Here is a 57,671-nt window from a genome sequence, read left to right on the forward strand (position 1 = left end):
CCCACAAAAACCCTGAATTTAGTTTATACAAAATCAAAGTTAAAATACATGAAGATATAGTCATATATACAAATAATTGTACTTAAGAAAAAATTAAATCAATAGAATATAGTATATATAACTATAAGGAGGAATTAGTTTGATAGAAAAAACCAGTTTAAAAAGAATAGGTTTAAATATTATATTAGTTAGCTTCCTTGTGCTTATGTCTCTATATTTTTCAGTTGGAAATGGAACGAAATACATGAAAGTGTTTTTAAATATTGAAAGGGACATACCAATATACAGTGTTGAAACCAATGAAAAAAAGGTAGCCTTGACCTTTGATGCAGCATGGGGAGAAGAATATACAGATGAAATACTTAAAATCTTAGAAAAAAATAATGTAAAGGCAACATTTTTTCTGGTTGGCAACTGGGTAGAAAGATACCCTGAAAAAGTAAAGAAAATACATGAAAAGGGACATGAAATAGGAAATCATTCAACGTCACATCCCCATTTTACAGAGCTAAATAACGAAAAAATAAAAGAAGAAATATTTATAACCAGTGAAAAAATAAAAGCTATAAACAATAAGGGAACCACATTATTCAGACCACCCTTTGGAGATTATAACAGCGAAGTAGTTAAGGCAGTAAAAGAAACCGGACACTACTGCATATTATGGGATGTGGATTCATTAGATTGGAAAAACCCCGGGGAGGATGTAATTTTAAGCAGAGTTATAGAAAAGACAGATAATGGCTCAATAGTTCTTTTTCATAACAATGCAGAGGAAACGCCAAAGGTATTAGACAGAATAATAAAGGAATTAAAGAAAAAAAATTTTACTTTTGTTAAAATGTCAGATTTAATTTACAAGGATAATTATTATATAGACAATTTAGGAAGACAAAAACGAATAAAATAAACAAAAAGTCAAATTGATATAGTAGAAAAGGTTTTTACTGAATAAATAATAAGCATAGTGTACAAGATAAATTAAAAGCACAGCATTGAGGTGAATTTTATGATAACCATAGGTGTACTTGGCAGCAGGGGTAAGTCCACAGTATCAGAGATAATAGAAGAAACAATAAAAAAACAATACAATGAGAAAGTGTGTGTTATTGGAACAAAAGAAGACAGCAGCAAAGCTTTTTTAAACCTTAAATCTGAAAAAATTGATTATTTAATAATCCTTATATCAAGGGAAGATATTATGGAAAAACGCCTTGATGATATTAAGTTTGATATTGTAGTTGAGACTTCACTTGATGAAGAAAGCACTGAGGTAATTGATGAAGTTCAAAATATAATGTGTAACTTAAAGGAAAATGGGTACTTTATTTTCAATTCAGATTCTATACACAGAATAAACTTTAAATGTGATAAAATATATCCAATAACATATGGATTAAATGGAAAAACAACAGTAACTGCTTCAAGTATTGATGATATAGAAAACCTCTGTTTCAGCTATTGTCTTCAAAGAACTTTATTTACAATAAAAAACTCAGTAGTTCAGCCATTTGAAAAGCCAATGAAGGTAAAAGGTACAAGTGAGGATATATATCCTTACCTTGCTGCTTATACATGTTTGTTATTAATTGGCTGTATTTTTTAAATTTTAATATAAAAAATAATCATATTTTTCCCTCTTCCTTAATATTAATAACATAGAAATTAAAATGTGTAGAAACACGAAGGGAGAGGGATGGGAAATGGCTTATAATTTATTATCCACAAACAAAGTATACATAGAGGGTAAAATAGTTTCAGAGTTGACATTTAGTCATGAGATGTATGGAGAGGGATTTTATAATTTTACAATTGAAGTTCCAAGACTTAGTGAATCCATGGACTATTTACCTGTAACTGTTTCTGAAAGGCTTATAGCTGCATTGGATACCAAGAAGGGGAATCTGATTAGAATTGAGGGACAGTTAAGATCATATAATAAATTCATTGAGGGTTCCAACAGACTAATCCTAACTATCTTTGCAAGGGATATTAATCCAATTGAGGAAATATCAAAATCTCCAAACCAGATCTGTCTGGATGGATTTATATGTAAGGATCCTGTTTACAGAACAACTCCTTTTGGCAGAGAAATAACAGATCTATTGCTGGCAGTTAACAGGCCATACAATAAATCCGACTATATTCCTGTTATAGCATGGGGTAGAAATGCGAGATTTTCAAGTATCCTTGAAGTAGGATCTCATATAAAAATCTGGGGCAGAATACAAAGCAGAGAATATGAAAAGAAATTATCAGATGACAATATTGTAAAGAGAGTTGCCTATGAAGTTTCAATTTCAAAGATGGAAAAGGTTAATGAAGATGATTTTGACAATGGAGAAAACGATATGAATGAAGAAAACTTCAGAGAATAACACATTTAGTATATAAAATCCCCATGGAAGGATTTTTAAAGAAGAAATTCAAAAAATCCTTCATGGGGATTAGGTTTTACGATTCCTTTAAGAATGCTGTAAGCTAATGTGTTATTTTCTTAAATCGTCAAGAAGCTGAGTTTTGTCCTTTGTCTTTTCATCTACTCTTTTAATAACCTTAGCAGGTGAGCCTGCCACAACAACACCACTTTCAACATTTTCAGTAACAACAGCACCAGCAGCAACAACAGCACCAGCACCAACTCTAACTCCCTCAAGTATAACTGCATTAGCACCTATTAAAACATTATCTTCGATAATAACAGGTTCTTTACTTGGTGGTTCAAGTACCCCTGCGATGACAGCTCCTGCACCAATATGGCAGTTTTTGCCTATAGTTCCTCTTGCTCCAACTACAGCATTCATATCGATCATAGTTCCTTCATCAATATGGGCACCTATGTTAATTACAGCTCCCATCATTATAACGGCATTTTTGCTATGTAAACTCTGTCCCTTATAATAGCACCTGGTTCTATTCTTGCATCAGTATGTCTAATATCCAACATAGGTATAGCTGAATTTCTTCTATCATTTTCCAATCTGAATTTCTTAATTTTTTCACTGTGTTTTTGTAAAAATTCTTCTACATCATTGTTTTCCCCAAAAATCACATAGAAGTTTCCACTTCCATAAACCTCAAGGTTATCATGGGAAACCCCTGATAAATCTCCATCAACATAAGCCTTAACTGGAGTTGATTTTTTAGCATCCTTTATAAATTTTGCTATTTCATAAGGATTGGTTAAATCATAATCTCTATTATTCATAGTAATTCTCACTCCTTTGTGCATTTCAATATAGAACAAATATAACATAACATCAGGGAATTTTTTTGTCAAATATCAGTAAGTTATAACAGTCTATTATAGGCTCAAGATGAACTTCTGAAGCCTGTTAAGTCCTTCTTCAAGTATTTCCATTGAATAGGCATAGGATATTCTTATATAACCTTCACCATATATAGAAAATGCATCGCCAGGAACAACTGCCACCCTTTCCTGTTCTAAAAGCTTAGATGCAAACTCAAAGGAAGTTAATCCAAATTTCTTTACAGATGGAAATATGTAAAATGCACCACTGGGTTTATTAACATCAAGTCCCATTGAAACAAGCCTGTCATATACGTAATCCCTGCGTTTTCTGTATTCGTTTCTCATAGCTTCAGCATCATTGAGACCGTTTTTTAAGGCTTCAAAGGCTGCATACTGGCTGATTGTTGAGGCACAGGTTGCATTATATTGATGTACCTTTAACATGTGTTTTGTAATATATTCAGGGGCAAAGGTAAAGCCAATCCTCCATCCTGTCATTGAATGTGATTTGGACAGACCGTTAATAACGATAGTTTTATTCCTTAAATCAGGAATAGAAGCAATGGAATTATGTTTTCCGTCAAAGGTGAGTTCACTGTATATCTCATCAGAAACAATAAAAATATTCTTATCCTTTAAGAGCTGACCTATTTTTAAAAGCTCATCAGAATCAAGGACACAGCCAGTTGGATTGGATGGATAGGGAATTACTATACATCTTGTATTATCCGTTATGTGACTTTCAATCAGTTCAGCAGTTAGTTTAAACCCAGAATTACAGGTATTGATATAAACAGGTTCTGCCCCACAAAGTTTTATAATAGGTTCATAGCCAGGATAAACAGGACCTGGCAAAATAACTTCACAACCTTCAGATAATATAGTTCGGAAGGTTATATCTAAAGCCTCACTGGCACCGTTGGTTGTGATAACTTCATTTTCAGGGTTATATAATAAGCCATATTTGTTATAAACAAAGTCTGCTGCAGCTTTTCTAAGTTCAATTAAACCAGCATTTTGTGTATATGAGGTTTTATTTTCATTAATTGCTCTTATTCCAGCTTCCTTTACGTGTTCTGGGGTTGTAAAGTCTGGTTGACCGATAGTAAGGGAAACTGCATCCTTATAGTTGACAACTAAATTATAAAATTTTCTTATTCCAGAAATCTGTATATTTTTAACTCTGTCATTTATAAGATTTTCCATTTAATCACCTTCCATTTATCAAATGGGTGTGGCTTCTACGAAAGGGTGGCTGAAAAGCCAAAGTAAATCTGTTATTATTAAGTGGTATTAAACAAACTTACCTGGCTGGTCAGCCACCCTGAAACTTAAAATATTTTAGAAGCCATATCTATATTATTTTAATACGTCCTGCATGTTATACATACCAGGCTCTTTTCCGTACATAAATCTAGCTGCTCGTACAGCACCGTAAGCAAAAACATCCCTTGACAGGGCATTGTGGTTAAGTTCAATAACCTCACCTGCACCTGCAAAGATAACCTGATGTTCTCCAACTATTGAGCCTCCTCTTATGGCATGAAGTCCAAGCTCCCTTTTCTCCCTTTTCTGAGTTTTAGAATGTCTGCCATAGATATATTCAAGTTCATTATTCAGACCTTCGTTAATCGCATCTGCAAGCATTAAAGCAGTTCCACTGGGGGAGTCCAGTTTTTGATTGTGATGTTTTTCTATTATCTCAATGTCAAAATCCTGATAAAGTTTTTTTGCAGCTTCCTTTACCAATGCCATCAATAAATTTATTCCAACAGACATATTAGCAGAGTGGAAAATAGGTATAGACCTTGAGGCATCTTTCATCTGCTGTTTTTCTTCCTGGGAAAAACCAGTTGTACAAATAACCAAGGCTGCTTTTTTATTTAACCCGAAATCCAGGAGAGAATTTAAGCAGACATGGTTTGAAAAATCAATAACAACATCCACATCCTCCTTGACTTCCAAAAGGGATGGATAGACTGGATATTCATTTTTAAATCTGAGAGGCTCCTTGTCAACACCGCAGACAACTGTCATATCCTTTATTTCAGAAATAATCTTTGTTAAAACCTGACCCATTTTACCATTACAACCATGAAGAAGAACCTTCATAACTTCACCTCTAAAACTTGATTCCATAATTGGACATAGCCTTTTTCAAAGTTTCAACGTTATTTGGTGACATTTCAAACAATGGTAGTCTTAAATGGCCAACTTCCATGCCCATAATGTTCATAGCGGTTTTAACAGGTATAGGGTTAGTTTCAATGAATAAAGCTTTTATCAATTGGAACATTTTAAGCTGCATTTCGCAGGCACCCTTTACATCTCCATTCAGGAATTTTTCACACATATCGTGTGTATCCTTTGGAAGAATATTTGCAACAACAGAAATAACACCTTTAGCCCCAAGTGCCATCATTGGAATAGTTTGATCATCATTACCAGAATATATATCCAGATTGTCACCGCAAAGAGCTGCTATCTCAGCTAATTGTGAGAAATCCCCACTGGCTTCTTTAATTGCAACAATGTTGTGGAGTTTAGATAATTCATATACAGTTTGTGGAGCTATGTTAAAACCAGTTCTTCCTGGTACATTATAAATTATAATGGGTTTTGTAACAGCTGCTGAAATAGCTTTAAAGTGTTCAATACAACCTCTTTGAGTTGTTTTGTTATAATATGGAGTTATAACTAAAAGTCCATCAACACCAATGCTCTCTGCCCATCTGCTCATTTCAACTGATGCTTTAGTGTTGTTGCTTCCAGTTCCAGCTATAACAGGAATTCTTCCTTTAACAACGTCAACAGTGAATTTAATAGTCTCTTTTCTTTCTTGTTCGCTCATTGTTGAGGCTTCTCCTGTTGTTCCGCAGACTATAATAGCATCGGTTTTTTGCTCTATATGCCACTCTAAAAGTTCTTCCAGTTTTTTAAAATCTACACCATTATCGTTAAATGGAGTAACAATTGCAACACCTGAACCAGTAAATAGACTCATTTTAATCATCCTTTCATTTCTTCGTATTAATAATATTATATGCAAGCTTAAATTTAGTTTGCAACAAAATTATGTTAATATTGCTAAGTTATTCTTAGATAAAGAGGACTAATTTGAATAAAAAATAATTTATTATGCAAAATAGAGTCAAGGGGGTGTATTTTATGACGACACCTTTTAAAAAGATAGTAAAAGCAAAGATTAAAGCAAAAAAACAACTTAGTGATGTTGAGGCAGAGCGTGAAAAAATTAAATATGAAATTGCAGAAGAACTTGGGCTTGCCGATAAGGTAAAAAAATATGGCTGGAGCGGTTTAACAGCCGAGGAAACTGGAAGAATAGGCGGAATAATGACAAAGAGAAATAAGGACAATGGTCGCAAATGGAACAAATGACATACAAAGATTTCACTTTGTATGTCATTTGTTTTAAATATGTGTTTTTATTAAAGTGATTTCTCCTAAAATCTCATAATTTCCTATACCTGCAGGAAGCATAAAGCTGCATCCAGGCGGTATATCATAAACTACATTGCAGTGTATAAGTTTTCCACTTCCCTGTATACAAGTAAAAGTAAAAAAGGAATCCATAGAGGAATAATCTTCAAACCTTTCAGACACCTTAACAAGATCTATTTTAAAATAGCTGCAATTTATGACAGATGAAAAATTATATCCCCCAAAAGAAGATATTGCAGGCTGAATAACCTCACCTTTAAAATTAAAATCTATAACATCCAATGCTTTATCAATATGAAGAGGTCTTAAATTTCCCTTTTTATCCACTCTATTCCAATCATAAATCCTATAGGTCAAATCACAGTTTTGTTGTATTTCTAAAATCAGAACTCCATCTAATATAGCATGAACAGTACCAGAAGGAATAAAGACAAAATCACCATTTTTTATATCAACAAAGCGAAGACATTCCTCAATATTGCCACTATATAGTGAGTTTAAAAAATCTCCCTTGTTTATATCCTTTTTGGTTCCATATATAAGCTGAGCGCCTTTTTTTCCATTAACAACGTACCATGCCTCTGTTTTTCCTGATTCCCCTTCGTATTTAAGTGCATATTCATCTGTTGGATGAACCTGAACAGAAAGTTTATCCTTAGCATCTATGAATTTGATTAATAAAGGAAACTTATTAAATCCTCTGCAGTTATTCCCAAGAAGCTTAAATCCATACATTTCAATAAGCTCTGATAATTTCTTGTCCTTTAAAAAACCATTAGATACAACACTGTCATCTTCACCATGACAACAAATTTCCCAGCTTTCTGCGATATTTCCATCTGGAATTTTTCTATTGAATATTTTTTCTAAATTTCTACCTCCCCAAATAGTGCTTTTATAAATAGGATTGAAAAATAATGGATAAAGCATAAAAAATCCCCCCTATTAACTGATACTTAATAAAGACCAGCTATATGCAGATTTTTAATAAAAATTTAAAAGAAGGGATATTGTTGATTTTTTATTTAAAATAATTGATAATATATTAGTAATTTATAAGGAAAGGAGAAGAAAATGGAACAATACACACATTTAGCACAGGTTTATGATGATATGATTGATATGGAATACGACAAATGGATGGAATTTCTAAAGGAATATTTCAAGGGTAAAGATATAAATTTAAAAGGCAAAAAGGCCCTTGAACTTGGCTGCGGAACTGGTAATATGACATTTAGACTTAAGGAAAATGGAATTGACGTTACTGCAGTTGATATTTCAAGGGATATGCTGACAATAGCTGAGGAGAAGGCAAGAAATAAAAGGCTGAAAATAATGTTTTTGAATCAGGATATGACCAAGATAAACACAGGTAAGGAATATGATTTTGTTTTCTCTTTCTGTGATGGATACAACTACATATTGACAGAGGAAAAATTAGAAAAAAGCTTTAAGGGTGTATATAAACATCTAAAACCAGGTGGTTATTTTATTTTTGATATAAGTACAAGTCATAAACTTAAAAACATAATGGGCAACAATACCTTTACAATGAACCGTGATGAACTTTGCTATATCTGGGATAATTACCTTGAAGATGATATACTTGAGATGTATATAACTTTCTTTGTAAAGGAAGGGGTTTTATATAGAAGATTTGATGAAAAACATGAGCAGAAAATTTATGATTTAAACAATCTGAAACAAATTTTAATTGAAACAGGATTTAAAAATGTAGAGGTTTATGAAGATTATTCCTTTGAATCAGTTAAAGAAAACAGTATCAGAGGAACTTTTATAGCATATAAGGAGGAGTAATATGGCATATATATTAAGAGGAACAGCATTAAATGGCGATGTAAGATTATTTGCAGCAATAACTACAGATCTAGTTGAAAAAGCAAGACAGATACACGATTTATCACCAACTGCTTCAGCTGCTCTTGGAAGGCTTTTAACAGCAGGGGCAATGATGGGAGCAATGCAAAAAGGAGAAAAGGATACTATAACAATAAGGATGAATGGCGGTGGACCTGCTGGAAACATTATTGTTGTAGCTGATTCAAAGGGAAGGGTGAAGGGGTATATGTCAAATCCTAATGTAGATATACCTTTAAACCAGAGGGGGAAGCTTGATGTAGGAGGAGCAATCGGTAAAGATGGAATGCTCAACATTGTGAAGGACATGGGACTTAGGGAACCATATGTAGGTCAGGTTCCTATATATACCGGTGAAGTTGGAGATGATATTGCCTATTATTTCAACATATCTGAACAGACACCAACAGCAGTTCCTGTTGGAGTTCTAGTGGATACAGACAGAACAATAAAAGCAGCAGGAGGCTTATAATTCAAATAATGCCTGGAGCAAATGAGATGATTGGAGATATAATTACTTTTAGGTTACAGGAAATACCTCCAATATCAAAATTAATTGCTGAAGGAAAATCAGGTGAAGATATATTAAACCTTTTATTTGATGATATGGATTTGAAAATTTATGAAAAACTTGAGGTTGACTATGTCTGTGACTGTTCAAAGGAACGTGTTGAAAGGGCACTTATTGCATTAGGAAGAGATGAACTTACAAAGTTGAAGGAAGAAGAAGAGAACATTCAGATTGAATGTCATTTCTGCAATAAAAAATATCTGTTTACAAAAGAGGATATAGAAAATTTAATGAAATAAAAACAGCCTTTTAATAGGCTCCAGGCTGTTGAAAAGTTATATGTTGATTAGCCCCATGAATGAATTTCATAGCATTCATGGGGCTTTTAGCAACATTTATATGGAAAATAATATTATTTAAACGAAATATATATTAACATTTATGGAAATATGATACAATATATTTGTAAATTTTCTCATTTAAAGTAGCGTTTGAGCTAGAAGTATAATAAAGAGTTAAATGTAAATAATAAATTCGAAATATTTTGCCACTTTAAAACTTTGAACCATTAACAAAGTTTGTTAAGTGGTTGAAATTAAAAAAGCATAATGCTAGAATGAATATGTCGAATATTTTCGCAATTTGTTATTTTAAAACTTTAAAGATTATACTAAAAATTTAATTTATATTAATGTATAAGGAGGCAATTAACGATGCACGACATTAAGAACAAAGGCTACAACACAAAGCTAGTACATGCTGGACAACATCCAGATCCACTGACAGGAGCTCTTTCAACTCCAATTTATCAAACATCAACATTCGTTTTTGAAAATGTTGAACAGGGAGCAGCTAGATTTGCATTAGAGGAAGCAGGTTACATCTACACAAGATTAGGTAACCCAACACAAGCTCAATTAGAAGAAAAAATGGCAATTCTAGAAGGTGGAGAAGCAGCACTTGCAGTTGCATCAGGTATGACAGCAATAGCAGCTCCAATCTGGACTATGTGTAAAGCAGGAGACCATATAGTTGCTTCAGATACTTTATATGGATGTACATTTGCTTTATTGTCACATCAAATGCCAAAATTTGGAATAGAAGTTACATTTGTTGATGCAAAGAATTTAGAAAATGTAAAGAATGCAATGAAGAGCAATACAAAATTAGTTTATATCGAAACACCAGCAAACCCAACTTTGGATTTAATTGATATTGAAGGAATAGCAAAAATAGCTCATGATGGTGGAGCACAGCTTATGGTTGACAATACATTTATGTCACCATATGGACAAAGACCACTTGAACTTGGTGCAGATATAGTTATTCACAGTGCAACAAAATACATAAATGGACATGGCGATGTTATAGCAGGTATTGTAGTAGGTAAGCAGGATTTCATCAACGAAGTTAGACTAGTTGGTATAAAGGATATCACAGGAGGATGCATAAGCCCATTTAACGCTTGGTTAATACTTAGAGGATTAAAGACTCTTGGCATCAGAATGGATAGACACTGTGCAAACGCAATGAAGATTGCAAAATATTTAGAAGCACACCCAATGGTAGAAAAAGTATATTATCCAGGACTTGAAAGTCATCCACAACATGAATTAGCTAAGAAGCAAATGTTAAACTTCGGTGGAATGATAGCATTCGAAATTAAGGGTGGTGTAGAAGCAGGAAGACAGCTTATGAACAGCGTTGAACTTTGTACACTTGCTGTTAGCTTAGGAGATGCTGAAACACTGATACAACATCCAGCTTCAATGACACACTCACCAGTTCCAAGGGAAGAGAGATTAGCTGCAGGAATTACAGATGGTCTTGTAAGACTTTCAGTAGGTCTAGAAGACGCAGAAGATATTATTGCAGATTTAGAACAAGCTATTCAAAAAATAAAACTTTAATATTAAATTTAAATCCCCTTGAGGTAACCCCTTCAGGGGATTTTTTATGCCGTTTTTTACAAGATAAAGCTTTTAACCTATTGACAGATAAAGTTTATTTAGACTTTACTCAGGAAGTTTAATAAAAAAGATTTAAAAAGGTGTTGACATAAAGACTAAAAGAGGATATCATAATACATGTCAGCAGGAAAACAGATGATTACAAAATGTGGTAAGTAGTGTTGACAATTTAAAAGGTCCATGGTAAAATTAAAAATGTCTTTAGGAAATATGGGCGCATAGCTCAGCTGGGAGAGCATCTGCCTTACAAGCAGAGGGTCACAGGTTCGATCCCTGTTGTGCCCACCATATGGCCTAGTAGCTCAGTTGGTTAGAGTGCCGGCCTGTCACGCCGGAGGTCGAGGGTTCGAGCCCCTTCTAGGTCGCCAATTTGCCCAGATAGCTCAGTCGGTAGAGCAGGGGACTGAAAATCCCCGTGTCGCTGGTTCGATTCCGGCTCTGGGCACCAAATTTAATATGCGGGAGTGGCTCAGTGGTAGAGCGTCACCTTGCCAAGGTGAACGTCGCGGGTTCGAATCCCGTCTTCCGCTCCACATGGCGGCATAGCCAAGCGGTAAGGCAGAGGTCTGCAAAACCTTTATTCACCAGTTCAAATCTGGTTGCCGCCTCCATAAACTCACATGTTTCATGTGAGTTTTTTTATTGTAACTCCGGTTATTTTGTATTATTATGAAAATATCACAATAAATTTGATTATTTTCATAAAAAATGCATCGGGGGGATTTCAATGAATATAAAAAGTGCCGTCAAAAATTCTTTTCCAGCCTTTACCCACAGAAATTTTACATTATTCTGGTGTGGTCAGGTAGTTTCTTTAATCGGCAGCTGGATGCAAAACGCTGCATTAAGCTGGTTAGTGTATACCATAACAAACGATAGACTTTTATTATCTCTTATGACAGTGGTTCAGTTTACACCTCTTTTCTTCTTATCTCTTCCCTTTGGAATAATAGTAGAAAAATATCCAAAAAGAAAAATCATAATATTTACCCAGACTATGCTGCTTATTGCTGCATTCATGTTGTTTTTGCTCATAGCTACAGATAACATAAAATATCCATACATACTTATAATTGTATCTGTAATTGGAACTGTACAAGCCCTTGATAATCCTGCAAGACAATCCTTTGTTGTGGAAATGGTGGAAGGTCGTGAACACCTGTTAAATGCAATTGCTCTAAATTCTGCTGCTTTTAACGGAGCAAGACTTATAGGGCCTGCCTTTGCCGGTAAGGTTATGTCTGTTTTTGGTGCCAAATGGTGTTTCTTTTTTAATGCAGTAAGTTTTCTTGCTGTCTTAATAGGCCTTTTAATGATGAGAATGGAAGATAAACCAGCTAGAAAAAATGTAGAAAATCCATTTAAAGAGATACTAGAGGGAATAAAATATATAGGAAAAACCCCAAAACTTTTATATACTTTTATGGTAGTTGCAATTATACCAACATTTTGTATAAACTTTAATATACTAATTCCAATATATACAAAGGACATACTACATCTAAAGGAAGAGGCCTTTGGTATGCTACTATCAGCTCTAGGCCTTGGTGCCTTATAGGAGCTATATCTGTGGCAGCAAAGGGTAAAAGGGAGAGAGCTCTGAATTACCAGCTTATTGGATCCAGTGGTTTAGCAATATTTTTAATTCTCCTTAGTTTTTCAAAAAACTATTATCTATCATTAATTTTACTGACCTTCTCAGGATTTTTTATGATAATGTTCAACACAACATCCAATAGTATTATGCAGTTTAATTCTCCAGATGAAATGAGGGGGAGAATTATGAGTGCCTATTCCCTTGTTTTTGGGGGGCTTATACCAGTAGGTAGTTTTTATGCAGGTATGCTGTCAAAATATTTCGGACCGGAGATAACATTCAGAGTAAGTGGGATAATAGGATTTGTGGGATTTTATTTACTTTTTAGAAAACGAAAGGAGCTGTGTTAGTTGGAAAAGTTCATTGAGGAACCTAACCTGCCAAAGGGCAGGATTTCTCTGGCTTTAATTGATGGAAGGGTTCCTTTTGATATGGAAAAAAAACTAAAGGAAAAAGGAATAAGATTAATAAAAACATTTAAAAATAACGATGTGCTGGAGGCAGTTTCCTATCATCCAGATATCATGGTGCATCATTTAGGAAAAAATGATATAATATTAGCCCCTAATATAAATAAAGGGGTTATTGAAGCTTTAGAAGAGGAGGGCTTTAATATTATTTTCGGCAGGGAGCCTGTGAAAGGTCCTTACCCAGGGGATGTACCATATAATGCAGCAAGGGTTTCAAATTACGTAATCTGTAACATAAAAACCACAGACATCAGGCTTTTAAATGAACTATACTTAAGAAATTTAAATATAATAAATGTTAAACAGGGTTATTCAAAATGTTCAACGGCAGTTGTATCAAAGGATGCAATAATAACATCGGATCAGGGAATATATAATGCTGTTAAAAATCAACTGGATGTCCTTTTAATAGAACCGGGTTATATAGATTTATTTGAGATGGATTATGGTTTTATAGGGGGAGCTTCAGGGTGTATGTCAGAATCTGAAATATGCTTTTTTGGAAATATAAAGACTCATCCTCAGCATCAAAAAATAGAAAAATTTTTTGTTAAAATATAGCAAAAAAATAATTAATTTAAGTGAAAATAGACTGCTGGATTTGGGGACACTAATCACTTTAAAGGAATATAGTATATAGACCAGAAAAATTTTTCTGTATAGCAATTTTTCTGGCACATATACTATTGTTGAAGGGAGTGATAAGATGATTCTCCTGTCAGTAGGATACAGCAAAAACAATAGAGATATATATGTAAGCCTTAATGAATTATGCAAATTCTTTAGAGATAAAAATATAAATATGGCTATTGCTGAAAACGACGTTGGAGGTATGCATTATATAAAATGCATACTTAAAGATACTGAAAAGGATATAAAAAGCTTTGAAGAGTGCAGGGAACTGTATTATATCTATTGTGCCAATATAATTTACGATTTTCTAATCAGAGAATATGAGGTGGAAAACTTAGAAAAGCTGATAAGTGAAAATTACGAATACTTGGATGCTAAGGACTTAGAAGAAATAAAGTCAAGGTGCATCTCGGTTATAATGGGAAATGGAATATTTACTGCCCAGGATTTAATTCTTAGCATCAACAGAAAAAACAATATCCTGAAGAAAATTGAAGAATACCTTCAGGAATCAAGTGAAATTATCCTGGATGGTTTTATAACCTTTAGATTAAGGGAATTCAATTCGGATCTGCAGAATATAATAGAGCAGGTTGTGGATGAATATATAGCAGAGAGGGAATATAGTGAGTTCATAAAATTATTAAAATACTTTGTTGATATTCAGGAGAGCAAATTTGAGTCCTTAAATATATATATACTAAATGGTGGAGATTACCGTATTGAAGATGATAACTGTAATGATATTACCAAGGAGATGTTCGAAGATTTTAATATTGAAAATATAAAAGGTGAAATAAATAAACATGACCTGCTGATAAGCTCACTGATAACATCTGCACCAAAGAAAATTACAATCCATGGTATTGAAAATTCTCAAAATCAAGAGGTTTTAGATACTTTAAAAAATATCTTTTCAGATAAAATTATTTATTGTTCCGGATGTGACAGATGTAAAAATAAGAATATAGATATATTAATACCGAAATAAATTAAACCCGTATTATGTTAGCAGCATAATGCGGGTTTAATATTTAAAGTTTAGAAAAATAGTATATTTAATCCAATAAATGCTAAAAATATAATCAATTTATAAAAGAAATGGTGATGATTATGGATAGTAACAGCCTTGAACAGAATATAAACCTGATAAGAAACAATATAGGCACTAAAAATTATTTAACGGTTAAGGAATTTTATATTGGAAAGGAACAGCCCCTTGATGCAGCTATTGTTTTTATTAGCGGACTTGTAAATAAAGAAATAATAGACAGGGATGTTTTAGCACCCCTTATGTACAAAGTTAATGAAAATCTGACAGGCAAAGCTAATCTTGCAGATTATTTATCTAAAACATATATCCCAATGAGTAATACAGATGTTATAGAAAAGATGGACGATATCATAACTATGATAAAAAGAGGAAAAACTGCTATTTTAATAAATGGCATGACAGAGGCAATCCTAATAGATGCGGCAGGGGGAGAAGCTAGAAGCATTATAGAACCTGAAAACGAAACCACAGTTAAGGGTGCAAGGGATGGTTTTACAGAAAAATTAGAAACTAATATATCAACAATAAAAAGAAGAATAAAGGATAAGGATTTAATGATAGAAACCTTTACCTTGGGAAGGCGTACCCAAAGTGAAGTAGCTGTTTTTTATATAGACAGCATTGTTGATAAAAATATACTTAATGAACTGAGAAAAAGAATAAAAGCAGTAGATATAGATGGAGCCATATCCCTTGGAATGCTGCAGCAATACATAGAAGATTACACTTATACTGTTTTTCCACAGTCCTTTACAACAGAAAGACCAGACAGGGCAGTTGCAGAATTACTGGAAGGACGTATTATAGTAATTATTGAAGGTTATCCAGTTGCAATGAGTATCCCATCTCTTTTTATTCAGTTTTTTCAGGCAGTTGAAGATTATAATCAAAGAACAGTTGTTGCAAGTTTTTCAAGGATATTAAGGGTTTTTGCAGCATTTATAGTATTAACACTTCCATCTATTTACTTAACTTTAATAAAGTATAACGTAGAGCTTATTCCTATAAAATTTGTAACCCCAATAGTACAGTCAAGGGTAGGCATAGCATTGACCCCATTTATGGAGATTGTTCTGATGTCAATAATAGTTGAGTTTTTAAGGGAAGGAGGACTTAGACTTCCTTCAAAGATTGCCCAGACCCTGAGCTTAGTTGGAGGTATTATCATAGGTGATACTGCAATAAAATCAAAGATTGTAAGTCCTGCAACATTGCTCATTGTTGGAGTTACAGTTGTTGCAACTTTTTTAATACCCAACTACGATATGTCACTGTGTATAAGAATTCTGCAGTTTCCAGTGCTTATATTGGCAAATATGATGGGGATTCTTGGTATAGCAATAGCCTGGTTTTTAATTTTAGCCCACCTGTCATCTTTAGACAGTTTTGGTGTACCATATTTTGAATTTCATTTAAGTGATTTGAAGGATACATTTATAAGGCTCCTTTATGGAAAATGAATAAACGGCCAGAGGGGATTCCAAATACTAATCCAACCAGGCAGGTTGATTTCAGGAATAAATTTAGGAGAAATGGAAATGAACAATAGGGAGAAAATTCTCAAAGAGAATGATTATAATTTAACCAGCAGTCAATATACAGCAGTTGTTTTTGGAACAATGGTTGGAGTATCTACAATCAGTATAACTAAGGGAATTGTTAGATATGCACATCAGGATCTATGGATTTCTACAGCTGTTGGAGCAATTTTTCCAATATATATATTTATATTAACAATGGTTATATTTAAAAAATCTCCTGGTGAAAATATACTTACATTAAACAGGAAATATTTTGGAAAGTTTGCAGGTGGTTTGTTAAATTTAATTTTACTCGTTTATTTTCTTATTACTCTATTGATTATAGGCAACACATATATTGATATGATAACCACCTTTAGTGCAGGATTTTTATCCCCTTTTAAAGTTGCACTGGCAGTTTTCGCGGTTTCTGCCTATGCAGCATCAAATGGCTTGAGGGTTGTGGCTAAAGTATCTCAGATTGCCCTTTATCTTACATTTTTACTTATTCTACCTTCAATCATGGCATTAAAGGAAGCTAAAATAATAAACATATATCCAGTTTTTGAATCAGGCTTCAGTGGAATTGTAAATGGAGGAATTGAAGCATTTAAACAATATCTTGGTATAGAGATAATTTTCATTATTTACCCTTATCTAAAGCAAAAAGATAAAATGGCAAAGGTAACTGTTAATGCGATTTTATTGACTACCCTTGTTCATGTATGGATTGGGTTTATATCTGTTTACTATTTAGGTTCAGATGTAATATTAAAAAGTGACTGGTCATTTTTACTTGTTACTGAAAGTGTTACTATTTCATTGATAAATAACTTTAGATACATATTTATTCTTGTATGGTCTTTGATTATTCTAAAAAGTATTTCTTTATACTACAGTGCCTTGTTATTTTGTTTAAAGGACTTTACATCAAATAAATTCCAATATAAAATACTGGCTTTTGTAGTACTACCCTTATTGGTGCTTTTATGCATTGAATTTGAAAATATTTTTCCTACAGAAGAAATATTGAATTTTATAACTATATCATATGAGATTTACCTTATATTTCTGGGAACCTTGATGGCTATAACAGTTTCAATAAAATCACCAAAAGAACAACGTAAAAATTAATAAAAACAAGGGGATACAGTTTGAAATATGAAAAGATACTTAATCATAATTACCATTTTATTAACCTATATGTTTTATCTGTATGGAAACACAAGAGTTCCTATTGAAGAAGTAGATATTATTGTTGGATTTGGCTATGATGTAATGGATAAAAGCAATGGACAGATACAATATTCAGTTCCATTTAATTCTTATATTTTCAAACCAAATGAAGAAAAACTCAGTGTAACAAAAACAGGCAGGGGAAAGAACCTGACAGAGGCTGAACAGGACAGGGATTCAAAGGTAGAAAGAAAGTATATAAGCGGTCTTGAAATGGTTTATGTAATAAGTGAAAAATATGCAAAAATGGGAATAAAAGACCTAATTGATGAGCGATTTAGAAATACAGAGGCAAACGATATGGCATATGTTGTTGTATGTAAAGGGAACAGTGAGGATATATTTAGTTTTCAGGAGCTTGGCTATATCAGTACATCAGATTATATCTACGGGTTGATGAAGAACATTGATGGGTATAATTTTTTTTCTCAAAACTATAAACTTATAGATGTCTTTGTAAGGATGGATTCAAAGGGAAGGCAGGTACTATTGCCTTACATAGAGATTAGTAAAAATGGGCTGAATTTAACAGGATTAGCTTTGTTTAATAAAGATAAGATGGTAAAAAAAATCGATATAAAGGAAGCTAGAATTTTAAATTTACTGAGAGAAGATAATGTTAAAGGTGTATTATCCATTAGAAAGGATAATAAAAAATATATAGATTTTTATGCAAAGAGCAAAAATAGAAAAGTAAAATGTTATAAAGAAAATGGCAAATATAAATTTGATATAAATTTGACATTAACGGGAGAAATTATCTCTAACACTCTTTATGAAGATATATTAAGCAGCAAAGATGTGAAAGAGAAGTTTGAGAAGGATATGAAGCAACAGGTTGAAAATATGTGTAATGAGTTCATTAATAAAATGCAGTATCAATATAAAATAGATTGTTTAGAACTTGGAAGGTATGGAGCTGCTGAATTTGGGAGACTAAAAAATGTAGATTGGAATGAGATTGTTTCAAATTCCGAGATAAAAGTAAATGTAAAGGTTATGGTTGAGAGTGAAGGCAGGGGAGATTATTAACTATGAATAAACTGTCTGGTAATAAAATAACCCCAAATGAAGCTGTATACATACTTATAGGTATTATGCTGGATTTAAATATTGTATCCATTGCCAATGCTTTAGTGCCAATTGCAAAACAGACATCATGGATTTCAGCCCTTTTAGGGGGAGTCTATCCATTATATGTAGGGATATTAGCTGTATTTGTCAGCAGAAAATACCCAAAGGATAACATATTAACTTTAAGCAAAAATATATTTGGGAACATAATAGGAAATATTTTAAATTTTTTATTTCTAATTAGTTTGATGATTTATTTTTGTGCTGGATTATCTGAGGTAACGATTATTTCCAGAACCTATGTTGTTCCCTTCCTAAGCTCATTAAAAATTTATGTTTCCATATTGCTGCTGGCAGCTTATACTGCAAGCAAAGGATTAAAAACTGTCAGCAGAATCTGTTTCTTTAACTTTATTGGGTTAATAACCTTAATAATTATTTCATTGGGGATACTGAGAAATGGAAGTTTATTAAATGTTAGTCCTGTTTTTGGGGTAAGTCTTAAAAAAATAATAGCCGCAAGCAGAGACTCTGCTTACGACTACGCTCTAATGGAGACTGTATTTTTAATATATCCTCTAATTGAAGATAGTAAAAAAATAAAAACCATCGTTTTAAAGTCAACAGCTTTTATTGTTATTGTTTACACCTGGATTACCTTTATATCAATCTATTACTTAGGTATCGATATAATACCTAAAACAATATGGGCATTTGTAGAAGTATCAAGGGACATAGAAATAAAAAATATTACTAATTTAAGATATCTGGTCTTGTTTATATTACTGTTTATATCCATAAAGTCAATGTCTATTTTATACTATCTAAGTCTTTTGATATTAGACAACATAAAAAAAATAAAAAACAAACCAATAGTGATTTTCTTAATTGGAATATTAGTTATCTATGTTTGTAAAAATTATTTTAAAACTTTACATGATAGAAATGAAATTCTGGAATACGCAATACCTGTTATAACAATATATAACCTTTCATATGTTTCTGTAATTTCTTTAGTTTCATTGTTAAAGAAGGATGATATAGTTGGAAAAAAACAAAAAAAATAAAGTGATGATTATATGTGTTCTGGTGGCAGTTTTAATTGTATTTTTCCTTGAAAAATCAGAAGAGGCACCAAATGTTGAGGAATTAGATATTGCTGTTGGTATTGGATATAATATTACAGAGAAAAGTGACGGAATATATTATGACATACCATTTAATGTTTATTATTTTCAGGAAAATGGTAAAACAAAAAGTAATATTCGTCAAGGAAGGGATAAAACCACGGGACAAGTTAAACAGGAGAGACAAAGGGAGTCTCCAAGAAGTTATTCTCTAGGATTTGAAAAAGTAGTGCTGATTGAAGAAAAATTTGCAAAGTATGGAATAAGGGGAATATTAGATGTATCCTTTAATTTGCCTAAATTCAACAATGATGCCTTTGTGTTTGTGTGTAGAGAAAATACTAACGAATATTTCAAGGAAGATATAATGGGATATACCAGTACATCCGACTTTCTATATGGATTGATTAAAAATATGCAGGATAACTGGTTCTTTGGAGAAAACTATAAATATAAAGATTTAATTTTAATTGTTGATTCGGAAGGTAGAAATGCAGTTTTGCCATATATTGAAAAAGAAAAGGATGAAATTGCAATAAAGGGAATGGCTTTGTTTAAAGGGGATAAATTAAAAGCTGTAATTGATATCAATGATGCAAAATGGATGAATATTCTAAGGGAGAAAAAGTCAAAGGGACTTTTAACCCTGAAAAAAAATTCAAAGGAATACATAAACAGCTATTCCAGTTCTCAAAAAAAAGTCAAATGCATAAAAAATGGAGAAGAATGTAAATTTATTATTGACTTGGATATAAGTGGGGACATCATATCCAATACAATGTATAAGGATTTATTCAGTAACACAGAGACCCTTAAAAATTTTGAAAAACTGATGGCAAGTGAAATTAGAGGTTATTTACTTGATTTTGTAAAGAAAATGCAGACTGATTATAGGGTGGACTGTTTAGAATTAGGAAAAATTGCAGCAGCAAAGTACGGTAGAGGAACTGGAGTAGATTGGAATGAAGTTGTATGCCGTTCAGAAATAGAAATTAATGTCAGGTTTAAGGTGAACTCTGTTGGACGGGGAGAATATTAACGGCAAGCAGGTGAAAGGAGCATGAAACTAAAAAAATGGGGCATTTTTATACTTTCATTAGCCTTTTTTGTTTATTTATCTCTAAATCCAGAGGTTAAAACTATAGAAGAATATGATGTAGCAGCAGGTTTTGGGATAGATATAGAAAAAAAGGATGATAGTGTTATATATAAGGTTCCATATAGTGTTTATAATTATCAGGGAGAAGGAATCAGTATACCTTTAATTAAGACCGGTATTGCGGGTACAGCAGGTGAAACCAGGGAAAACAGGCAATTAAGGTCAGCCAGATCCTACATAGTAGGTCTTCAGAAGATAATTATTTTTGGTGAAGAGGCTGCAAGATATGGGCTATATAATTTCTATGATATTCTCTTCTCAAATCCAAAAATGAACGATAGGAGTTTAATTGCAGTATGTAAAGGGGAACCAGGAGAAATATTTAAATTTGTACCCAAGGGATATGAAACTTCAAGTGATTATATTATCGGTATGATAAAAAACATGAACAAGAACACTTTTTTTGCAGAAGAATATACTTTACTCAATGCATATGTCTGTGTTATTTCAGAGGGTAGAAATGTTGTATTGCCATACATAGAACTGATAAATAATGAACTAAAGATAACGGGTATGGCTGTTTTTGATAAGGATAAAATGATGTATAAATTAAATATGGATGAAACAAAGATAATGAACATATTAAGGGAGAATAAAGTAACAGGTATATTAACAATACAAAATTCACCTAAAGAATATGCCTCATATTTTGCACAAAGTAAAAGAAAAGTAAAATGCAGGAAAATAGGTGAAAAATATTACTTTAATATAAAGCTTGACTTAAAGGGGGATTTAATTTCAAACGAAATCTATAAAAAAATCGATGATGTTACAAGGGTAAAGCTTGAAAACCAGATTAAGGATAAACTTACAAAACAATGTGATGCATTTATTCAAAAAATGCAAAATGAATATAGGTTGGATTTATTGCAGCTTGGTTACGTTGCTGCAGCAAAATACGGAAGGGATACTGGAGTGGATTGGAATGAGATAGTTAGCAAATCTGAAATAAAGATCGACATAAATGTTAAAATAACAAAAACAGGAAGAGGAGAGTATTAAAATATATTATGGAGTATGTTGACAATGGATGAAAAAAATAATTTATATTTAAATGATCTAGAAGTGATTGCATTATTGGTAGGGAATATGGTAGGTATTGGTATTTTATCACTACCTGGAGCAGTTGTAAAGGATGCAAAACAGAGTGGTTGGATATCAGTTATAATTGGAGGCATTTACCCATTGGTATTTGGGTTTTTGGCAATGTATTTATGCAGAAAACATTCAGATGAGAATATATTGAATCTAAGCAAGAGATATTTTGGTAATATTGTTGGAAATTTATTAAATATTATATTTTTAAGCTTTTTCGCAATCAATGTAATCGCAGTAGTTACAGGGTTTACAAACGTTCTTACAGTATATGGAACTCCTTTTCTTAAGCCTTTGAAGATTCTTCTTGTTATAACAATTACTGTTGCATACATATCTAACCTGGGCTTAAAGACAATTGGAAGGATAAATAAAATTTCATTGTTTTTGATTATAGCATTAAATCTATTGTTGCTTAGTGCCCTTAGAAAGGGAAATTATCTCAATCTATTTCCTTTGTTTGGCGGAGGAATGAAAAATATAATATCAGCAAGTAAGGAATCGGCATTTTCCTACGGCGGAATAGAAATTATATTTTTGATTTATCCATATATAAGAAATAAGGATAAGTTAAAATCCATTATAATAAAAGCTTCATCAATAACTATAGCAATATACACATGGATTACATTTGCAACAATATATTATTTAGGTCATAGATTTATATTAAAAAACATATGGCCTGTTCTAATGCTTACAGAGAGTATAGATTTACCTATAGTAAATAGTTTTAGGCTGATATTTTTATTCCTCTGGAGCATTGTAATGTTAAAACTCATTGTTAATAATTACTATTCAGTAATATTCATATTTAAGGACGTTTTTAGAAATAAAATATTTAAAAATGTGCATATCTGGTTTATACCTGTGGTTGTTTTTTCAGGTGTTGCTTTAGGAAATGAAATCCAAAGAAGGGAGCTCCTAGATTTCATTATACCTAAAATAACTATTTTTAATCTTTTTTATGTTTTACTAATAGCAATAATGAGTGCATTGAAGGATAAAAATATGAACAAAAACAGCGGCAAAGGTATTGACAAATAAATTAGAAAATTGTAAAATATCAACAATAGAAAAAGGCGATGATAAGGACGAGTAAATCAAACCCAGTTATCAGAGAGGGGAACTCATTGGCTGAAAGGTTTCCTTAATATGGAGGATTGAAAACCACCTTGGAGCTCCGTCTTGAAATTTAGTAGAGATTGGCGTTTGCTTGCGTTAAAGCTTTTAAAGTGGGTTTATAATTTTTTTATTATACAATACCAATTTGGGTGGAACCGCGGGAGTATTATGCTCTCTCTTGATTCTCAAGGGACGAGAGCTTTTTTGTTTTGCAAAACAAATTTTATGGTCATATAAACAAAATTCAGAGTAGAGAAAGGGGTAATATCATGATAAAAATTTCGCTGAAAGATGGAAAAGTTCTTGAATTTAACGAGGCCGTTAAGGCAGAGGATGTAGCTAAGAGCATTGGTATGGGTTTATACAAGGCAGCCCTTGCAGCAAAAATAAATGGAGAGGTTTGTGACCTTTCAACTGTTATAGATAAAGACAGCAGCCTTGAAATATTAACATTTGAAGATAAGGATGGAAAATGGGCATTAAGACATACAGCTTCACATATATTGGCACAGGCTGTAAAAAGACTTTATCCAGGAGTGAAGCTTGCAATAGGACCTGCAATTGACAACGGTTTCTACTACGATTTCGATGCAGATTTTGCAATTACTCCAGAGATGTTAGAAAAAATTGAAAAGGAAATGGAGAATATAGTTAAAGAGGACTATGTATTAGAAAGATTTGTCTTAGACAGAGAAGAAGCAATAAAGCTTATGAGTGAAAAGGCTGAAACTTATAAAATTGAGCTTATTGAAGAATTACCTGCAAATGAAACAATCTCATTCTACAAACAGGGAGAATTCGTAGATCTTTGTGCTGGACCTCACGTACCTTCGACAGGAAAGGTAAAGGCTTTTAAACTTCTATCAGTGGCAGGAGCTTACTGGAGAGGAAATGAAAACAACAAGATGTTGCAAAGAATATACGGTACAGCCTTCACAAAGAAGAGCGAACTTGATGAATATCTTAATATGCTTGAAGAAGCGAAAAAGAGAGATCATAGAAAGCTAGGCAAGGAATTAGATTTATTTACAATAGTAGAAGAAGGCCCAGGATTCCCATTCTTCCTTCCAAAGGGAATGGTTGTAAGAAATCAGCTTGAAGATTTCTGGAGAGAGATACACAGAAAGAATGGATATAAAGAAATAAAAACACCAATAATATTAAATGAAGCACTATGGCACCAATCAGGACACTGGGATCACTATAAAGAAAATATGTATTTTACAAAGATAGATGGTGAAGACTATGCTATAAAGCCAATGAACTGTCCAGGAGGAATATTAGCATATAAAAACCAGATGCATAGCTATAGGGAACTTCCATTAAGAATGGGAGAGCTTGGATTGGTTCATAGACACGAAATATCAGGAGCTCTACATGGATTAATGAGGGTTAGATGTTTCACTCAGGACGATGCTCATATATTTATGATGCCATCACAAATAAAGCAGGAAGTTTTAGGAGTTATTAAATTAATAGACTATGTTTACAAACTATTTGGATTTGAATACCACGTTGAGCTTTCAACAAGACCTGAAAAATCAATGGGAAGCGATGAAGCATGGGAACATGCAACTAACTCACTGATAGAGGCATTGAATGCAGCAGGAATGGACTATAAAGTAAATGAAGGAGATGGTGCATTCTATGGACCTAAGATTGACTTCCATTTAAAGGATTGCATAGGAAGAACATGGCAATGCGGAACTATCCAGCTTGATTTCCAAATGCCTGAAAGATTTGATATTCATTATATTGGTGAAGACGGTGAAAAACATAGACCAGTTATGATTCATAGAGTTATATTCGGAAGTATAGAAAGATTTATAGGTATTCTTACTGAACATTACGCAGCAGCATTCCCAACTTGGTTAGCACCAGTTCAGGTTAAAATACTTCCAGTAACTGATAGAGCAAATGAATATGCAAAATCATTAGAAAATCAGCTTAAAGATATGAATATAAGGGTGGAAACTGATTTAAGAAACGAAAAAATAGGATATAAGATAAGAGAAGCGCAGCTTCAAAAGGTTCCTTATATGATAATACTTGGAGACAAGGAAGTAGAAGCAGGAAATATATCAGTACGTTCAAGAAAAGATGGAGATTTAGGAAGTCTTGAATTAAAGGACTTCATCTCAAAGATAAAAGAAGAAATTGAAAAAAAGATCAGCAATATATAAAAAACAATTGACGATATAAATTAAATATGATATAGTAATTAAAGTGATAAGAAGAAGCCATCCGCTTCTCACCTTACACCCAAGGTGCTAAGGTTATGATTATTGATTTTATGTATATCTGCGGATGGATTATGTCCATCCGCTTTTTATATGCCTTTTTAATCTATTAGGAGGTGGAGGTTATTAGTAAACAAAATTTAATCAACGAAGAAATTCGTGAAAAAGAAATAAGGGTAATAGGAAATGATGGTGAACAACTAGGTATAATGTCATCAAAGGAAGCCCTTGCTATTGCAGAATCTAAAGAATTGGATTTAGTTATGATTGCGCCACAGGCTCAGCCACCAGTTTGCAAGATTATGGACTACGGAAAATATCTTTACGAACTTCAGAAGAAGGAGAAGGAAGCTCGTAAGAAGCAGAAAGTTATCAATGTAAAGGAAGTTCGTATCAGCAGGTATAGAGGAACATGATCTTAACGTTAAAGCAAAAAATGCTGAAAAGTTCCTAAATGATGGGGACAAGGTAAAGGTTACTGTTAAATTTAGAGGAAGAGAAGCTGAATATTCTCACTTCGGAGAAGAATTACTAAAGCAGTTCTTTAGTAAAGTCGAAGGAGTGGGTGTAATAGAAAAACAAGCTAAGCTTGAAGGAAAAAATATGACTATGATATTAGCTCCTAAAAAAGCTTGATAAATAGAAGGGAGGAACCGAACATGCCAAAAATGAAAACACACAGAGGTGCAGCTAAGAGATTTAGAAAGACTGCTAATGGAAAGTTTAAGAGAGCTCATGCTTTCAAGAGACATATCCTTACTAAGAAGAACTCAAAGAGAAAGAGACAACTTAGAAGAGGAACATATGTTAACGTAACTGAATTAAAAATAGTTAGAAAGCTAATGCCTTACGTATAGAAGGTTTATAGAAAAGGAGGGAATTTCTAAATGGCAAGAGTTAAAAGAGCTGTGCATGCACACAAGAAACGTAAAAAAATAATGAAATTAGCTAAAGGATACTATGGATCAAAGAGCAAATTATATAGAATTGCTAATCAAGCAGTATTAAGAGCTTTAAGCAGTGCTTACGTTGGTAGAAAGCTTAGAAAGAGAGATTTCAGAAAGCTTTGGATAGCAAGAATAAATGCTGCAGCAAGAGCAAATGGACTTTCATATTCAAAGTTCATAAACGGATTAAAGCTTGCAGGAATTGAAGTGAATAGAAAGATGTTAGCTGAGATAGCTGTAAGTGACGAAGCTGCATTCGCAGAATTAGTTAACATAGCTAAAGAAAAGTTAAACGCATAATATAAATATATAATCAAAAACGAGGCCTGTTATTTCAGGTCTCTTTGCTTTGTTAATAAGTTTATATTAACATTGTATTTTTTATGAGTCTTGGAATACTTTTTATCTAATGATTTAAACTATGTGTAATATTGAAAACGAGAGTAAAATATAAAGTTAGTGAATTTAGCTATTATTAAAATATTTTAAAGGTGATATAATTTATATATATAGCCTTTTAGGAGGAATTTCTATGCCTTTAATTCGCAGCGAAAGAAGGCTAAACTTATTTAACCTTCAGCCTGTACAGATACTAGCTATTGGATTTGCAACAGTAATTTTGATGGGAGCTATACTTTTAAAATTGCCAATTGCAACTAGACAGGGAATAAGTACGCCATTTTTAGATTGTTTGTTTACAGCAACTTCAGCTGTATGTGTTACAGGATTAGCCGTAGTTGATACAGGAACCTATTGGAGCACCTTTGGACAAATAGTTATAATGCTTTTAATTCAAATCGGTGGACTTGGTTTTATGACCTTTGCTTCCTTTTTTGCAGTGCTTTTAGGGAAAAAGATTTCCCTTAAAGAAAGACTGGTTATGCAGGAGGCATATAATTCATTTAACATCCAGGGAATGGTAAAACTGATGTTTTACGTAATAGGTATAACCTTTAGCATAGAGGGAGTTGGTGCAGTGCTTCTAGCCACGCAATTTATACCAGAATACGGACTTAAAAAAGGCATATACTATAGTATTTTCCATGCCGTGTCTGCTTTTTGTAATGCTGGTTTTGATTTAATTGGGGATTTTAGAAGTCTGACTCCATATGTTGATAATACAGTAATAACTCTTACAATTGGAGGGCTTATAGTAGTTGGCGGCTTAGGATTTATCGTTATTACTGAACTGATAAACACAAGGACTTTAAAGAGACTGACTTTACATACAAAGGTTGTATTATTAACTACAGGATTTTTAATTCTAGCTGGAACCATTCTATTTTTTATCTTTGAATACAATAACCCAAAAACTATGGGGGGATTAGGCTTAAAGGGAAAAATACTTGCAAGTTTATTTGCCTCAATAACTCCAAGGACAGCTGGATTTAACACGATACCCTTAGATACTATGACGAATTCAGGAAAATTTTTAACCATAATTTTGATGTTTATTGGTGCCTCACCAGGTTCAACTGGTGGTGGGATAAAGACAACAACAGCCATGTTAATATTTTTAACAGTTATTGCTGTTATTCATGGCAGGGAAGACACTGAATTGTTTAAAAAAAGATTTGGGAAAAATCTTGTTTACAAAGCTTTTTCAATAGTTACAATCAGTATGACATTAATAACAGCAGTTGTTATGATACTTTCAGTTACTGAAGCTGCAACACCAATAGAAATCGTGTATGAAGCAGTTTCGGCATTTGGTACAGTAGGGCTTACCCTTGGATTAACAACAAGATTAACAACAATTGGAAAGATAATAATTGTATTTACCATGTATATAGGAAGGGTTGGACCTTTAACCTTTGCCCTTGCAATTGCCCACAGGCAATTGAATGCAAAAAATTCCATAAGATATCCAGAGGACAAAATTATAGTTGGATAAAAATAATTTTGGAGGTTTTATTATGCCTAATAGACATTTTGTAGTTATAGGACTTGGCAGGTTTGGTTCAAGTATAGCCAAAACTCTTTATTCCCTTGGGAATGAAGTTTTAGCCATCGATACTGATGAAGAAATAGTACAAAGTATGGCTGACAGCGTAACTCATGCAGTTCAGGCAGATGGAACTGATGAAGCAACACTGAAATCACTGGGAATTAGAAATTTTGATGTTGCAGTTGTAACCATAGGTTCAGATGTCCAATCAAGTGTTATGGCTACATTAATAATTAAAGAGCTTGGAGTAAAATACGTTATAACCAAGGCACAAAACGAGTTACATGCAAAGATATTATATAAAATAGGTGCTGACAGAGTAGTTTTTCCTGAGAGGGACATGGGAGTCAGGGTTGCCCATAACCTATGTTCATCTAACATCCTTGACTATATAGAACTTTCACCAGATTACAGCATAATGGAAATAACGGCTCTGAAGGAATGGGAAGGTAAGAGCCTTAGAGAATTAAGTATGAGAAGCAGATATGGTTTAAATGTCATGGCAATAAAGAAAAATAATGATATAAATATATCGCCAAATGCAGATGATATTATTGAAGCTGGAGATACTCTGGTTGTCATAGGTGGAACAAAAGAGGTCAGCATGATAGAAAAGGAACAAATGAAATAACAAGGGATGATGAAATGCTTAGCAGAGAAAATAAACTGGTAAAGAAAGCACTTAAGCTTAAACAGAGAAAATATCGCCAGGAAGAAAATATGTTTTTAATTGAGGGTTTAAGATTCGTTGAAGAAGGGATTAAAGAAGGTTTTGTTGAGTATGTTCTGTATAGCAGCAAAATATTGTCTATGAAGGGTGCAGAATATCTTCTTAGAGATGACATCATAAAATATGAAGTAGATCATGAGATAATTAAAGAGCTTAGCGAAACAGAAAACCCTCAAGGTGTTGTGGCGGTTGTAAAGAAAATAGACCATTCAATAGATGACATAAAAAATGATTTTATTGTAATTGTAAATGGAGTTCAGGACCCAGGTAACCTTGGAACAATAATAAGAACAAGCGATGCTGCTGGTGCAGGTGCAGTTATAATAATTAAAGGAACAGTGGATGTATATAACTCTAAGGTGCTTCGTTCAACAATGGGTTCCATTTTCCATATCCCTGTGCTATATTTTGAAGATTTTAAAAGTCTAGCCGATACATTAAAAGATAAAGGCTACAAAATATATGCAACAAGCCTTAATGCAGAGAATTATATATACAGGGAGGACTTTAAGGAGAAAACTGCTGTTGTAATTGGCAATGAAGCCAATGGTATACCCTTTGATGATTTACAGCATGCAACTCACCTGACAAAGATACCAATGCCTGGTTCAGCAGAGTCACTAAATGCTGCTCAGGCAGCAGCAATAATAATATATGAAGTAGTCAGACAGAGACTTAAATAAAACAATTGTCATGTTTAGTATAATATGATATAATCACTAAAAATAAATATGTAAAAACTATGAAAGAGTTCAGTAGAATGTTACCCTGTTCAGGGAGGATAAGTCGCTGACTGGAAGCTTATCTACAGAAGGTACATTTGAATTTTCCCTCTGGAGTTCCCATTCTGAAACTTAAAATAGAGAAGTAGGTCTGGGCGGCTAAGCCGTTATTAAAATCAAGAGGACTTATTTTTAATAAGTCAATTTGGGTGGTACCGCGAAGTTTATCCTTCGTCCCATTTGGGACGGAGGTTTTTTATTTTAAAAATAAATTAATGTGAAAGGAGTTATTATATGAAAGAGCAGCTTGAAAAAATAAAAAGTGAAGCCTTAGAGCATATACATAGCGTAATTGATAGTCAGAAACTGGATGAAGTCAGGGTAAAATATCTAGGGAAAAAAGGTTTACTGACAGGTATCTTAAGGGGAATGGGAGGACTTTCTCCAGAGGAAAGACCACTTGTTGGAAAAATAGCAAATGAAGTCAGGGAAGAAATTGAAAATGCATTAGACAATGCCTTAAGAACAATAAAGGAAAAGGAAAAGAAAGCAAGACTTTCCCAGGAAATAATCGATATAACAATGCCAGGTAAAGTAAATCCAGTTGGAGGGCTTCATCCAGTAACAAAGGTTTTAGATGAAGTGAAGGAAATATTCTTCGGTATGGGATTTACCATCGCAGAGGGGCCAGAGGTGGAACTTGATTATTATAATTTTGAAGCTTTAAATATACCTAAAAACCATCCTGCAAGGGATGAACAGGACACCTTCTATATAAACGATAAGGTGGTTTTAAGAACACAAACATCCCCAATGCAGGTAAGGTTTATGGAAAATAATAAGCCTCCAATCAGAATGATTGCTGCTGGAAAGGTTTTTCGTTCAGATGCAGTTGATGCAACACATTCACCTATGTTCCATCAGGTTGAGGCACTTGTTGTAGATAAGGGAATAACAATGGCAAACTTAAAGGGTACATTAGATACCTTTGTAAAAAGATTTTTTGGTGAAAACACAAAGACTAAATTCAGACCACATCATTTCCCATTTACAGAGCCCTCAGCTGAGGTAGATGTTTCATGTTTCGTTTGTGGTGGAGAAGGCTGCAGAGTTTGTAAAGGTTCAGGCTGGATAGAAATACTTGGAGCAGGTATGGTTCATCCTGAGGTTTTAAGGGCAGGAGGAATTGATCCTGAAATATACAGCGGGTTTGCCTTTGGGTTAGGTCTTGAAAGAATAGTAATGATAAGATACGGAATAGAGGATATCAGACTTTTATATGAAAATGACGTAAGATTCTTAAAACAATTCTAATATAGAAATGAAGGAGTGATATGATGAAAGTCCCATACAAATGGCTTCTTGAGTATGTTGATATAAAAAAAGATATAAATGAAATTGCAGATGCATTAACCCTTTCAGGTTCAAAGGTTGAAGAAGTAATAGAAACTGGTAAGGAAATAGATAAGGTTGTAACTGGAAAAATAATAAAAACAGAAAAACACCCAGATGCAGATAAACTTACTGTATGTCAGGTAGACATAAAAACAGAAACAATCCAAATCGTTACAGCGGCAACAAACATGAAGGAAGGGGATATTGTTCCTGTTGCCCTTCATGGTTCAACACTTCATGGTGGAGTTAAGATTAAAAAGGGTAAACTACGTGGTGTAGAGTCAAATGGAATGTTCTGTTCAGAGGCTGAACTTGGAATTGCTGACGAAGAATCAGTTCATGGGCTTATGATTTTACCTGAGGACACCCCTGTTGGAGAGGATATAAAAGAGGTTCTAGGTCTTTCAGGTGGAGTTATAGATTTTGAAATAACTTCAAACAGAGCCGATTGTTTTGGAGTTTATGGAATAGCAAGGGAAGCAGCAGCTACCTTTAAAGCTCAATTGAAAGAAATTGATACCTCCTTTAAAGAGGATGAGGACAATATAAACAACTATATTCAAGTTATGATTGAAAGTGACCTCTGCAGAAGATATGCTGCAAGAATGATTAAAAACGTCAAAATTGCAGATTCTCCAGAGTGGATGAAACAAAGGTTAGAGGAAGCAGGGGTAAGACCAATAAACAACATAGTTGATATAACCAACTTCGTTATGTTAGAACTTGGTCAACCAATGCATGCCTTTGATTATAACTACATAGAAGACAATAAAATCCTTGTGAAAATGGCAAATGAAGGGGAAAAATTTACAACCCTTGATAATGTAGAAAGAACCTTAGACTCAAGTGTCCTTGTTATAGCAGATGGGAAAAAGACTGTTGCAGTTGCAGGGGTAATGGGAGGATTAAATTCTGAAGTTAAAGAGGATACAAAAACTATAGTCTTTGAATGTGCTAATTTTAATGGAACAAACGTTAGATTAACATCAAAAAAATTAGCTTTAAGGACAGATGCTTCAACAAGATTTGAAAAGGATATTGACCCTGAAATGGTGGAAATAGCCATGAACAGAGCATGCCATTTAGTAGAACTTTTAGGTGCAGGAGAAGTTGTTGGAGGCTGGATAGATATATATAAAGAGCCAGTAAGTCCACATAACTTGAGGTTTCTGCTAATTGGATAAACAGCTTCTTAGGAACTGATTTAAGTGTAGACACAATGAAAGAAATACTCACAAACCTTAAGATGAAGGTTGAAGGAGATGAAATATTAAAAATTGAGGTTCCGACCTTTAGACAGGATATAAAAATAAAGGAAGATGTGGCTGAGGAAATAGCAAGGATTTACGGATATAATAATCTTCCATCTGTTAAAATACAGGGAACTGCAGTAGAAGCGGCATGGACTGAGGAACAAAAATTAAACAAACTGGTAAAAAACCTTATGGTGTCACAGGGCTTATATGAGGCTATGACATATTCCTTCGTAAGTCCTAAGGTTTTTGACAGGATATTAGTTCCATCAGAGGATTCAAAAAGAAATACAGTTGTAATTTCAAATCCACTTGGAGAAGACTTCAGTATAATGAGAACCACAGCAATTCCAAATATGATGGAATGCCTTGGCAGAAATTACTCAAGGGACAATAAGGAGGCAGCTCTATTTGAGATAGCCAGAACATACATTCCAAGTGATAATCTTCTACCAGATGAGGTTGATAAATTAGTTATTGGTATCTATGGAAAGGTAGACTTTTATACATTAAAAGGTATAGTTGAAAATCTTCTTTCGGCCCTTGGCATAGATAAGGCTGAGTTTGTACGTGAATCAGAGAACCCAACCTTCCATCCAGGAAAAACAGCGAAACTTCTGGTAAGAAAGAAGGATGCAGGAGTATTTGGTGAAATTCATCCTGATGTTGCTGAAAACTATGGAATTGAGGACAGAGTTTATGTGGCAGAAATAGATTTAAAGACTTTATATGCAGCTGCAAAGATGGAAAGAAAATATAAGCCGCTGCCTAAATTCCCAGCAGTAACTAGGGACATAGCAATGCTTATAAAGGATGAAGTTCTTGTAGGTGAAATAGAAAATGTAATAAAAAGAGCAGGAAAGGAGCTTATAGAATCAGTAAATCTATTTGATGTTTATAAAGGTAAGCAAATACCAGAGGGAATGAAGAGCGTTGCTTATTCAATCGTATACAGAGGTGAAAATAGAACATTAAAGGATGAAGAAGTTAACAAGGTTCATGAAAACATTGTAAAACAGCTTTCAGAAAAATTAGGAGCACAGTTAAGATAAAAAAAGGGACATAAGAGGCTGCTCAAATTTTTATACAAATTAACCCCATGAAGGAATTTTATGTCATTTATTCTTTTGCTAAGCATTTAATGCTAAGGCTTATGGAGTATGTCTTTAAAATCCATTTATGGGGTTTTTATAATTTAATTTAACAATCTGATTTTGCCTGCTATAATAAAATTTTTAATTTACCTAGTGAAAAATTTAAAAATAATGGTAAAATAGAATTAACTAGATTTTCAAATGATAATAACTGTGTATTTAGGATAAATGTATAAAAATTGAAAGGGTGCTTTGTATGTCAAAGAATAAGGTTATTGTTAGAATAAATGGTGCTGAATATACATTAACTGGTGATGACTCAGAAGACTATCTTTTTTCTATTGCTAATTTTGTGGACAAGAAGGTAAAGGAAATTTTAACTGGAAATCCAAAACACAGCAATACTTCAGCTGCGGTTTTAACCTCTCTGACTATTACAGATGAGCTTTTTAGAAGCCGGAGAGAAATCGAAGTTTTAAAACGTTCCTTAAATGAACCTGAGGAAAAGCTGAGACAGATGAAGGCTGAATATGAAAAACTTCAAAGGGCATATGAAAATTTAAATAATGAATACATAAAGATTTCTGAGATGAGAAAAACTGAGACTGAAAACCTTGAGGAAATTAAAAATCAGTATAATGAGCTTTATCAAAATCTTCAAATAAGAAATGAAGAATACGAAGAATTGCTCAAGGAAAATGCTTTATTAAAGGAGCAGAATGAAAAAGTTGAAAAGGAAGTTAAGGAGCATAAAGATAATATTGCATATCTTAAGGATCAGCTCCTTGAAAGTCAGATTGAACTTGTCAGAGTAAAAAAGGATTTAAAGGATATAAGGGACGTACAAAGTAAAAAAAGAAGTATATAAGGGTATGAAGCCCTTATTTTTTTTATCATTATGCATATATATTTAATATAATAATTGATATGAGGGTTAATATGTCTGTTATTAATGAAAGGGTTGTAAAATCAAAATATAGAGCTTTGCAGACTATATTATCTAGGACAATTGATTTTAATAATATAAAAGTTAAAAACGTGATGAACTTTAAGGGAAAAATCAAAAGTGTAAAATATAAATCAACAGCAGAACATATAGAAGTTATAATAAAGTATGAAATATATCTTGCTTATTACGTGGAAGAAAATGATGAAGAGGTATGTTATACATCTGTTATTGAGGATATTGCAATACTTAGATTTTACAGGATAAATTTCAGACCATTTCCATATCAGAAGGATTTTAAAGATGGAAGATTTGAGATAGACATAAGAAATCTAAAACATACATCGGATATAGATATAAGTTGTAGAATTTTGTACTTAGAGATATCTGCCAATATAGTGGTTTATCTTGTTAAAGAGAGGAGTATAGAGGTGGAAGAAAAAAATCTGTCACTTATGTACAGTCAGGATTTGAGTCAGGTTGCATTAAGCTGTGATACCCCTAACAGGGACATAAAGAATTATTTATGTAATTTGGATGACATTTCAAAGTTAGCAATAAAGAAGATTGATGATTTAGAGAGTGAAAATTCATATTTAAAGGATGAATTATATAAGAAAGAGTTAGAAGTGAAAAAAATGATGGATGATTATATGGACTATAAAAAAAGAGTTGATGCACTATCTCAGGAATGTATAAGGCTTACGGAGAGGATTAAGGAAATGGAAGACAAGTATATAAAAGAGCAAAGAAGGGCAAATCTATTGGAAAAAGAAAATTGCAGAAATTTAGATGAAAATAAAAAGCTAAAAAAAGAAATACAGGAGATTATAAATGAAATAGAAAAAAAGAAACCAAGCCTTAAAGAAAAAATAAAGGACATCCTTAAAAAAGAAATTTAAGCTCTAAAAATAACTAAGCAAGGTTGAAGATGAGGATTCATTTCTAGCTTAGTTATTTTATTTAAGTTTTTTAAGAATATAAAGAAATTAATAACCTTTTAATAAAGAATTTCATATTTATAATATAGAATACTTTAAAGGGTGATAAGTTCATGAACTCAAAGACGGTATCCAAGGGATATCAGTACGTAAGCGGTTGGAACAAAGTATATTTAACAGATGATTCTGAAAATAACTCTGGCAATACTGATATAGGAATATCAGAAAAAGCTGATAATAAAAGTCTTAATCTAATACATAAGAAAAATAATGAAATATTGACCTTACAGAGGATAAATGAAGAAAGTAAAATGCTGGAGCTAAATGAGATTAGGGATACTATTATAAATTTAAAATCACAGATGGAGGAGTTAAAATCTTCATTAAATGAAGCTATGTATAAAACTCAGGAAGATATAATAATATCCAATAAAAATATTTCAAATGAAAACTTAATTAAAATAACAGAAAAAACTTCTGTTTTAACAAAAGATGTGATGAATGGAATAGATAATATAAATTCAATTATAAATGAGTTTAAGGAAATTTTAATCAATGAAATAGAAAAAAATAGAAAAGAAATTTCAGAAATTAAAACACAGCTAGAGGAGCTGAAAAGGACTTTAACGGATAGAGAAAAGGAAATAAATAGCATATCCAAGGAAAATGATGACAATAACAAGGATTCAATTTGGAATTTCTTTAAAAAGAGGTGAAGTAAAGAACCAATAAATACCGAATTGCATAGTATATATTATAAAAAAGTTGCTGCTTTTATATTGTTTAAAGGGAGGTAGTAGAATGAGTAATGAATTAATCACCAGTTCAATCTGCGAAAACTCCAATCCTGAGCCATTAGAAATATTCGTTAAAAGAATAATAGCAAAATGGGATCCAAAGGGTGGAGAGCAAATTTTCTTCAACGTTTCAGAAGATGCAAAGGTACCAGTAGACATATGCGTTCATAATTATCCTAATTATGAGGAAACACTTCCAGTAAACTGTATTTTAAGTGAAAAACTTATGATTAAAAAGACAAGACAGGAAATCATCTGTACTTCAAAGGCAAGACTGAAAATATGGTTTAAAATACTTTTAGTTGTTCAATTCGATGATGAAAAATTTGAAACCTTGATGCTTCCAGATGATATTGGTTCAAAGGCATGCTATGTTCCAACAGGATTGTTTGAATCACCAATATTGTTTGGGAAAAACGAGAGTCTTGCAGAAACAACAATTCCAGGAACAAGTGAAAGAGCATATCTGTGGACATTAGATGTTCCATTTACTGATCCAAACTGGGTTGGTGAGCTGCCACGTGAAATATTTGATAACCCAACACTTCAGTCAGAAATAATAATTAAATGTTCAGATATAATCTTCGATGTACAGGGAGATTGTGCATGCGGTGAAATTCCTGGAACTTTAGTTCATGTATCTGTTATTTCTGATATTATCGATAAAGTTGGAATACACGAAGATATCTGCATTAATGGAACACTTCTTGATAAATGCGAATTATAATAGGGGATTTTAAAAGCTAATAAAGTGTAATAGCATTAAAAACCCAATTTAATACAAGTATTAAATTGGGTTTTTAATGCTTTTTAAGTTGGTCTTACAATTAAATCTGAAAAATCATTGGTTTGGGCATAAAACTGACAGTATTTAAAAAGTCTGTCATCTTCAATTTTCCATGTGTGATTATCTAAATCTGAATCCCTGACAATGACATAGTCATATTTGTCAGAGGCATATATTTTTACATTTCTTTCGTAACATCTTTTGAGAAATTCCTTTTCCACAAGGTAGGTTCTATTGGAATAGCGGATTTTATCAAATATGCTTTTTTTCATGATTAAACTGCCGTCAAAAAGGTTGTAGCTGAACTTATTTTCATTGCCAGGCTTATATATGGTAAGAAGTTTACTGGATTTAAAATAAACAAAGGAAGTAAACTTACCAATAATATCTACCTCGACAGAATTTAAAATCCCAATGCCATTGGTTAAATAATAAGGGGAATAATAATCGTCATCGTCAAAGTTAGCTATATATTCATACCTTGCCATTGAAATTCCAAAGTTTCTGCATGCACCAAGGGATTTATTCTCATCAAGTTGAAAAATACTTACATTTGTATAGTTTAAGGATTTTTTTCTATATGCTTCTAAAGATAAATCATTTTTGTTCAGAATAATTATCAATTCCTTATTTTGATAATTTTGTCTTGCGTAATTATCAAAGATGTTGTCTATATTATACTTTTTATTAGTCGGGGTAATAATTGATACACTTCCTGACAAGGCTTTCTTATCTTTTTTAATGTTATTCATTGACATTCACCTTTGGTTTTATTTAGTGTTTATACAAATATCCTGATTATCAACAAAGTGAGCTTTAAATTTTATCAATGCCATGTTCTCAACAATATTACCATCTTTACAAAAACTAACATCGGCAATATTCACATCATACTTAAAGTCAGTGTTCACTATGTTTATCTCAAGAGGATAACATAGCTTAATCTCATCTGTGAAATATTTAAAATTTTTCTCCTCATTTAATTTATAGATAATATCCTTTTCCATTAGAAGTGTTACAAGAAGTTTTGAATTACAAATAACTTTGCATTTAACAGAATCGATTACATCTGTCAGACATTCAATTACTGCATCGGTATATAAACAAACAGCATTGCTGAAAATGATGTCAGCATCTATTTTATATTTTACGATACCGGCAAGAATGTCAAGATTTGTATTACTGCTGCCTTGACTATAGCATAACACCTTTTTATTCATGTGGATATCGTGGACAATATCACCATCAGAATTGATTATTACATTTAAAAATTTAGTATAATAACCAGCCTTAGTGAATTTAATGGTATAGGTTCCAGGTTTCAGGTACAGTGTGTAATTTTCATCAAAGCTCTGACTTAAAATTTCTTTACAGCTTGAATCATAAACAGTTACAAGTACACCAGTTAGTAACTGTCCCGTACCACATTCTTTAATTTGACCTGTTACTTCTATATTTTCAGGAAGGATACTTGGAATAACTTCTATGCCTTCATCTGAAAAGTCAAATTCCTCAATACAAAATGCAGATGCTTTACCTTTATTAAATATCTGATGACCAGAATTATCAAAGAAACCGCTGAAGGTTAAATCAAGGGTTTCAAAACTATTTCCATATAGAAGATCTAAAGACCAGATAATTTTTTTATCATGGAGAATAACCAGCCCATTGGAGGCATTGTAAACTATTGGGGTTTCAAAATTAAAATTACAGTTAATTTCATCTACAATCAATACCTCTGTTATGTCACATACATTAGTGTTCTCAGCTTTTATTCTAAGTGTCCAGGTTTCTATTTCACAGTTTTCAACTGGGTCAGGACCTATGATTTCTTTAGTAACCTGAAGTTCATCTTCAGCCAGGGAGAGAACGCCTTCATCCTGGAATGGAATTCCATCATCAGGACCATTTTGATATTTTACATTTCCAGTATTTAAAATTAAATGTCCACAAACTGCTAATTGGGCAGTAAATGATATATCAAGTAGCTGTTTTTCACCTGGGTTTAAGGTGCCTATATTCCAGGTGATAGTTCTAGTATTGCTGTCATATGAAGGCCCTAGAGAAGGAACCAGTGTAACAGGGGTAAGGAAATTTATATTGTTATTTAATACATCAGTCAGAATGATATTGTTAACGGCTACAGTTCCACAGTTTTCTACAGTTATCCTCAATGTCCATGAATCAATATCATCAAGGCATATACTGTCAGGACCAGAAACTATTTCTTTTTTAACACAAAGAACAGGCTCACCTATTGGTGGATTAAAAAGGCTTCCGCATATATATTCTTTATTTACCACATTTGGCTGAGTTGAGGTAAAATAGCATAACTTATAGGTTGAGGATGAAAAATCAAAACCAGGAAATACTGTAGAGTTATTTGGTACCCTAAAATCTAAGAAATAATCTTCGTCAAGGTTTTCAGGATTACCACAGGCAAAATATTTTCCAGCATCTACAACCCTTACGATATCACTTGAAAGGGGAGGATAATTAAGGCTAAAGGGTACATCATAGGTTATACTGCTTGGAGCAGTTTCCTTTATAACCTGAAGACGATAATTGCTGCCGCTGGCATTTACTCTGATTGTAAATAAAAGCTGATTAAAATTATTTACAATCTGTACCCCCCATACAAATTCCTTTAATTCATAGCTGTTTGGATTAACCTTTATTGGATCACCGTTAAGTCTCATTCTAAAGGCTATCTCTGATGGATTAGGGCTTATTGCAGGGTAATAGAAAGCAGCATTGCGGGTTAAATCTCCAACAATATCAACCCAGCATGGATGTTCATTTCTTGGCAGTGCTGTAGTAATATAAGTAATCCAGTCATTTGGATTTACAGGAAACATTATATTCCTCCTAAAAAGTTTTCCATATATTATATTATTTTTATTTATGCATTTTGTTACTTAAGTAATATTAGATATTAGTATTTAATTGTATCTAAAATTAATGTCATATTTTTTAAAAATGAATATTATAAACTGAAAAACACACAAATATTGTTAAGTACATTCATTGGAGGTCTTAGAATGAAGGGTATAATATTAGCCGGAGGTGCAGGTACAAGACTTTATCCAGTAACAAAGGCTGTATCTAAAAGTCTTTTGGCTGTTTATGATAAACCAATGATATATTATCCATTATCAGTTTTACTGCTTTGTGGAATAAAGGATATATTGATTATATCAACTCCTGAAGATATTGGGCATTATAAAAAACTATTATCAGATGGGGGACAACTAGGTATTAACATAAGTTATGAAATACAGGAAAAACCGGAAGGAATAGGTCATGCCTTTATTGTGGGAAGAGAATTTATAGGTATGGATAAAGTAGCCTTAATCTTAGGGGACAACATCTTCTATGGAAAGAATTTGAAAAAATATCTTAAAAGTGGAATAGGTTTAAAAGAGGGTGCCACTGTTTTTGGATATGAAACCAATACCCCAAAGGACTTTGGGATAATAGAGCTTGATAAAAACGGGAATCCAGTGTCAATTCAGGAAAAACCAAAGTACCCAAAATCAAATCTTGCAGTTCCAGGGCTATATTTCTATGATAATGATGTAGTAAAGGTAGCATTAGAAACACCAAAATCTTCTCGTGGTGAAATTGAAATAACGTCGATAAATAATTATTATTTAACCCTGAAGAAACTGAAAGTAGAAGTGTTAGACAAAAGTATAAAATGGTTTGATACAGGGACACATGAAGGTCTGTTAAATGCAGCAAATTTTATCAGGAAAGTACAGAAAAGATATAAAAAATATATAGCATCAGTTGAGGAAACTGCATATCTAGAGGGATATATTAATAAAGAAAAGCTTTGTGAATCAGTCTGGCAAATGAAAAATAGTGAATATGGAAAATATTTAATAAATAAATATTGTGGAAAAGACTGATATAAGCCTTTATAGCAAAACAGGGAGGTGAAAAGATGAAAACTTATTTAATAACAGGCGGAGCTGGATTTATTGGCTCAAACTTCATTAAATATATTTTAAAAAAATATGAAGACATAATAATAATTAATCTGGATAAAATGACTTACGCAGCTAATTTGAATAACCTTAGAGAAATAGAAAAATCAAGTAATTACGCCTTTATAAAGGGTGATATTTGTAATAAAAGGGTAATAAAAGATATATTCAAAAATTATGATGTAGATTACGTTGTAAATTTTGCAGCAGAAACACATGTTGACAGAAGTATAAAAAATCCTGGAATTTTTACTAAAACAAATATATTAGGAACCCAAACATTACTTGATATTACACGGGAAGCATGGAAAATAAATGAAGGATACAAGGGAGGTAAAAAATATTTACAGATATCAACTGATGAAGTATATGGTTCCTTAGGAAATGAGGGTTTTTTTACTGAAAAATCTCCAATAAATCCACACAGCCCATACTCAGCAAGTAAAGCTTCAGCAGATTTAATTGTAAAATCATATTATGATACTTATAGGATGCCAATAAATATAACAAGATCCTCTAACAATTATGGTCCCAATCAGTTTCCAGAAAAGCTGATTCCACTTATCATAAAAAATGCTATTGAGAAAAAAGCTATTCCCATCTACGGAAATGGATTAAATATAAGGGACTGGATATATGTAGAGGACAACTGTGAGGCAATCGATTTAGTCATAAGAAATGCAAAAGCAGGAGAAATCTATAACATTGGTGCAAATAATGAAAGAAAGAATATATCCATTGCTAAAGAAATAATCAAAATTTTAAATAAGAATTATGATAACACAATAACAGAAGAACTAATAAAATATGTTGAAGACAGAAAGGGACATGATTTTAGATATGCTATTGACGCTGAAAAAATAAAAACAGATTTAGATTGGAAACCAAAAACAGAGTTTACAAAAGGACTTGAGAAAACGATAAAATGGTATCTAAATAATAAAGAGTGGTATTTTAATTATTAAAAAGACTGGGGGGATTACATGGAGAATTTTAAAATTATGGAAAGTTATATAAAGGGTATATATATAATTGAGCCAACAATATTAGAAGACAGCAGGGGAAGTTTCCATGAAGTATATAACTATAATAAATTCAAAAAACTTGGTCTGGATATTCGTTTTGTTCAGGAAAATCAGTCTCATTCAATAAAAGGAGTTTTAAGGGGGCTGCATTTTCAATTGAAGTACCCCCAAGGAAAATTAATAAGGGTTGTAAAGGGAGAGGTTTTTGATGTAGCAGTGGATATAAGACCAAATTCAGCAACCTTTGGCAAATGGTTTTCTTGTATATTAAATGATGTAAACAAAACCCAGATTTATATATCAGAAGGAATGGCACATGGATTTCTTGTTCTCTCTGAGGAGGCTGAATTTGTATATAGCTGTACGGAATATTATCACCCCGAGGATGAAAATGGTATATGCTGGAATGATGACCAAATAAAAATAGAATGGCCAATAGGGAAGGTAGAAAGGGTAATTCTTTCTGAAAAGGATAAAAACTGGGGTTCATTTCAGGAATATAAAAAACTTATTTATCAAAGAGGTGATAAAAGTTGATTTCAGGGAACTTAGTAAATCTTGTTGCTCTTGAGAAAGAGCATATAGAGCAGATAAGAAATTGGAGGTCTTCTCCTTCAGTTAATAATCTTCTCTTCCAACATGCCTGTATCTCCAGAGAAGAACAGGAAAGATGGTATAAAAAAATACTGGATGACTCTAAAAGTAAATACTTTTCAATAGAGGACAAAAATAAAAGTTTATTGGGTTTGATTTATTTAACAAAAATAGATTATATAAATAGAAACTCTGAATGGGGTTTTTTTATAGGTGATGAAAGCAAAAGGAATATAGGCTATGGGGCAGAGGCGGAATTTCTCATACTTACCTATGCCTTTGATATTTTAAATCTCAATAAATTATACTGCTATGAATTTACTTTTAACCAGAAGGTAATAGCAATGCACAAACGATTTAATTTTAAGGAAGAAGGAATACTAAGAAAGCACGTATATCATAATGGAAAATATGAGGATGTTTTAATTACCAGCATTTTAAAGGAAGAATTTGAATCTGAAAAAGAAAAGTGGGAGATAATTTTCAGAGGCTTTAATAAAATTGAATAAAGTTTATAGGGGAGATGTATTATGGAGGAATATAAGAAAATATTCGCCAAGGTTCTTAATTTAGATGAAAACAAGGTAAACAATGATATTTCAATGGAAAATACACAAACCTGGGATTCCTTTGCAAATATATTATTGATAATAGAGCTTGAAAGAGCTTTAGAAATAAAATTTACTATAGATGAAATAGAAAGAATCAAGGATTTTGAAAGTTTAGAGAAGATAATCAAAGGGAAAATCAAAGAATAAAGTCAGTTTAATAACTAGCTTAAAAGGAGGGGGGAAAGGTGGAGGAAAAATTAACAGTTTATGATTATATAAAGTCATACAAAGACATAGTCAGCGAATCAGAAAAAAATGACGCTGAAAAAGAAAAATTTAAAATTGCACTGTTAGCAAGTTCAACCATTAAAGCTTTAAAAGAAATATTGTATGTAAAATGCTATAAAATGAATTTAATTTGTGAATTCTATGAGAGCATTTATAACAAATACGCAGAAGACATTTTTAATGAAAAAAGTGAACTTTATAAATTCACCCCAGACCTAATAATAATCTTTATAGATATAATGTCACTAATTGGGGAGGATTATTATCTGCCATATAATATTACAGTGGAAGAAAGAGAGAAGCAAATTAACAGCAAACTCCATGAATTAACAATTATGATTGAAAAATTAAAGAAAAACCTGTCTTCAAAAATCATAGTACACAACTTCTGTGTACCCACATTTTCACCATTAGGAATATTAGAAAGCAAAGAAGAATTTGGATTTATTGAATCAATTGAAACTTTAAATTTTCACCTTAGAGAAAAATTTAAAAAGGATAAGCAAGTCTTTATATTTGATTTCAATTCATTTTGTTCCAAAATAGGTAAAGAAAATGTTTTAGATTATAATTTACTTTACTCAGTTGATTTAAAAGTATCGATACATCATTTTCCAGAGCTTTGTGAGGAATATCTAAGCTATATTAAACCATTAAAATCAAAGATAAAAAAATGCATTGTTCTGGATCTGGATAACACACTTTGGGGTGGAATTGCAGGAGAAGATGGACTGGAAGGAATTAATCTTGGACCAACATCAACAGGCAGGGTATATTTAGATTTTCAAAAATATCTACTTTCATTAAATAAAATGGGGATAATTTTAGCAATAAACAGTAAAAACAATCCTGAGGATGCATTGAATATTATAAGAAATCACCCATATATGGTTCTTAAAGAGGATAATTTTTCTGATATAGAAATAAACTGGGATGACAAGATTACAAACATGGTGAAAATATCAAAAAAATTAAATATTGGCTTAGATAGTATGGTTTTTATAGATGATGACAAGCTTAACAGAGATATGATAAAGAAGGCTTTACCAGAGGTTACGGTGGTTGAACTGCCTGATAACCCTGCTTTGTATGTATCCACTTTAATCAACCTGAAGGAATTTAATAGCTTTTATCTTACTGAAGAGGATGTAAAGAAAAGTAAGATGTATGAAGAACAAAGAAAAAGAGAGGAATTTAAAAAGGATTTTAATGATATAGATGAATATTTGAAGGAGCTTAACATTGAAGTTACGATTGATTGTGTAAATAAATTAAATCTGGCAAGAATAGTACAGCTGACTCAAAAGACAAATCAGTTTAATCTCACAACAAAAAGATATACACAGGAGGCAATAGAGGCTTTGATAAAAAATGGAAACTATTTGATTTTTAGTGCGAAGGTCAGGGATAAATTTGGTGACAACGGAATTACTGGAGTTGTTATTCTTGAGAAAAATCCTGGAGAGTGGAGAATAGATACTTTTTTATTAAGCTGCAGAGTTATTGGAAGAAAAATAGAAAAGGTTATGCTGGCATATATAGTTGAAAAGGCAAAATCTGAAAATATAGCTAAAATTATCGGTGAATATATACCAACTGAAAAAAATACTCTGGTTAAGGATTTTTATAAAGACAATGGATTCCTTTTTATAGGGGAAAAGGAGAAAAAACAAATATGGGAACTGAAAATAAATTCTAATATTAACGTTGAAACAGCATCTTTTATAAAGGTTATAGATAAAACAAGGGAGCTGGACTTAAAATAATCAGGTTATATCCAAGGGGATGATAAAATGTCAATACAGCTTTTTTCTCCAGTCTTTAGAGTAAATGAATGTCTTGATGAAATAAGAATATGTCTTGAAAAGGGGTGGACAGGACTAGGTTTTAAAACCAATGAATTTGAAGAAAAATGGAAAGAATACACAGGGTTTAATAATGCTCATTTTTTAAACTCTGCAACAGCAGGTCTTCATTTGGCAGTAAAAATATTAAAAATGCAGAATAAATGGCAGGATGGAGATGAAATTATCTCAACACCAATTACCTTTGTATCAACAAACCATTCAATTCTATATGAAAATTTAAGAGTTGTTTTTGCAGATGTTGATAAATATCTTTGCCTTGATCCTATAGATGTTGAGAGAAAAATAACGAAGAAAACAAGAGCTGTTGTATTTGTTGGATTAGGGGGTAACATAGGACAATATTTTAAAATAGTGGATATATGTAGAAAATATAACTTGAAATTAATATTAGATGCATCACATATGACTGGAACCAGATTCAAGGGTAACATTGTTGGAAAGGAAGCAGAAGCTGCTGTATTTTCATTTCAGGCAGTTAAAAATCTTCCCACAGGAGATTCGGGAATGATATGTTTTAAGGATAAGGAAAATGATGTTATATGTAGAGAATTAACCTGGCTTGGGATAAATAAGGATACCTTTGCAAGGACAGATGATAAAGGGACATATAAGTGGAAATACGATTTAGACTATTTAGGATATAAATATCATGGGAACTCAATAATAGCATCAATTGGTATTGTTCAACTGAAATATGTTGATATTGATAACGCATACAGAAGACAAATAGCTTCCTGGTATGATGAAAACTTTAGAAACTTCAAAGATAAAATACACCCAGTTCCAGTTACAGAAGGATGTGAGTCTTCAAGGCATCTATATATAATAGAGGTCAATAACAGAGATGAACTTTTAGAGGAATTAAATAAAAATGATATATTCCCAGGTGTTCATTACAGAGATAATACAGAATACAAGATGTATTCCTACGGACAAGGAACATGTCCAATGGCACACAGATTAAGTCAGCGGATATTATCGCTGCCAATGCATTTAAGATTAACTTACAATGATGTAAATTATGTATCTGAAAAAGTTATAGAATATGCAAAATAATCTCAGAGGCAGGTGGTGAATATGTCAGATAAAACAAGAGTAATGGCAATTTGTGGAGGGATTATTCCGTCCTTTGAGATAGGTATAAAAATGCCCCTTGAAGAGCTTGTTAAAAGGGGAAAGTTAGATTTTGAATTTAAGAAAAGTAATGATGTAAAAGTTGAGGATATAAAAAAACAGATGTTTTAATATGTGTAAGGGGTTCAAATGTAACAGATAAAAATATAGTTACTTTAGCCAAAACCTTTAAAAAGTATATTATTTATTTTTTAGATGATGATTTAATGAATCTGCCTTCAAATTTAGTCTCTGCAAAAAAGATTAATTATTTTTCAGAGCAAATTCCTGATATTGTTAAAATTTGCGACAGTGTCTGGGTAACAAATGAAATAATGAAAATAAAATATAGTGTATACAGCAAAGATGTAAGATATACACCACCTCCAGCCATTTTATTTGATGAAAATCATGAAATAAATTTTAAGAAAAAGAGAAATAAAATTAAAATTGGATACGCAGGGGGGAAGGACCATAGCTTTCTTGTTGAAAATATTTTAAGATGGCCCATTTACAATATTTTAAACAAATATAAAGATAAAATTGAAATAGAGTTCTTTGGTACAATGCCGCCTATGGTTAAAAATTACCGTTTAAATTATATACCATTTACTTCAACTGTTTTGGAATTTATGAATGTTTTAAAGACAAGGGAATGGGACATAGGTCTTGCTCCTCTGCCTGATGGAGATTTTTATTCGTGTAAATCATATAGAAAATTTTTAGATTATGCCTCTGCTGGTATAGCAGGTATATATTCAAATGTTCAGCCATATAAACAGATAGCAGTAAACATGGAAAACAGTATTTTATGTAATAATAATATTTCAGATTGGATAAATGGAATCAGCCTTTTAATTGAAGATGAATATCTAAGGAAAAAAATAGCTGAAAAGGCATATGAAGAAGTTCTACAAAACTATAATATAAAGAGAATAGCAGATATAATTGAGGGTGTTTTTCCAGAGCTGATAACCTATAAGTCTCAATTTAAGGGGTGATGAAATGGATATTCATCATATTGGCTACATCGTTAATGATATAAAAGCAGCAGAAGAAAAATTTAAGGTATTAGGTTTTTTAACTGGTGAAATAATAGAAGACATTGATAGAAAAATAAAAATAGAGCTAATAAAAAATGAAAATATAATTTTGGAACTGATACAGCCATCAGGAGAAGGCTCTCCTGTAAGTAGATTGTTAAAAAGAAATGGGTCAATACCATATCACATCTGTTATGAATGTGAAAATATAAAAGCAACAATTGAAAATCTTGAAAGAGAAGGTTTTTTATTAATACAGGAGCCAAAATCAGCAGTGGCATTTGAAAATAAAGAGGTTGCATTTTTATATAGTGAGGATATAGGCTTAATTGAAATTAAAAGCAGAAAATAAGAAGCTGTGGCATTAGCAACTGAAATGTTAATGCCACAGCCCCTTATTTTATATTTCTATAATTTATGCTGCATTACATAATTTTAAATTAAACGCTTTGAGAAATAAATATCTTATTAGATTTAATCTTATAGTTGCCCTGTGGAACGTTGATAAAGAGGTAAACACCTTCGTCGTTTGTCTTAGTAAAGGCAATAGGAGTAAGGCTATTATCTGCTTCAACTCTATAAAGTGTAACATCTGCAAATGGTATAGGCTGGTTGTTGGTTTCTGTAATAATACCGCTGATTGTACCCCTTGAGGAGTCCTGATCAACGTTAAGATCAGATATTACATGTGCAATCTGTCCAGGTCCACTGATTAAAACAGTTGTAGCATATGGTTTATATCCAAGGGCGTTAACACGGACAATATAATTTCCAAGTGGAAGTTCGCTGAATACAAACTGGCCATATTCGTTTGTATATGCAACTGCATAAAGGGTTTCAACCCCAAGCTCATCAACGGAATAAAGGTTGACAACGGCACCCTTAACAGGAGCGTGGGTTGTTTTGTTAGTAACATCACCGGCAATTATACCAAGTGATGCATTTGGATCAACTACCAGTGTAAAGTCTTTTCTTATAGTTTGGTTTGGCAATAATGTAAATGGTAGATTTTCAGCCAGTGCATAACCTTGTTTTGTAGCATATATATGATAGTCAGTTCCAGGAGGGAATGGGCTGAATATATATGCTCCATCTGCACCGGTAAAGGCATGGGCAAGAGGATTGTGGTTTGAATCCATAATCTTAATCAATGCGTGGTCTATTGGATTACCATTTTCGTCCTTAACTGTACCAATTACCGTACCTGCGTTAAGATTTGGATTAGGCTGAAGGCTAAGGTCAAGCCTTATTTCTTCTCCAAGGTCCTGAATTGCTTTAGCAATTGATTGTCCTAAAATATATTGTTCTTGTTTTATCTGACTTACAGGCATATCAAAACCCCCTTCTGATTTTCTATTATATATTATTAATGATGATATATTTTTGTTACATTTAACATTATAATGTGATTTAATTTTATAATTTTCGATAAATAATTGGATTAATCAATAACAAAAATATAGGGACAGGAATAATATGAAATAGGAAAAGAAGGGGGGATAGAGATGCCTAATTCACCGTTTTTTGTGATGACTGTGGATAAAACTGAAAATATACCTTTATTGTTAGGGGGCAGGAAAAGTATTAGTGTAAGGATACAGAATCTGAGTCCAGATAAAAGGCTTTATAATCTTATGCTGACATTGAATCTGCCTGATGGAATTGAATTTGATTCTGCAGATATAGCTCCAACTTCCAAACTAATTGATTCTAATGGGATATCAAGGATAAAGTGGGTTAATATTAAGGACTTTACACCTTTAGAGATAGATTATGTTTTTACATTTACGTTAAGAAGCAGTCTAACCTTTAAGAATGGAAGTAATGTACTCTTTGGATATTTATTTTCAGGTATAGCACTTAATGCAGAAGTAGACACTATGCCAAGGGGTAACATAGACATAGGAAACGAAAAATATCAGGCAGAAAACCTTTTAAGCTTTAAAACTGCAAGATTTTCAGCGAAAATAAATCTTCCAGCAAAAGCACTTAAAGGTGCAGGAACAGGGATAAATTTAAATGACTACACCCAAACTTATACAGCTAAATTTACTATAAATAATAACTTAACTTCAAAAACAATGACAGATGTGACAATTATTCTAGATGATGGTCTTAGAATTATTGGTGAAGTAACTGCAAATGGAACAGATGCATTGAAATTTCTGACACCAACTGTTGACATAATATACATTGAAGATAAAAGATATACAAGATTGACATATAAAAATGTTTTGCTTTCAATTGGAAGTGAAACTTTTATTTATATTAATTTTGGAGTTTGGAATAGATATAATAACAATACAGGTTTAATTATTAATCATGGAACAACCTTAAATACACAGATTAAAATTGAGGGGGAAAATGAATTAATTGAAGAAAATGCTTATACAAAGGCTATGGACATAATAATCGAAAAATCAGTTTCTCAAAGGATTACTGATGTAGGTCAGAAGGTTGATTTCACAATAAATTGTAAAACAGGTCAATACTATACCTTTTCAGACATAAAAATCTTGGAAAAACTTCCAGATGGTTTATCCTATTCAGACAGTTCAAAGGAACCCTATTCCATAACAGTGGAGCCACAGATAAAGGGTACTCTAATAATCTATAATATTGGAAATAAACCAGTGAATTTCAGTGAAACCATAGTTTTAAAGGCAATTGTAAATAAATATTACAGATTCAAAACTAAAGATGGAAATACAGTTGAAGTAGCAGCTTCAGACAGCTTTTATAATAAAATAGACCTTGAAGGGTTTAATGATGAACTTGAAATTAAAAATAATGATTCTTCATCTTGTAGCTTGACAATTTCAGAACCAAATGCAAAAAAGATATTTTTGAATGCCTATTACAGGGATGGAACAAAAAAGAATATAAATGTATTGGCGCCTAATGATTTGGCGGAATTTCAGCTGGAATATGATGCAACAACTACAGATGCAGTTCAGGATGATATCTGTATTGACGATTATTTTCCATTATCTGTTGACCCAATCGCTGATATTGAATATACCTTTGAAGGATATATGCCGCCGGGAATTCAGCCCCTTTTGATTGAACCACATGGAGTAAGATTTAATTATGGTAAAATACCAGGAAACTCTAAGTCAATAATTAAATTCAGAGCTTCGGTAGCAGGAGTTGGAATATCAGAAGAGAACATCAATCTGTTAAAAATTAAAGGAATTAATACAGATGGCTACTCATACAGCAAAAGGGATCAGATACAAATAAAAACAGGGGCACCAAACCTTATATTAACAAAAACAGTTTCAGGCCCAAATAAAAACGCAATAAAAAGCGGAGAAACTTATGTTTTTACAATTACATTAACTAACACAAATACCCTTGGTACAGAAACGGATGCCTTTAGTTTTCAATTAAAAGATGAAATTTCAAATTACTTTATCTTAGATTCAGGCAGTGTAAAGTTAAGTGGAACAGGAGAATTTGCACAGATAGAAATATATGATACTGAAATTAAACTGCCTATTTTAAAACTTTCACCAGGGCAATATGCTGCCATAAATTATTCAGTTAAGATAAAGGAAGGTATAGCACCAAATGTATCTATTTCTACAACAGCAAGTAATACTAATCCTTATTCACAGTTATATAATCCTGCATTAAGTAATTATCAGTATTCTGGACTTAACAAATCAGCAGCTGTAACTATTAAGACAGCAAATATTACAATGAATAAAACCACGAATACAGAAAACATCAGGGTAGGATCTGAGGTAAGATATCAGATAAATATTTCAGTTCCACAGGGAACAAAGGCATATAATCTAAACTTAAAAGATATTCTGCCAACAGGTCAGGTATATATTGGACCTGCAACTAAAGATGGAATAGAAATAACACCAACAGTAATTGGAAACAATATATTTTTCCCAGAAGAAACAATTGTTGATGCTCTGACAGTACAAAAAAATATAGTCTATGTTTTTAATGCAAAAATTGAAGATGTAAATAAAAATGTTGGTTCAACGACTTCCACACAGGTCAATACTTCAACCTTAACATGGAGAACAGAGGCAGGAGGAGGAAGTATAAAAACTTTAAGCAGAAATTTAACTGTAACTGTTAATCATCCAAATATCGTAATAAGTCTTTCAGGAAAGGAGTGGGGAGAAAGGTTTTACACAGGAATAATAAATACCTATAGTGATAGAGAAATAAGACTAAGGTGTGAATTTACAAATAACAGTTCAGTTAAACTAATCGATGGTATCCTGGAAATTTTAATTGATGAGAAATATATATTTAAGTCAATAGACGTAACATGGGCATGTAATGCCTATTTTGATAATGTAAATAGAAAAATAATTATTACAATTCAAGAGTTAAAATCTGGAGTAAGTGGATTTGTTGAATTTACATTAAGAACAATATCAGATTTAAGAGCTGGAACTGAGATATTAACTGTCACTAATGCAGCAAAATACAGAAATGATATTTCACCTAAAATATACTCTGGTGAATATTCCAATATCTTTGCAGCAAACCTTCCCCCAGGAGTTACCCTCCTGCCATTTATTACTGACAGAATAGACGATTCAACCTCTGTAAGGGTAACACCAGTTGGCTCAACAGCAACAATAATAAATAATTTAATAAATTCAGGAAATGGTATAGATGATTACAAATTAACAATAGAAAAATCAGAAATAGACTATTCACTTTTCATAGATAGAGAAAAAATACAGGAGGTCAGTAAAAATACAAAGGTTTCTATTGAACCTGATGAGCTTAAAAATGTGAAAAGACTTGAAATGAAACAAATAATAATTACAGCTTTTATACCATTTGACACACCCCTTAATAAAGTATTCAGGTTTATTGTAAATGTTAAATCAAAGACTATCCCTATCCAGAAAAAACAGTAACTAATCTAGATCCATTTATATAATTAGAGGTGATAATTATGCCATTAAAAGCCTTTACACTCTTTGTTCCTAATAGGAGTCAGAACACAGTATCAGTAATCGACACCTTGAACAACAGGATACTCCAGACAATAACGGTTGGAGTTGGTCCATCCAATGTAGTTATGACATCAGATGGGAAAACAGCCATAACCTTAAATACAGATGGTAACACACTTAGCTTTATTGATACAGAGAATTTCACAGTAAAAGACACTGTAGCAGTAGGTAATTCCCCAATAAATGCTGTGATTACTCCAGATGATAAATATATTTTTGTAATTAACCGTGATGATGAAACCATCTATAAGGTAAATATAAAATCAGCAGTTGTTGAAGCAACTTTGCCTCTGGGTTTCAGGCCGACAAGGATAACTATGAAAAGTGATGGAAGCGTAATATATACTGCGGGTATTAACGGTAATAATATCTGTGTAATTGATGCTGCAACATGTTCCATCATAACAAGAATAAGACTTCCACAGCAGATTAATTATGTACCGGTTGGACTTAAGCTGACACCAGATGACAGTGTATTGATATATGTAAGCTCATCCTCTCCAATGATACTTGCAGTTGATACAACAACAAATCAGGTTGCACAGCCTGTTTATAGTGTAAATTCCCAGATGTTTATTCCACAGGATGTTGTGATATCAAGTGACGGTAAAAATGCCTTTGTTGTTGGAATAAGTAAAACAGCAGGATTGATAATGAAGTTCAAAACATCCCTTCCACTTGGTTTATCAGGCAGCAAGTATATTTTCTCAATACCATATAAAGTAAATATTAGCAGGGATGAAAAATACCTCATAACATCTAATACCACCTCAAGAAATGTATATATTTTCGATATAAATAATTTAGAGAATTATACACCCATTTATACAGGAGGAACTCCCTCAGATATAATAAATGATTTAACACAAAACATGATCTATATTGTAAATAAAGGTCTTGAAGAAGTAACATGTATAAGCACTGAAACCAAAACCATATTTACAAGCTATCCAGTTGGGCAGAACCCTTCAACACCAGCAGGAGCAGTTATAAACGTGCCTGTTCCACCTTATCTTATAACTAAAAGACCTTATTATACTGAAACTGAAGGATTTAATATATTATCCGGGCAAAAAATAATAAAAGATGTTGTATTAAATAAAGTCCAAGGCACACCAGGGATTATTCAGGGGACAGTTCTTGATAGTTACAATTTCCCAGTTAAGGGTGCTTCAGTGTTCATTAGAACTGAAGATGGGCATGTTTTTGATAAGGTAAGTACCTCTGATACAGGAACTTATTCCTTTTCATTGGTAAAAATGGAAGAGGAATATGAAATAATTGTTTCTTCACCGGATTTTCATTATTCAAAGGAAAGTGTTGTTGAAGTAGAACCTGGAACCGTTAAAATTCTTGATTTTAAGCTTGACGAAGATGTATTTTCAACAAAGGGTGTTATATCTGGCTGTGTATTAAATGAAAATGGAGATTCAATAGAAAATGCAGTAATAAATGTTTTTAAAATAGATCAGGGATATCCACCAATATTTAAAGGACACGCATTTACGAATAACAGTGGAGAGTTTTATATCCCGCTTTTAGAAAGAGGTGGATATGCTGTAATTCAGGTAAAAAATGGATATCTTCCAAATGAAAGTTTAGTAATCATAGACAAAGAGGGACAGGTAACAACTGTTACAAATAAACTTACAATAGATCCATCGAACCCATCAGCAGAAGTTTCTGGAACAATAAGATATGAAGATGGAAATGTAGCAGCAAATGCAACTGTTGAGCTTTATATAATTGAGGGGAACAAAGAATATCTATACTCAAATCAAAGAACAGATGAAAATGGGAGGTATAGTTTTACAAAATTAAAACCAGGAACTTACTTCCTTGAAATATTTAAGATGATAAACGAAGGACCAGATGGTATGCCTGTTTAAATAAAGACATCCCTGCAGTAAATAATTGGCTGCAGGGATGTAGATTAAATATTAAAAATATCTTTTAAACCAATTGATAAATCTTCAAATATACTGGACTTTACAATGTCATCCTTAGAATATAGTGTTGGCTCAGAGTAAAAATTACTTTCTTGTAAAGAGAATATTTCAACGGTTTTATTCTTAGGAGATATTATCCAATATTCCTTTACACCAAATCTCATGTATAAATCCATTTTTTCTATATAATCCTTAGAAGAAGTAGATGGAGATAAGACTTCAACTACCAAATGTGGTATACCAATATAATTATTTTCTGTCAGACCACTTTTATCACAAATAACGGTTAAATCAGGCTGAACCCTGTGTTTTTCAAACTGGTTCTGAAAAATTACATCAAAGGGAGCAACAAAATGTCTACAATCCTTTCCTTTAAAATATATTCCCAGTTCAGTAGACAAATTAGTGACAATAGTCTGATGAATCACAGAAGGGGCAGATAACATATAGACCTTCCCGTTTATAAATTCCAGATTATCATTTTCATTATCTAAACTTAGAAATTCTTCATAGGTCATAGGTTTTTCTAAAGGAAACATTTATAATCATCTCCTTTCAAGGGTTTTATTTATTATAACATTCATTGAAAAATGTTCCAAGTAGCCTGACTGCATATTATGAGTCAGACATTTAAACAAAATGTCAGGGGCAGTCATATAATATAAAAGAGAAAAAACGCAGGTGATACCAATGTTTGAAGATAAATTTCATATTTCAAAAACCACTGAAATAATAGATAATTTTTATGAGGAAAGGTTAGATTTAAAATTAAGCAATAAAAAATACTGTTTATTGAAGGGGATAGTAAAGGATAATACAACTGATTATCCTCTTTATGAAGTATGTATAAAAATAACAGATTGCAGAAACAATCCAATAGTCCATTTATTTACGGATTCAAAGGGATTCTTTGAAATAAGATATCCTTTTCCAGAACAGATAAAAGTTATTGCCGCAAAATCAGGTTTTAAAACATATTCCAGTGACTGTATATCCATTGAAGAATACGGAAAAATCCTGAACATTAGATTGCAGCCGATTAAAAATGAGGAAAATATAATAATTGGCTCAGTAAAAGACCAGTGCCAAAAGCCTGGAGCATTTGTTAAGATAACACTAACATCTTTAATTCAGAAAGACAAAATCTATGAAACCTATTCCAATCAACAAGGGATGTATGTTTTTAAGGGAATAGAAAATGGCGTTTACAAAATGATTTTCAATTCACCCTTTTATTATCCCTATTATTGTTTTCTTGAAATTAATAGATGTTTGAGAATATATAATTTAGACACAATTTATCTTAAATTCAGGAATTTAAAGGGGACCATAAACGGTATTATCTGTGATGATGGTATAGGAATTGAAGATGCATTAGTAGTTTTGATAAATGCAAATATAAATAAGGCCATTGATTTTACTTATACAAATTCAGAAGGGGTATATCTTTTTTACAATCTGCCTATTGGTAAATACTATGTATTAGCAAAAAAATAAAAGCCTGCAAATCTACAGCAGCTGAAAATGCAGCTGTTGGATAGCAGGCTTTTGATATTAAATAGATTTCTTTTAAAGAGTTATTTTTGCGACATCAGCTTATGAACTAAATTTTTAAACTTAAGCCACTCATTTTCATCTATCATCATCTTAGGACAATCTTTTCCTGTTATGTCATAATGCCTATACATATTATTTACTGTAAGCTTATATTTTTTCAGTAGAAATGCAGCAAGTTCTGCAGTATTGTTATAGGTTTTAGCCCAGTTACCGTCAGAGTTAACACACATCTCTATCCCTATTAGAAAATAATTAGGACTATAAACTCCCTCCTTAAGACTGTTTCCTGCTCTTGTGTAAGAAGCCGCACCTACATGATATGCAATCTCATCATCAGGAATACATTGAACTATTGTTTTATCATCAACAACGTAATGTGCTGAGGCAGCTCTGGTTGTGGTGTTAAAATAGTTTCTGTTTGCCACGGCATTTGCACCTTTACCAGTGTTGGCAGTCCAATGTATAACAATACCCTTAAGTTTAAGGATTTTCTTTTTTGGTCTGTTTTGATTTGTTAAAAGCATCTTTGTTATTGGTAACATATGCATCACCTCAATTCATAATATTAATCAACAATAAATATTGTTCCATGATTAAAACTTAATAGATTTATTAATTTCGAATTTACCATAAACACTGAACATATAATATTTTAAATGAGGTGGTTAGGGGGATGAATATGGAAAAACTTAACAAAAGAAAGGCTGCTTTAGACAGGGCTGAGGAGTTAAAGGGTAGAATAGAAGAATATTTAAAAGTTAAGGACAAGATACCAAATGGAACAGCAGATTATCAGGAAGAAAAGATAAAAGAAAAAAGGAGAAAAATACTTTCTCTATTCAATGCTGATGAAGAAGATTGGAATGACTGGAGATGGCATTTTAGGAATCAAATCAGGGATATAGAGACACTATCAAAAATAATATCCTTAACTTCCCAGGAGATAGAGGAGATTAAAAAGGTACAGAAATTATATAGATGGGCAATTTCTCCATATTATGCTTCCCTTATGGATGATGATAGATTTAATCCAGTCAGGCTTCAATGTGTTCCAAGTCTTTTAGAGCTTAATCATGAGGGATGTTTAGACCCAATGGCAGAGGAATATACAAATCCTGCAGGCTCAATTACAAGGAGATATCCCGACAGACTTATAATTAATGCAACAAATGTGTGTGCATCCTACTGCAGACATTGTCAGAGAAGAAGAAATATCGGCTCAGTTGATAAGCATAAATCAAAGGCGATATTAGAGGAGTCCATTGAATATATAAAAAACAATCCTGAAATAAGAGATGTTTTAATTACAGGTGGAGATCCTTTAACCATGTCTGACTCAACTATAGACTGGCTTTTAGGGGAGATACACAAAATTCCAACAGTAGACTATATTAGAATAGGTACAAGGGTTTTAGTAACACTTCCACAGAGGATAACGTCAAATCTTATGCAGATATTAAAAAAACATTCACCTATATATATAAATACACAATTCAATCATCCTCTAGAAATCACAAGGGAATCAAAGGAAGCATGCGAAAAACTGGCTTCCATCGGCATACCTTTAGGGAACCAGTCTGTACTGTTAAATGGAGTAAACAACGATAAATATGTAATGAGGCTTTTAAATCAGGAATTACTAAAGTGTAAGGTAAGACCATACTATATGTTCCATGCAAAATATATATCAGGCACAACACATTTTAATACCTCAATAGACGATGGAATCG

50 protein-coding genes, 5 tRNA genes, 5 pseudogenes and 3 other annotated features (1 of these 63 running past the window's edge) are annotated in these 57,671 nt (G+C 32.4%); of the genes and pseudogenes, 50 read left to right on the forward strand and 10 right to left on the reverse strand.

Annotated elements, in window-relative coordinates; genetic code table 11:
• Positions 1 to 139: 139 nt before the first annotated feature.
• From pdaB to Q428_RS01995, 3 genes are all read left to right on the forward strand, one after another.
• Positions 140 to 910: a polysaccharide deacetylase family sporulation protein PdaB gene (pdaB, locus tag Q428_RS01985; protein ID WP_278244856.1), complete on the forward strand. Its 771-nt coding sequence runs from the start codon at positions 140 to 142 to the stop codon at positions 908 to 910.
• Between the two features lie 99 nt (positions 911 to 1,009).
• Positions 1,010 to 1,606, forward strand: coding sequence for a Mur ligase family protein (locus Q428_RS14325; protein ID WP_051514815.1), 597 nt, complete (start codon positions 1,010 to 1,012; stop codon positions 1,604 to 1,606).
• A gap of 97 nt (positions 1,607 to 1,703) precedes the next feature.
• A complete protein-coding gene (locus Q428_RS01995) occupies positions 1,704 to 2,378 on the forward strand; it encodes a single-stranded DNA-binding protein (protein ID WP_035377711.1) in 675 nt (224 codons plus the stop codon).
• A gap of 111 nt (positions 2,379 to 2,489) precedes the next feature.
• On the opposite strand, the pseudogene dapD reads toward Q428_RS01995, so the two are convergent.
• From dapD to dapA, 4 genes and pseudogenes are all read right to left on the reverse strand, one after another.
• Positions 2,490 to 3,208: pseudogene (gene dapD / locus Q428_RS02000) on the reverse strand (2,3,4,5-tetrahydropyridine-2,6-dicarboxylate N-acetyltransferase).
• A gap of 96 nt (positions 3,209 to 3,304) precedes the next feature.
• Positions 3,305 to 4,459, reverse strand: coding sequence for an aminotransferase A (locus tag Q428_RS02005; RefSeq protein WP_035377714.1), 1,155 nt, complete (start codon positions 4,457 to 4,459; stop codon positions 3,305 to 3,307).
• Positions 4,460 to 4,612: 153 nt separating this feature from the next.
• Positions 4,613 to 5,392: a 4-hydroxy-tetrahydrodipicolinate reductase gene (gene dapB / locus Q428_RS02010; protein ID WP_035377716.1), complete on the reverse strand. Its 780-nt coding sequence runs from the start codon at positions 5,390 to 5,392 to the stop codon at positions 4,613 to 4,615.
• Complete coding sequence (dapA, locus tag Q428_RS02015; RefSeq protein WP_035377719.1) at positions 5,376 to 6,257, reverse strand: 4-hydroxy-tetrahydrodipicolinate synthase; 882 nt, start codon at positions 6,255 to 6,257, stop codon at positions 5,376 to 5,378. The genes dapB and dapA overlap by 17 nt, the downstream gene beginning before the upstream one ends.
• 164 nt (positions 6,258 to 6,421) lie before the next feature.
• Between dapA and Q428_RS02020 the strand changes: the two genes are divergently transcribed.
• Entirely contained in the window at positions 6,422 to 6,652 is a 231-nt protein-coding gene (locus Q428_RS02020; RefSeq protein ID WP_035377721.1) for an alpha/beta-type small acid-soluble spore protein, read from the forward strand.
• Positions 6,653 to 6,685: 33 nt separating this feature from the next.
• Here the strand turns inward: Q428_RS02020 and Q428_RS02025 are convergent, their stop codons facing one another.
• Positions 6,686 to 7,645: a type I phosphomannose isomerase catalytic subunit gene (locus Q428_RS02025; RefSeq protein WP_035377723.1), complete on the reverse strand. Its 960-nt coding sequence runs from the start codon at positions 7,643 to 7,645 to the stop codon at positions 6,686 to 6,688.
• 144 nt (positions 7,646 to 7,789) lie between these two features.
• On the opposite strand from Q428_RS02025, the gene Q428_RS02030 reads away from it, so the two are divergent.
• The 32 genes and pseudogenes from Q428_RS02030 to Q428_RS02180 all read left to right on the forward strand — a co-directional run bounded on the left by Q428_RS02030 (position 7,790) and on the right by Q428_RS02180 (position 36,901).
• A complete protein-coding gene (locus Q428_RS02030; protein ID WP_035377725.1) occupies positions 7,790 to 8,533 on the forward strand; it encodes a class I SAM-dependent DNA methyltransferase in 744 nt (247 codons plus the stop codon).
• A 1-nt stretch (position 8,534) separates the two neighbouring features.
• Positions 8,535 to 9,403 (forward strand): annotated as a pseudogene (gene hslO / locus Q428_RS02035) (Hsp33 family molecular chaperone HslO).
• Positions 9,404 to 9,817: 414 nt separating this feature from the next.
• The gene (gene megL, locus Q428_RS02040) at positions 9,818 to 11,014 is read left to right on the forward strand and encodes a methionine gamma-lyase (protein ID WP_035377727.1); all 1,197 of its coding nucleotides are present in this window, start codon (positions 9,818 to 9,820) and stop codon (positions 11,012 to 11,014) included.
• Positions 11,015 to 11,286: 272 nt separating this feature from the next.
• Positions 11,287 to 11,362 (forward strand) — tRNA-Val (locus Q428_RS02045).
• A gap of 3 nt (positions 11,363 to 11,365) precedes the next feature.
• Positions 11,366 to 11,442: transfer RNA gene (locus tag Q428_RS02050), tRNA-Asp, on the forward strand.
• A 4-nt stretch (positions 11,443 to 11,446) separates the two neighbouring features.
• Positions 11,447 to 11,522 (forward strand) — tRNA-Phe (locus Q428_RS02055).
• A gap of 10 nt (positions 11,523 to 11,532) precedes the next feature.
• Positions 11,533 to 11,607 (forward strand) — tRNA-Gly (locus Q428_RS02060).
• A 3-nt stretch (positions 11,608 to 11,610) separates the two neighbouring features.
• A tRNA-Cys gene (locus Q428_RS02065) sits at positions 11,611 to 11,685 on the forward strand.
• 116 nt (positions 11,686 to 11,801) lie between these two features.
• Entirely contained in the window at positions 11,802 to 12,632 is an 831-nt protein-coding gene (locus Q428_RS16245) for an MFS transporter (protein WP_051514816.1), read from the forward strand.
• An 11-nt stretch (positions 12,633 to 12,643) separates the two neighbouring features.
• Entirely contained in the window at positions 12,644 to 13,021 is a 378-nt protein-coding gene (locus tag Q428_RS16250) for an MFS transporter (protein ID WP_051514817.1), read from the forward strand.
• Positions 13,022 to 13,702 carry a DUF6873 family GME fold protein gene (locus Q428_RS02075; RefSeq protein ID WP_051514818.1) on the forward strand — a complete coding sequence of 227 codons (681 nt, stop codon included), beginning with the start codon at positions 13,022 to 13,024 and terminating at the stop codon, positions 13,700 to 13,702. It abuts the gene before it with no gap.
• A gap of 145 nt (positions 13,703 to 13,847) precedes the next feature.
• On the forward strand, positions 13,848 to 14,765 hold the full coding sequence (gene ytxC, locus Q428_RS02080; protein WP_035377729.1) for a putative sporulation protein YtxC: 918 nt from the start codon (positions 13,848 to 13,850) through the stop codon (positions 14,763 to 14,765).
• A gap of 116 nt (positions 14,766 to 14,881) precedes the next feature.
• Positions 14,882 to 16,377 (forward strand): annotated as a pseudogene (locus Q428_RS02085) (spore germination protein).
• Positions 16,367 to 17,482, forward strand: coding sequence for a GerAB/ArcD/ProY family transporter (locus Q428_RS02090; protein WP_161633577.1), 1,116 nt, complete (start codon positions 16,367 to 16,369; stop codon positions 17,480 to 17,482). The pseudogene Q428_RS02085 and the gene Q428_RS02090 overlap by 11 nt, the downstream one beginning before the upstream one ends.
• Before the next feature lie 27 nt (positions 17,483 to 17,509).
• Positions 17,510 to 18,616 carry a Ger(x)C family spore germination protein gene (locus Q428_RS02095; protein ID WP_035377733.1) on the forward strand — a complete coding sequence of 369 codons (1,107 nt, stop codon included), beginning with the start codon at positions 17,510 to 17,512 and terminating at the stop codon, positions 18,614 to 18,616.
• Between the two features lie 2 nt (positions 18,617 to 18,618).
• A complete protein-coding gene (locus tag Q428_RS02100; RefSeq protein ID WP_035377735.1) occupies positions 18,619 to 19,725 on the forward strand; it encodes a GerAB/ArcD/ProY family transporter in 1,107 nt (368 codons plus the stop codon).
• Complete coding sequence (locus Q428_RS02105; RefSeq protein ID WP_051514820.1) at positions 19,703 to 20,824, forward strand: Ger(x)C family spore germination C-terminal domain-containing protein; 1,122 nt, start codon at positions 19,703 to 19,705, stop codon at positions 20,822 to 20,824. The genes Q428_RS02100 and Q428_RS02105 overlap by 23 nt, the downstream gene beginning before the upstream one ends.
• A gap of 21 nt (positions 20,825 to 20,845) precedes the next feature.
• Positions 20,846 to 21,946 carry a Ger(x)C family spore germination protein gene (locus Q428_RS02110; RefSeq protein ID WP_035377737.1) on the forward strand — a complete coding sequence of 367 codons (1,101 nt, stop codon included), beginning with the start codon at positions 20,846 to 20,848 and terminating at the stop codon, positions 21,944 to 21,946.
• Positions 21,947 to 21,970: 24 nt separating this feature from the next.
• Entirely contained in the window at positions 21,971 to 23,083 is a 1,113-nt protein-coding gene (locus Q428_RS02115) for a GerAB/ArcD/ProY family transporter (RefSeq protein ID WP_035377739.1), read from the forward strand.
• 29 nt (positions 23,084 to 23,112) lie between these two features.
• Positions 23,113 to 23,343: a binding site (T-box leader), on the forward strand.
• 87 nt (positions 23,344 to 23,430) lie between these two features.
• Positions 23,431 to 25,344 carry a threonine--tRNA ligase gene (gene thrS / locus Q428_RS02120; protein ID WP_035377741.1) on the forward strand — a complete coding sequence of 638 codons (1,914 nt, stop codon included), beginning with the start codon at positions 23,431 to 23,433 and terminating at the stop codon, positions 25,342 to 25,344.
• 42 nt (positions 25,345 to 25,386) lie between these two features.
• Positions 25,387 to 25,501: a sequence feature (ribosomal protein L20 leader region), on the forward strand.
• A gap of 16 nt (positions 25,502 to 25,517) precedes the next feature.
• Positions 25,518 to 26,037, forward strand: a pseudogene (gene infC / locus Q428_RS02125) (translation initiation factor IF-3).
• Between the two features lie 23 nt (positions 26,038 to 26,060).
• Positions 26,061 to 26,258, forward strand: coding sequence for a 50S ribosomal protein L35 (gene rpmI, locus Q428_RS02130; protein WP_035377743.1), 198 nt, complete (start codon positions 26,061 to 26,063; stop codon positions 26,256 to 26,258).
• 30 nt (positions 26,259 to 26,288) lie between these two features.
• Positions 26,289 to 26,648 carry a 50S ribosomal protein L20 gene (gene rplT, locus Q428_RS02135; RefSeq protein WP_035377746.1) on the forward strand — a complete coding sequence of 120 codons (360 nt, stop codon included), beginning with the start codon at positions 26,289 to 26,291 and terminating at the stop codon, positions 26,646 to 26,648.
• A gap of 232 nt (positions 26,649 to 26,880) precedes the next feature.
• Entirely contained in the window at positions 26,881 to 28,242 is a 1,362-nt protein-coding gene (locus tag Q428_RS02140; RefSeq protein ID WP_035377748.1) for a TrkH family potassium uptake protein, read from the forward strand.
• A 22-nt stretch (positions 28,243 to 28,264) separates the two neighbouring features.
• Positions 28,265 to 28,927, forward strand: a complete 663-nt coding sequence (locus tag Q428_RS02145; RefSeq protein WP_035377749.1) for a potassium channel family protein — start codon at positions 28,265 to 28,267, stop codon at positions 28,925 to 28,927.
• Positions 28,928 to 28,941: 14 nt separating this feature from the next.
• The gene (locus tag Q428_RS02150; RefSeq protein WP_035377751.1) at positions 28,942 to 29,709 is read left to right on the forward strand and encodes a TrmH family RNA methyltransferase; all 768 of its coding nucleotides are present in this window, start codon (positions 28,942 to 28,944) and stop codon (positions 29,707 to 29,709) included.
• Between the two features lie 50 nt (positions 29,710 to 29,759).
• Positions 29,760 to 29,990, forward strand: a binding site (T-box leader).
• A gap of 52 nt (positions 29,991 to 30,042) precedes the next feature.
• The gene (pheS, locus tag Q428_RS02155) at positions 30,043 to 31,062 is read left to right on the forward strand and encodes a phenylalanine--tRNA ligase subunit alpha (protein WP_035377753.1); all 1,020 of its coding nucleotides are present in this window, start codon (positions 30,043 to 30,045) and stop codon (positions 31,060 to 31,062) included.
• A gap of 23 nt (positions 31,063 to 31,085) precedes the next feature.
• Positions 31,086 to 33,448: pseudogene (gene pheT / locus Q428_RS02160) on the forward strand (phenylalanine--tRNA ligase subunit beta).
• A gap of 298 nt (positions 33,449 to 33,746) precedes the next feature.
• The gene (zapA, locus tag Q428_RS02165; RefSeq protein ID WP_035377754.1) at positions 33,747 to 34,358 is read left to right on the forward strand and encodes a cell division protein ZapA; all 612 of its coding nucleotides are present in this window, start codon (positions 33,747 to 33,749) and stop codon (positions 34,356 to 34,358) included.
• Positions 34,359 to 34,429: 71 nt separating this feature from the next.
• On the forward strand, positions 34,430 to 35,338 hold the full coding sequence (locus Q428_RS02170; RefSeq protein WP_035377756.1) for a hypothetical protein: 909 nt from the start codon (positions 34,430 to 34,432) through the stop codon (positions 35,336 to 35,338).
• 152 nt (positions 35,339 to 35,490) lie between these two features.
• A complete protein-coding gene (locus Q428_RS02175; protein WP_035377758.1) occupies positions 35,491 to 36,093 on the forward strand; it encodes a hypothetical protein in 603 nt (200 codons plus the stop codon).
• 85 nt (positions 36,094 to 36,178) lie between these two features.
• On the forward strand, positions 36,179 to 36,901 hold the full coding sequence (locus tag Q428_RS02180; protein ID WP_035377760.1) for a hypothetical protein: 723 nt from the start codon (positions 36,179 to 36,181) through the stop codon (positions 36,899 to 36,901).
• 83 nt (positions 36,902 to 36,984) lie between these two features.
• Here the strand turns inward: Q428_RS02180 and Q428_RS02185 are convergent, their stop codons facing one another.
• Both Q428_RS02185 and Q428_RS02190 read right to left on the reverse strand, forming a co-directional pair.
• Positions 36,985 to 37,713, reverse strand: coding sequence for a glycosyltransferase family 2 protein (locus Q428_RS02185; RefSeq protein WP_051514821.1), 729 nt, complete (start codon positions 37,711 to 37,713; stop codon positions 36,985 to 36,987).
• 18 nt (positions 37,714 to 37,731) lie between these two features.
• Positions 37,732 to 39,819 carry a DUF11 domain-containing protein gene (locus Q428_RS02190; RefSeq protein ID WP_035377762.1) on the reverse strand — a complete coding sequence of 696 codons (2,088 nt, stop codon included), beginning with the start codon at positions 39,817 to 39,819 and terminating at the stop codon, positions 37,732 to 37,734.
• A gap of 183 nt (positions 39,820 to 40,002) precedes the next feature.
• Between Q428_RS02190 and rfbA the strand changes: the two genes are divergently transcribed.
• The 10 genes from rfbA to Q428_RS02235 all read left to right on the forward strand — a co-directional run bounded on the left by rfbA (position 40,003) and on the right by Q428_RS02235 (position 47,787).
• The gene (rfbA, locus tag Q428_RS02195) at positions 40,003 to 40,875 is read left to right on the forward strand and encodes a glucose-1-phosphate thymidylyltransferase RfbA (RefSeq protein ID WP_035377764.1); all 873 of its coding nucleotides are present in this window, start codon (positions 40,003 to 40,005) and stop codon (positions 40,873 to 40,875) included.
• Between the two features lie 35 nt (positions 40,876 to 40,910).
• Positions 40,911 to 41,918 (forward strand): dTDP-glucose 4,6-dehydratase, encoded by a 1,008-nt coding sequence (gene rfbB / locus Q428_RS02200; protein WP_051514822.1) that lies wholly within the window; start codon positions 40,911 to 40,913, stop codon positions 41,916 to 41,918.
• Positions 41,919 to 41,936: 18 nt separating this feature from the next.
• Complete coding sequence (rfbC, locus tag Q428_RS02205) at positions 41,937 to 42,515, forward strand: dTDP-4-dehydrorhamnose 3,5-epimerase (RefSeq protein ID WP_035377766.1); 579 nt, start codon at positions 41,937 to 41,939, stop codon at positions 42,513 to 42,515.
• On the forward strand, positions 42,512 to 43,081 hold the full coding sequence (gene pseH / locus Q428_RS02210) for a UDP-4-amino-4,6-dideoxy-N-acetyl-beta-L-altrosamine N-acetyltransferase (protein WP_051514823.1): 570 nt from the start codon (positions 42,512 to 42,514) through the stop codon (positions 43,079 to 43,081). Before rfbC ends, pseH begins: the two co-directional genes overlap by 4 nt.
• A gap of 21 nt (positions 43,082 to 43,102) precedes the next feature.
• Positions 43,103 to 43,330, forward strand: coding sequence for an acyl carrier protein (locus tag Q428_RS02215; protein WP_035377768.1), 228 nt, complete (start codon positions 43,103 to 43,105; stop codon positions 43,328 to 43,330).
• A gap of 38 nt (positions 43,331 to 43,368) precedes the next feature.
• The gene (locus Q428_RS02220; protein ID WP_035377770.1) at positions 43,369 to 45,177 is read left to right on the forward strand and encodes an HAD-IIIC family phosphatase; all 1,809 of its coding nucleotides are present in this window, start codon (positions 43,369 to 43,371) and stop codon (positions 45,175 to 45,177) included.
• 27 nt (positions 45,178 to 45,204) lie between these two features.
• The gene (locus Q428_RS02225) at positions 45,205 to 46,335 is read left to right on the forward strand and encodes a DegT/DnrJ/EryC1/StrS family aminotransferase (protein ID WP_035377772.1); all 1,131 of its coding nucleotides are present in this window, start codon (positions 45,205 to 45,207) and stop codon (positions 46,333 to 46,335) included.
• A 21-nt stretch (positions 46,336 to 46,356) separates the two neighbouring features.
• A complete protein-coding gene (locus tag Q428_RS15325) occupies positions 46,357 to 46,524 on the forward strand; it encodes a hypothetical protein (RefSeq protein WP_161633578.1) in 168 nt (55 codons plus the stop codon).
• Between the two features lie 95 nt (positions 46,525 to 46,619).
• Positions 46,620 to 47,393, forward strand: coding sequence for a glycosyltransferase family protein (locus Q428_RS02230; protein ID WP_035377774.1), 774 nt, complete (start codon positions 46,620 to 46,622; stop codon positions 47,391 to 47,393).
• 4 nt (positions 47,394 to 47,397) lie between these two features.
• Complete coding sequence (locus Q428_RS02235) at positions 47,398 to 47,787, forward strand: VOC family protein (RefSeq protein WP_035377776.1); 390 nt, start codon at positions 47,398 to 47,400, stop codon at positions 47,785 to 47,787.
• An 88-nt stretch (positions 47,788 to 47,875) separates the two neighbouring features.
• On the opposite strand, the gene Q428_RS02240 is transcribed toward Q428_RS02235, so the two are convergent.
• Positions 47,876 to 48,766: an MSCRAMM family protein gene (locus tag Q428_RS02240; RefSeq protein ID WP_035377778.1), complete on the reverse strand. Its 891-nt coding sequence runs from the start codon at positions 48,764 to 48,766 to the stop codon at positions 47,876 to 47,878.
• A gap of 174 nt (positions 48,767 to 48,940) precedes the next feature.
• Between Q428_RS02240 and Q428_RS02245 the strand changes: the two genes are divergently transcribed.
• Positions 48,941 to 52,336 (forward strand): DUF11 domain-containing protein, encoded by a 3,396-nt coding sequence (locus tag Q428_RS02245; RefSeq protein ID WP_035377780.1) that lies wholly within the window; start codon positions 48,941 to 48,943, stop codon positions 52,334 to 52,336.
• A 38-nt stretch (positions 52,337 to 52,374) separates the two neighbouring features.
• Entirely contained in the window at positions 52,375 to 54,324 is a 1,950-nt protein-coding gene (locus Q428_RS02250) for a carboxypeptidase regulatory-like domain-containing protein (RefSeq protein WP_035377782.1), read from the forward strand.
• A gap of 44 nt (positions 54,325 to 54,368) precedes the next feature.
• Here the strand turns inward: Q428_RS02250 and Q428_RS02255 are convergent, their stop codons facing one another.
• Positions 54,369 to 54,923: a Uma2 family endonuclease gene (locus tag Q428_RS02255; RefSeq protein ID WP_035377785.1), complete on the reverse strand. Its 555-nt coding sequence runs from the start codon at positions 54,921 to 54,923 to the stop codon at positions 54,369 to 54,371.
• Positions 54,924 to 55,074: 151 nt separating this feature from the next.
• On the opposite strand from Q428_RS02255, the gene Q428_RS02260 reads away from it, so the two are divergent.
• Positions 55,075 to 55,881 carry a hypothetical protein gene (locus Q428_RS02260; protein WP_035377787.1) on the forward strand — a complete coding sequence of 269 codons (807 nt, stop codon included), beginning with the start codon at positions 55,075 to 55,077 and terminating at the stop codon, positions 55,879 to 55,881.
• Positions 55,882 to 55,961: 80 nt separating this feature from the next.
• Here the strand turns inward: Q428_RS02260 and Q428_RS02265 are convergent, their stop codons facing one another.
• A complete protein-coding gene (locus Q428_RS02265) occupies positions 55,962 to 56,483 on the reverse strand; it encodes a peptidoglycan recognition protein family protein (protein ID WP_051514824.1) in 522 nt (173 codons plus the stop codon).
• Between the two features lie 137 nt (positions 56,484 to 56,620).
• On the opposite strand from Q428_RS02265, the gene eam reads away from it, so the two are divergent.
• A protein-coding gene (eam, locus tag Q428_RS02270) for a glutamate 2,3-aminomutase (protein WP_035377789.1) crosses the window boundary here: on the forward strand, positions 56,621 to 57,671 show its 5' portion. Its footprint extends 218 nt past the window's final position; the window shows 1,051 of its 1,269 coding nt (coding positions 1–1,051); its start codon is at positions 56,621 to 56,623; the stop codon falls past the right edge of the window.

The sequence above is a fragment of the Fervidicella metallireducens AeB genome, assembly GCF_000601455.1.
Lineage (GTDB): Bacteria > Bacillota > Clostridia > Clostridiales > Caloramatoraceae > Fervidicella > Fervidicella metallireducens.

Excerpts from the sequence above, each read along its gene's own strand:
- Q428_RS14325 (WP_051514815.1), top strand. The coding sequence starts at position 1,010 with ATGATAACCATAGGTGTACTTGGCAGCAGGGGTAAGTCCACAGTATCA.
- Q428_RS01995 (WP_035377711.1), top strand. The coding sequence starts at position 1,704 with ATGGCTTATAATTTATTATCCACAAACAAAGTATACATAGAGGGTAAA.
- Q428_RS02005 (WP_035377714.1), bottom strand. The coding sequence starts at position 4,459 with ATGGAAAATCTTATAAATGACAGAGTTAAAAATATACAGATTTCTGGA.
- dapB (WP_035377716.1), bottom strand. The coding sequence starts at position 5,392 with ATGGAATCAAGTTTTAGAGGTGAAGTTATGAAGGTTCTTCTTCATGGT.
- dapA (WP_035377719.1), bottom strand. The coding sequence starts at position 6,257 with ATGAGTCTATTTACTGGTTCAGGTGTTGCAATTGTTACTCCATTTAAC.
- Q428_RS02020 (WP_035377721.1), top strand. The coding sequence starts at position 6,422 with ATGACGACACCTTTTAAAAAGATAGTAAAAGCAAAGATTAAAGCAAAA.
- Q428_RS02025 (WP_035377723.1), bottom strand. The coding sequence starts at position 7,645 with ATGCTTTATCCATTATTTTTCAATCCTATTTATAAAAGCACTATTTGG.
- Q428_RS02030 (WP_035377725.1), top strand. The coding sequence starts at position 7,790 with ATGGAACAATACACACATTTAGCACAGGTTTATGATGATATGATTGAT.
- megL (WP_035377727.1), top strand. The coding sequence starts at position 9,818 with ATGCACGACATTAAGAACAAAGGCTACAACACAAAGCTAGTACATGCT.
- Q428_RS16245 (WP_051514816.1), top strand. The coding sequence starts at position 11,802 with ATGAATATAAAAAGTGCCGTCAAAAATTCTTTTCCAGCCTTTACCCAC.
- ytxC (WP_035377729.1), top strand. The coding sequence starts at position 13,848 with ATGATTCTCCTGTCAGTAGGATACAGCAAAAACAATAGAGATATATAT.
- Q428_RS02090 (WP_161633577.1), top strand. The coding sequence starts at position 16,367 with ATGAACAATAGGGAGAAAATTCTCAAAGAGAATGATTATAATTTAACC.
- Q428_RS02095 (WP_035377733.1), top strand. The coding sequence starts at position 17,510 with ATGAAAAGATACTTAATCATAATTACCATTTTATTAACCTATATGTTT.
- Q428_RS02100 (WP_035377735.1), top strand. The coding sequence starts at position 18,619 with ATGAATAAACTGTCTGGTAATAAAATAACCCCAAATGAAGCTGTATAC.
- Q428_RS02110 (WP_035377737.1), top strand. The coding sequence starts at position 20,846 with ATGAAACTAAAAAAATGGGGCATTTTTATACTTTCATTAGCCTTTTTT.
- Q428_RS02115 (WP_035377739.1), top strand. The coding sequence starts at position 21,971 with ATGGATGAAAAAAATAATTTATATTTAAATGATCTAGAAGTGATTGCA.
- thrS (WP_035377741.1), top strand. The coding sequence starts at position 23,431 with ATGATAAAAATTTCGCTGAAAGATGGAAAAGTTCTTGAATTTAACGAG.
- rpmI (WP_035377743.1), top strand. The coding sequence starts at position 26,061 with ATGCCAAAAATGAAAACACACAGAGGTGCAGCTAAGAGATTTAGAAAG.
- rplT (WP_035377746.1), top strand. The coding sequence starts at position 26,289 with ATGGCAAGAGTTAAAAGAGCTGTGCATGCACACAAGAAACGTAAAAAA.
- Q428_RS02140 (WP_035377748.1), top strand. The coding sequence starts at position 26,881 with ATGCCTTTAATTCGCAGCGAAAGAAGGCTAAACTTATTTAACCTTCAG.
- Q428_RS02145 (WP_035377749.1), top strand. The coding sequence starts at position 28,265 with ATGCCTAATAGACATTTTGTAGTTATAGGACTTGGCAGGTTTGGTTCA.
- Q428_RS02150 (WP_035377751.1), top strand. The coding sequence starts at position 28,942 with ATGCTTAGCAGAGAAAATAAACTGGTAAAGAAAGCACTTAAGCTTAAA.
- pheS (WP_035377753.1), top strand. The coding sequence starts at position 30,043 with ATGAAAGAGCAGCTTGAAAAAATAAAAAGTGAAGCCTTAGAGCATATA.
- zapA (WP_035377754.1), top strand. The coding sequence starts at position 33,747 with ATGTCAAAGAATAAGGTTATTGTTAGAATAAATGGTGCTGAATATACA.
- Q428_RS02170 (WP_035377756.1), top strand. The coding sequence starts at position 34,430 with ATGTCTGTTATTAATGAAAGGGTTGTAAAATCAAAATATAGAGCTTTG.
- Q428_RS02175 (WP_035377758.1), top strand. The coding sequence starts at position 35,491 with ATGAACTCAAAGACGGTATCCAAGGGATATCAGTACGTAAGCGGTTGG.
- Q428_RS02180 (WP_035377760.1), top strand. The coding sequence starts at position 36,179 with ATGAGTAATGAATTAATCACCAGTTCAATCTGCGAAAACTCCAATCCT.
- Q428_RS02185 (WP_051514821.1), bottom strand. The coding sequence starts at position 37,713 with ATGAATAACATTAAAAAAGATAAGAAAGCCTTGTCAGGAAGTGTATCA.
- Q428_RS02190 (WP_035377762.1), bottom strand. The coding sequence starts at position 39,819 with ATGTTTCCTGTAAATCCAAATGACTGGATTACTTATATTACTACAGCA.
- rfbA (WP_035377764.1), top strand. The coding sequence starts at position 40,003 with ATGAAGGGTATAATATTAGCCGGAGGTGCAGGTACAAGACTTTATCCA.
- rfbB (WP_051514822.1), top strand. The coding sequence starts at position 40,911 with ATGAAAACTTATTTAATAACAGGCGGAGCTGGATTTATTGGCTCAAAC.
- rfbC (WP_035377766.1), top strand. The coding sequence starts at position 41,937 with ATGGAGAATTTTAAAATTATGGAAAGTTATATAAAGGGTATATATATA.
- Q428_RS02215 (WP_035377768.1), top strand. The coding sequence starts at position 43,103 with ATGGAGGAATATAAGAAAATATTCGCCAAGGTTCTTAATTTAGATGAA.
- Q428_RS02225 (WP_035377772.1), top strand. The coding sequence starts at position 45,205 with ATGTCAATACAGCTTTTTTCTCCAGTCTTTAGAGTAAATGAATGTCTT.
- Q428_RS15325 (WP_161633578.1), top strand. The coding sequence starts at position 46,357 with ATGTCAGATAAAACAAGAGTAATGGCAATTTGTGGAGGGATTATTCCG.
- Q428_RS02230 (WP_035377774.1), top strand. The coding sequence starts at position 46,620 with ATGAATCTGCCTTCAAATTTAGTCTCTGCAAAAAAGATTAATTATTTT.
- Q428_RS02235 (WP_035377776.1), top strand. The coding sequence starts at position 47,398 with ATGGATATTCATCATATTGGCTACATCGTTAATGATATAAAAGCAGCA.
- Q428_RS02240 (WP_035377778.1), bottom strand. The coding sequence starts at position 48,766 with ATGCCTGTAAGTCAGATAAAACAAGAACAATATATTTTAGGACAATCA.
- Q428_RS02245 (WP_035377780.1), top strand. The coding sequence starts at position 48,941 with ATGCCTAATTCACCGTTTTTTGTGATGACTGTGGATAAAACTGAAAAT.
- Q428_RS02250 (WP_035377782.1), top strand. The coding sequence starts at position 52,375 with ATGCCATTAAAAGCCTTTACACTCTTTGTTCCTAATAGGAGTCAGAAC.
- Q428_RS02255 (WP_035377785.1), bottom strand. The coding sequence starts at position 54,923 with ATGTTTCCTTTAGAAAAACCTATGACCTATGAAGAATTTCTAAGTTTA.
- Q428_RS02260 (WP_035377787.1), top strand. The coding sequence starts at position 55,075 with ATGTTTGAAGATAAATTTCATATTTCAAAAACCACTGAAATAATAGAT.
- Q428_RS02265 (WP_051514824.1), bottom strand. The coding sequence starts at position 56,483 with ATGTTACCAATAACAAAGATGCTTTTAACAAATCAAAACAGACCAAAA.